This is a genomic window from Nonomuraea sp. NPDC051191 (assembly GCF_044455665.1).
Lineage (GTDB): Bacteria > Actinomycetota > Actinomycetes > Streptosporangiales > Streptosporangiaceae > Nonomuraea.
On the sequence record NZ_JBITEZ010000026.1, the window covers coordinates 1,306 to 57,560 of the forward strand.

General features: G+C 70.8%; 54 protein-coding genes and 1 pseudogene (1 of these 55 running past the window's edge). 36 read left to right on the top strand and 19 right to left on the bottom strand.

Going from position 1 to position 56,255, the window contains the following annotated elements:
• On the bottom strand, positions 1 to 691 hold a 691-nt coding region (locus ACIA8R_RS47600; protein WP_397044533.1), incomplete at its 3' end, for a hypothetical protein.
• A gap of 3 nt (positions 692 to 694) precedes the next feature.
• On the opposite strand from ACIA8R_RS47600, the gene ACIA8R_RS47605 reads away from it, so the two are divergent.
• Positions 695 to 1,684: a hypothetical protein gene (locus ACIA8R_RS47605; protein WP_397044535.1), complete on the top strand. Its 990-nt coding sequence runs from the start codon at positions 695 to 697 to the stop codon at positions 1,682 to 1,684.
• A 73-nt stretch (positions 1,685 to 1,757) separates the two neighbouring features.
• On the opposite strand, the gene ACIA8R_RS47610 is transcribed toward ACIA8R_RS47605, so the two are convergent.
• The gene (locus ACIA8R_RS47610) at positions 1,758 to 2,684 is read right to left on the bottom strand and encodes an MBL fold metallo-hydrolase (protein ID WP_352326199.1); all 927 of its coding nucleotides are present in this window, start codon (positions 2,682 to 2,684) and stop codon (positions 1,758 to 1,760) included.
• A 110-nt stretch (positions 2,685 to 2,794) separates the two neighbouring features.
• Between ACIA8R_RS47610 and ACIA8R_RS47615 the strand changes: the two genes are divergently transcribed.
• Positions 2,795 to 3,196: a single-stranded DNA-binding protein gene (locus ACIA8R_RS47615; RefSeq protein WP_397044537.1), complete on the top strand. Its 402-nt coding sequence runs from the start codon at positions 2,795 to 2,797 to the stop codon at positions 3,194 to 3,196.
• Positions 3,197 to 3,278: 82 nt separating this feature from the next.
• Here ACIA8R_RS47615 and ACIA8R_RS47620 read toward each other — a convergent pair whose 3' ends face one another.
• Entirely contained in the window at positions 3,279 to 4,883 is a 1,605-nt protein-coding gene (locus ACIA8R_RS47620; protein ID WP_397044539.1) for a DUF1015 family protein, read from the bottom strand.
• A gap of 123 nt (positions 4,884 to 5,006) precedes the next feature.
• Here ACIA8R_RS47620 and ACIA8R_RS47625 point away from each other — a divergent pair, with 123 nt between their 5' ends.
• A complete protein-coding gene (locus tag ACIA8R_RS47625) occupies positions 5,007 to 5,432 on the top strand; it encodes a tetratricopeptide repeat protein (RefSeq protein WP_357705715.1) in 426 nt (141 codons plus the stop codon).
• Between the two features lie 329 nt (positions 5,433 to 5,761).
• Here the strand turns inward: ACIA8R_RS47625 and ACIA8R_RS47630 are convergent, their stop codons facing one another.
• Positions 5,762 to 6,199, bottom strand: a complete 438-nt coding sequence (locus ACIA8R_RS47630) for a TipAS antibiotic-recognition domain-containing protein (protein ID WP_397044541.1) — start codon at positions 6,197 to 6,199, stop codon at positions 5,762 to 5,764.
• 104 nt (positions 6,200 to 6,303) lie between these two features.
• Between ACIA8R_RS47630 and ACIA8R_RS47635 the strand changes: the two genes are divergently transcribed.
• Positions 6,304 to 7,275, top strand: a complete 972-nt coding sequence (locus tag ACIA8R_RS47635; RefSeq protein ID WP_397044543.1) for an HAD-IIA family hydrolase — start codon at positions 6,304 to 6,306, stop codon at positions 7,273 to 7,275.
• A gap of 271 nt (positions 7,276 to 7,546) precedes the next feature.
• Here ACIA8R_RS47635 and ACIA8R_RS47640 read toward each other — a convergent pair whose 3' ends face one another.
• Positions 7,547 to 7,894 (bottom strand): SCP2 sterol-binding domain-containing protein, encoded by a 348-nt coding sequence (locus ACIA8R_RS47640; protein WP_397044545.1) that lies wholly within the window; start codon positions 7,892 to 7,894, stop codon positions 7,547 to 7,549.
• Positions 7,895 to 8,021: 127 nt separating this feature from the next.
• Between ACIA8R_RS47640 and ACIA8R_RS47645 the strand changes: the two genes are divergently transcribed.
• The 13 genes from ACIA8R_RS47645 to ACIA8R_RS47705 all read left to right on the top strand — a co-directional run bounded on the left by ACIA8R_RS47645 (position 8,022) and on the right by ACIA8R_RS47705 (position 20,866).
• Positions 8,022 to 8,195 (top strand): hypothetical protein, encoded by a 174-nt coding sequence (locus tag ACIA8R_RS47645; protein WP_357705719.1) that lies wholly within the window; start codon positions 8,022 to 8,024, stop codon positions 8,193 to 8,195.
• Complete coding sequence (locus ACIA8R_RS47650; protein WP_357705720.1) at positions 8,192 to 9,004, top strand: TlyA family RNA methyltransferase; 813 nt, start codon at positions 8,192 to 8,194, stop codon at positions 9,002 to 9,004. The genes ACIA8R_RS47645 and ACIA8R_RS47650 overlap by 4 nt, the downstream gene beginning before the upstream one ends.
• The gene (locus tag ACIA8R_RS47655) at positions 9,001 to 9,903 is read left to right on the top strand and encodes an NAD kinase (protein WP_357705721.1); all 903 of its coding nucleotides are present in this window, start codon (positions 9,001 to 9,003) and stop codon (positions 9,901 to 9,903) included. The genes ACIA8R_RS47650 and ACIA8R_RS47655 overlap by 4 nt, the downstream gene beginning before the upstream one ends.
• Positions 9,904 to 9,997: 94 nt before the next feature.
• Positions 9,998 to 11,707, top strand: coding sequence for a DNA repair protein RecN (recN, locus tag ACIA8R_RS47660; protein ID WP_364098514.1), 1,710 nt, complete (start codon positions 9,998 to 10,000; stop codon positions 11,705 to 11,707).
• A 73-nt stretch (positions 11,708 to 11,780) separates the two neighbouring features.
• Positions 11,781 to 12,977, top strand: a complete 1,197-nt coding sequence (steA, locus tag ACIA8R_RS47665) for a putative cytokinetic ring protein SteA (protein ID WP_357705810.1) — start codon at positions 11,781 to 11,783, stop codon at positions 12,975 to 12,977.
• Complete coding sequence (locus tag ACIA8R_RS47670) at positions 12,974 to 13,948, top strand: copper transporter (protein ID WP_397044548.1); 975 nt, start codon at positions 12,974 to 12,976, stop codon at positions 13,946 to 13,948. Before steA ends, ACIA8R_RS47670 begins: the two co-directional genes overlap by 4 nt.
• A gap of 1 nt (position 13,949) precedes the next feature.
• A complete protein-coding gene (locus ACIA8R_RS47675) occupies positions 13,950 to 14,801 on the top strand; it encodes a hypothetical protein (protein WP_397044550.1) in 852 nt (283 codons plus the stop codon).
• A gap of 72 nt (positions 14,802 to 14,873) precedes the next feature.
• Positions 14,874 to 16,466, top strand: coding sequence for a murein biosynthesis integral membrane protein MurJ (murJ, locus tag ACIA8R_RS47680; RefSeq protein WP_397044552.1), 1,593 nt, complete (start codon positions 14,874 to 14,876; stop codon positions 16,464 to 16,466).
• A gap of 168 nt (positions 16,467 to 16,634) precedes the next feature.
• A complete protein-coding gene (locus ACIA8R_RS47685; RefSeq protein WP_397044554.1) occupies positions 16,635 to 17,831 on the top strand; it encodes a glycosyltransferase in 1,197 nt (398 codons plus the stop codon).
• 176 nt (positions 17,832 to 18,007) lie between these two features.
• Entirely contained in the window at positions 18,008 to 18,991 is a 984-nt protein-coding gene (locus ACIA8R_RS47690) for a TerC family protein (protein WP_357705726.1), read from the top strand.
• Between the two features lie 108 nt (positions 18,992 to 19,099).
• Positions 19,100 to 19,741, top strand: a complete 642-nt coding sequence (locus tag ACIA8R_RS47695) for a phosphatidylserine decarboxylase (protein ID WP_357705812.1) — start codon at positions 19,100 to 19,102, stop codon at positions 19,739 to 19,741.
• Positions 19,728 to 20,555 (top strand): CDP-diacylglycerol--serine O-phosphatidyltransferase, encoded by an 828-nt coding sequence (gene pssA, locus ACIA8R_RS47700; protein ID WP_352364447.1) that lies wholly within the window; start codon positions 19,728 to 19,730, stop codon positions 20,553 to 20,555. The genes ACIA8R_RS47695 and pssA overlap by 14 nt, the downstream gene beginning before the upstream one ends.
• A 35-nt stretch (positions 20,556 to 20,590) precedes the next feature.
• Entirely contained in the window at positions 20,591 to 20,866 is a 276-nt protein-coding gene (locus ACIA8R_RS47705) for a hypothetical protein (RefSeq protein WP_357705727.1), read from the top strand.
• A gap of 1 nt (position 20,867) precedes the next feature.
• On the opposite strand, the gene ACIA8R_RS47710 is transcribed toward ACIA8R_RS47705, so the two are convergent.
• A complete protein-coding gene (locus ACIA8R_RS47710; protein WP_364098498.1) occupies positions 20,868 to 21,524 on the bottom strand; it encodes an MBL fold metallo-hydrolase in 657 nt (218 codons plus the stop codon).
• Positions 21,521 to 22,312: a maleylpyruvate isomerase family mycothiol-dependent enzyme gene (locus tag ACIA8R_RS47715; RefSeq protein WP_397044557.1), complete on the bottom strand. Its 792-nt coding sequence runs from the start codon at positions 22,310 to 22,312 to the stop codon at positions 21,521 to 21,523. The genes ACIA8R_RS47710 and ACIA8R_RS47715 overlap by 4 nt, the downstream gene beginning before the upstream one ends.
• Positions 22,313 to 22,529: 217 nt before the next feature.
• Here ACIA8R_RS47715 and uvrA point away from each other — a divergent pair, with 217 nt between their 5' ends.
• Positions 22,530 to 25,370 (top strand): excinuclease ABC subunit UvrA, encoded by a 2,841-nt coding sequence (gene uvrA / locus ACIA8R_RS47720; RefSeq protein ID WP_357705730.1) that lies wholly within the window; start codon positions 22,530 to 22,532, stop codon positions 25,368 to 25,370.
• Between the two features lie 157 nt (positions 25,371 to 25,527).
• Here uvrA and ACIA8R_RS47725 read toward each other — a convergent pair whose 3' ends face one another.
• The gene (locus ACIA8R_RS47725) at positions 25,528 to 26,244 is read right to left on the bottom strand and encodes a DUF2306 domain-containing protein (protein ID WP_397044559.1); all 717 of its coding nucleotides are present in this window, start codon (positions 26,242 to 26,244) and stop codon (positions 25,528 to 25,530) included.
• A 220-nt stretch (positions 26,245 to 26,464) separates the two neighbouring features.
• On the opposite strand from ACIA8R_RS47725, the gene ACIA8R_RS47730 reads away from it, so the two are divergent.
• The 7 genes from ACIA8R_RS47730 (at position 26,465) to whiA (ending at position 33,065) form a co-directional block, all read left to right on the top strand.
• The gene (locus ACIA8R_RS47730) at positions 26,465 to 26,881 is read left to right on the top strand and encodes a Rieske (2Fe-2S) protein (RefSeq protein ID WP_364098487.1); all 417 of its coding nucleotides are present in this window, start codon (positions 26,465 to 26,467) and stop codon (positions 26,879 to 26,881) included.
• Between the two features lie 117 nt (positions 26,882 to 26,998).
• Positions 26,999 to 27,454, top strand: a complete 456-nt coding sequence (locus ACIA8R_RS47735) for a Rieske (2Fe-2S) protein (RefSeq protein ID WP_397044561.1) — start codon at positions 26,999 to 27,001, stop codon at positions 27,452 to 27,454.
• A 76-nt stretch (positions 27,455 to 27,530) separates the two neighbouring features.
• Positions 27,531 to 27,983 (top strand): Rieske (2Fe-2S) protein, encoded by a 453-nt coding sequence (locus ACIA8R_RS47740; RefSeq protein WP_397044563.1) that lies wholly within the window; start codon positions 27,531 to 27,533, stop codon positions 27,981 to 27,983.
• Between the two features lie 221 nt (positions 27,984 to 28,204).
• The gene (uvrC, locus tag ACIA8R_RS47745) at positions 28,205 to 30,133 is read left to right on the top strand and encodes an excinuclease ABC subunit UvrC (RefSeq protein WP_397044565.1); all 1,929 of its coding nucleotides are present in this window, start codon (positions 28,205 to 28,207) and stop codon (positions 30,131 to 30,133) included.
• 44 nt (positions 30,134 to 30,177) lie between these two features.
• Positions 30,178 to 31,044, top strand: coding sequence for an RNase adapter RapZ (rapZ, locus tag ACIA8R_RS47750; protein ID WP_357705735.1), 867 nt, complete (start codon positions 30,178 to 30,180; stop codon positions 31,042 to 31,044).
• An 11-nt stretch (positions 31,045 to 31,055) separates the two neighbouring features.
• The gene (gene yvcK / locus ACIA8R_RS47755) at positions 31,056 to 32,012 is read left to right on the top strand and encodes a uridine diphosphate-N-acetylglucosamine-binding protein YvcK (RefSeq protein WP_357705815.1); all 957 of its coding nucleotides are present in this window, start codon (positions 31,056 to 31,058) and stop codon (positions 32,010 to 32,012) included.
• A 72-nt stretch (positions 32,013 to 32,084) separates the two neighbouring features.
• Positions 32,085 to 33,065, top strand: coding sequence for a DNA-binding protein WhiA (gene whiA, locus ACIA8R_RS47760; protein ID WP_138714326.1), 981 nt, complete (start codon positions 32,085 to 32,087; stop codon positions 33,063 to 33,065).
• 208 nt (positions 33,066 to 33,273) lie between these two features.
• Here whiA and ACIA8R_RS47765 read toward each other — a convergent pair whose 3' ends face one another.
• On the bottom strand, positions 33,274 to 33,930 hold the full coding sequence (locus tag ACIA8R_RS47765; protein ID WP_397044568.1) for a hypothetical protein: 657 nt from the start codon (positions 33,928 to 33,930) through the stop codon (positions 33,274 to 33,276).
• 182 nt (positions 33,931 to 34,112) lie between these two features.
• On the opposite strand from ACIA8R_RS47765, the gene gap reads away from it, so the two are divergent.
• The 5 genes from gap to ACIA8R_RS47790 all read left to right on the top strand — a co-directional run bounded on the left by gap (position 34,113) and on the right by ACIA8R_RS47790 (position 37,881).
• The gene (gene gap / locus ACIA8R_RS47770; RefSeq protein WP_357705737.1) at positions 34,113 to 35,117 is read left to right on the top strand and encodes a type I glyceraldehyde-3-phosphate dehydrogenase; all 1,005 of its coding nucleotides are present in this window, start codon (positions 34,113 to 34,115) and stop codon (positions 35,115 to 35,117) included.
• A gap of 37 nt (positions 35,118 to 35,154) precedes the next feature.
• The gene (locus ACIA8R_RS47775) at positions 35,155 to 36,342 is read left to right on the top strand and encodes a phosphoglycerate kinase (protein WP_397044652.1); all 1,188 of its coding nucleotides are present in this window, start codon (positions 35,155 to 35,157) and stop codon (positions 36,340 to 36,342) included.
• Position 36,343: 1 nt separating this feature from the next.
• Positions 36,344 to 37,129, top strand: a complete 786-nt coding sequence (gene tpiA / locus ACIA8R_RS47780) for a triose-phosphate isomerase (protein WP_357705739.1) — start codon at positions 36,344 to 36,346, stop codon at positions 37,127 to 37,129.
• Positions 37,130 to 37,228: 99 nt separating this feature from the next.
• Complete coding sequence (gene secG / locus ACIA8R_RS47785; protein WP_090942947.1) at positions 37,229 to 37,459, top strand: preprotein translocase subunit SecG; 231 nt, start codon at positions 37,229 to 37,231, stop codon at positions 37,457 to 37,459.
• A 77-nt stretch (positions 37,460 to 37,536) separates the two neighbouring features.
• Complete coding sequence (locus tag ACIA8R_RS47790) at positions 37,537 to 37,881, top strand: RNA polymerase-binding protein RbpA (RefSeq protein WP_082310244.1); 345 nt, start codon at positions 37,537 to 37,539, stop codon at positions 37,879 to 37,881.
• A gap of 49 nt (positions 37,882 to 37,930) precedes the next feature.
• Here the strand turns inward: ACIA8R_RS47790 and ACIA8R_RS47795 are convergent, their stop codons facing one another.
• Positions 37,931 to 39,535: an amidohydrolase gene (locus ACIA8R_RS47795; RefSeq protein ID WP_397044571.1), complete on the bottom strand. Its 1,605-nt coding sequence runs from the start codon at positions 39,533 to 39,535 to the stop codon at positions 37,931 to 37,933.
• A 27-nt stretch (positions 39,536 to 39,562) separates the two neighbouring features.
• Positions 39,563 to 40,939: an NAD(P)/FAD-dependent oxidoreductase gene (locus ACIA8R_RS47800; RefSeq protein ID WP_397044573.1), complete on the bottom strand. Its 1,377-nt coding sequence runs from the start codon at positions 40,937 to 40,939 to the stop codon at positions 39,563 to 39,565.
• A gap of 108 nt (positions 40,940 to 41,047) precedes the next feature.
• Here ACIA8R_RS47800 and ACIA8R_RS47805 point away from each other — a divergent pair, with 108 nt between their 5' ends.
• Positions 41,048 to 42,070 carry a GNAT family N-acetyltransferase gene (locus ACIA8R_RS47805; RefSeq protein ID WP_364098464.1) on the top strand — a complete coding sequence of 341 codons (1,023 nt, stop codon included), beginning with the start codon at positions 41,048 to 41,050 and terminating at the stop codon, positions 42,068 to 42,070.
• A 174-nt stretch (positions 42,071 to 42,244) separates the two neighbouring features.
• Here ACIA8R_RS47805 and ACIA8R_RS47810 read toward each other — a convergent pair.
• A pseudogene (locus ACIA8R_RS47810) lies at positions 42,245 to 42,661 on the bottom strand (Clp protease N-terminal domain-containing protein); the annotation flags it as partial.
• A 73-nt stretch (positions 42,662 to 42,734) separates the two neighbouring features.
• Here ACIA8R_RS47810 and ACIA8R_RS47815 point away from each other — a divergent pair.
• Together ACIA8R_RS47815 and ACIA8R_RS47820 are read left to right on the top strand one after the other, a co-directional pair.
• On the top strand, positions 42,735 to 43,526 hold the full coding sequence (locus tag ACIA8R_RS47815) for a hypothetical protein (protein WP_397044575.1): 792 nt from the start codon (positions 42,735 to 42,737) through the stop codon (positions 43,524 to 43,526).
• Between the two features lie 87 nt (positions 43,527 to 43,613).
• Entirely contained in the window at positions 43,614 to 43,889 is a 276-nt protein-coding gene (locus tag ACIA8R_RS47820; RefSeq protein WP_397044577.1) for a hypothetical protein, read from the top strand.
• A 332-nt stretch (positions 43,890 to 44,221) separates the two neighbouring features.
• Here ACIA8R_RS47820 and ACIA8R_RS47825 read toward each other — a convergent pair whose 3' ends face one another.
• Entirely contained in the window at positions 44,222 to 45,025 is an 804-nt protein-coding gene (locus tag ACIA8R_RS47825; protein ID WP_397044579.1) for a class I SAM-dependent methyltransferase, read from the bottom strand.
• Positions 45,026 to 45,125: 100 nt separating this feature from the next.
• On the opposite strand from ACIA8R_RS47825, the gene add reads away from it, so the two are divergent.
• Positions 45,126 to 46,145 (top strand): adenosine deaminase, encoded by a 1,020-nt coding sequence (gene add, locus ACIA8R_RS47830; RefSeq protein ID WP_364098449.1) that lies wholly within the window; start codon positions 45,126 to 45,128, stop codon positions 46,143 to 46,145.
• Positions 46,146 to 46,225: 80 nt separating this feature from the next.
• Here add and pgl read toward each other — a convergent pair whose 3' ends face one another.
• Genes pgl through tkt form a run of 6 tightly spaced genes read right to left on the bottom strand, consistent with a single transcriptional unit; the run spans position 46,226 to position 54,365 of the window.
• Positions 46,226 to 46,999, bottom strand: coding sequence for a 6-phosphogluconolactonase (pgl, locus tag ACIA8R_RS47835; RefSeq protein ID WP_357705747.1), 774 nt, complete (start codon positions 46,997 to 46,999; stop codon positions 46,226 to 46,228).
• Positions 47,000 to 47,027: 28 nt separating this feature from the next.
• A complete protein-coding gene (locus ACIA8R_RS47840) occupies positions 47,028 to 47,942 on the bottom strand; it encodes a glucose-6-phosphate dehydrogenase assembly protein OpcA (RefSeq protein ID WP_357705748.1) in 915 nt (304 codons plus the stop codon).
• Positions 47,942 to 49,543 carry a glucose-6-phosphate dehydrogenase gene (gene zwf, locus ACIA8R_RS47845; protein WP_357705749.1) on the bottom strand — a complete coding sequence of 534 codons (1,602 nt, stop codon included), beginning with the start codon at positions 49,541 to 49,543 and terminating at the stop codon, positions 47,942 to 47,944. Before zwf ends, ACIA8R_RS47840 begins: the two co-directional genes overlap by 1 nt.
• A gap of 1 nt (position 49,544) precedes the next feature.
• Positions 49,545 to 51,161, bottom strand: a complete 1,617-nt coding sequence (locus ACIA8R_RS47850; RefSeq protein ID WP_397044582.1) for a glucose-6-phosphate isomerase — start codon at positions 51,159 to 51,161, stop codon at positions 49,545 to 49,547.
• Positions 51,158 to 52,249: a transaldolase gene (gene tal, locus ACIA8R_RS47855; protein WP_364098441.1), complete on the bottom strand. Its 1,092-nt coding sequence runs from the start codon at positions 52,247 to 52,249 to the stop codon at positions 51,158 to 51,160. Before tal ends, ACIA8R_RS47850 begins: the two co-directional genes overlap by 4 nt.
• A 7-nt stretch (positions 52,250 to 52,256) precedes the next feature.
• Positions 52,257 to 54,365, bottom strand: coding sequence for a transketolase (tkt, locus tag ACIA8R_RS47860; protein WP_364098438.1), 2,109 nt, complete (start codon positions 54,363 to 54,365; stop codon positions 52,257 to 52,259).
• 257 nt (positions 54,366 to 54,622) lie between these two features.
• On the opposite strand from tkt, the gene ACIA8R_RS47865 reads away from it, so the two are divergent.
• Both ACIA8R_RS47865 and ACIA8R_RS47870 read left to right on the top strand, forming a co-directional pair.
• Positions 54,623 to 55,567: a heme o synthase gene (locus ACIA8R_RS47865; protein WP_357705753.1), complete on the top strand. Its 945-nt coding sequence runs from the start codon at positions 54,623 to 54,625 to the stop codon at positions 55,565 to 55,567.
• Between the two features lie 115 nt (positions 55,568 to 55,682).
• A protein-coding gene (locus tag ACIA8R_RS47870) for a PrsW family intramembrane metalloprotease (protein ID WP_364098435.1) crosses the window boundary here: on the top strand, positions 55,683 to 56,255 show its 5' portion. The gene runs 624 nt beyond the window's last position; 573 of the gene's 1,197 nt are visible here — the first part of the coding sequence; its start codon is at positions 55,683 to 55,685; the stop codon falls past the right edge of the window.

Here is a 56,255-nt window from a genome sequence, read left to right on the forward strand (position 1 = left end):
CCGTCGTGAGGGCGATGACCGTGGTCCTCGCAGGGAGGGCTTCGACCGGGGGCCGCGTCGTGAGGGTGACGAGCGTCGTCCCTTCCAGGACCGTGGGCCTCGTCGCGAGGGCGGCGGTTACGGTGACCGTGGTCCGCGCCGCGAAGGCTTTGACCGTGGTCCGCGCCGTGAGGGCTTCGAGCAGGGCCCGCGCCGCGAGGGCTTTGACCGTGGCCCGCGTCGTGAGGGCGATGACCGTGGTCCTCGCAGGGAGGGCTTCGACCGGGGGCCGCGTCGTGAGGGTGACGAGCGTCGTCCCTTCCAGGACCGTGGTCCTCGGCGTGAGGGTGGCGGTTACGGTGACCGTGGTCCGCGCCGCGAAGGTTTCGACCGTGGCCCGCGTCGTGAGGGCTTCGAGCAGGGGCCGCGTCGCGAGGGCTTTGACCGTGGCCCGCGTCGCGACGACTCCTACGGGCCTCGTCGCGAGGGCGGCTACCGCGAGTCGCGCCCGTTCTCGCGGGACGACCGCGGGGAGCGTCCGGGCGGTGGCACTCGTGCCAGGTACGGCAGGGAGGAGCGCGACTCCGACGCCCCGCAGCGCGAGAGGCTGCCCGAGGTGGCGCCCGACATCACCGCGGAGGAGCTGGACAAGGAAGTACGCGAGGAGCTGCGTTCCCTGCCCGGCGACCTCTCCGACCTGGTCGGCAGGCACCTAGTGGCCGCTGAGCGCGCCCTGGAGGAGGACGATCCCGACAAGGCGCATGAACACACCAAGGTGGCGCGCCGGTTCGCGGCTCGCATCGGTGTCGTACGTGAGGCTGCGGGCATCGTCGCCTACCGGGCCGGACACTTCTCCGAGGCGCTCAGCGACCTGCGTGCGGCCAGGAGGATGACGGGGTCGGATGCGTACCTGCCGGTCATGGCCGACTGCGAGCGCGGTCTGGGCCGTCCGGAGCGGGCCATCGATCTCGTACGTTCGCCGGAGGCGGAGCGCCTCGACCGGGCCGGACGCATCGAGCTGACCATCGTCGAGTCCGGCGCCAGGCGTGACCTGGGCCAGCAGGACGCGGCCGTGATCACCCTCCAGCGTCTGCCCGAGCTGCGCGACCCGCAGCCCAAGCCGTGGTCGGCGCGCCTCGCGTTCGCCTACGCCGACGCCCTGGCCGACGCCGGGCACCAGGAGGCGGCCACCGACTGGTTCGCGCGGGCGATGGCCTTCGACGAGGACGGCGAGACGGACGCGGCCGAGCGGTACGCCGAGCTGACCGGAGCCGTCATCGAGGACGTCGAGGAGGACTTCGAGGAAGACCTCGACTCCGAGGACGACTCCGAGGACGACTTCGACGACGCCGGTGTCGCCGACGAGGGCAAGCTGGCCGAGGAGGAGGAAGAGGACACCGAGGCCCTGGCCGAGGCGGACGACCTCCTGGAGCCGGAGGCCACCGAGACCCCTGAGGCGCCTGAGCCGGAGGTCGCTGTGAGTCCCGAGGCGGCAGAGCCCGAGGTCGGCAAGCCGACGGACACCGCTGAGGAGGCCAAGCCGGCTGAGGAGAAGCCGGCTGAGGAGAAGCCGGCTGAGGAGAAGCCGGCCGAGGCCGAGACGCCGGGGATCACGCCCGCGTTCATCGAGCCGGACTTCGGTGACGTGCTGGAGGTCGAGACGGGCGAATCCGCTCAGGACCGGCCGAAGAAGAACGACGAGTAAGTGTTGCTGCTCCGCCGTGCCCTGATCGTCTGGGGTACGGCGGAGCTTTTGTCTCAGGCGAGGTGTGGGCTCGTCATCGTTCGACGCGGTTGAGCCAGTGGAGGATGCCCGCGACGTTCGACGGGGCGCCGCTCAGCAGTTCGAACTGCTCGGCTGTCACGTCGTCCGACTGCAGGGCGGTGTAGCGCTCCTTGGTGCGGTCGCGGACCATGGCGACCGCGTGATCGAGATCCAGGCCCTCCGAATGCGCCTGGCGGGTGAGATCCACCCAGACGCGGAGCTCTTCGGCGGATCGCTCAAGCGTCTCCTGGACGGCGCCGACCGGGCCGTAGTGGCTGAACAACAACCGTTGCGGACCGAGCGCCTGGAACAGGGCGATCGAGTCGAGGGCCGTCTGAAGGTCGAAGTCCGGTGGCGGCGTGGCGGGGCGCAGGTCGCCGGTCTGGGGCAGGTACACGCCCGCGGCGTCCCCGACGTACAGGTCGCCGGTGGCGGAGTCGATCAGGCCGACGTGGTGTTTGGCGTGGCCGGGGGAGTAGTGGCTGCTCAGCGTGCGGCCGTTGCCCAGGTCGATGGCGCCGGTGTCGCCCAGGGCGACGATACGTTCGGCTTCGGTGGGGGACAGTTCGCCGAAGAGGGTGTCGAGCTGGTCGCCCCAGACCATCCGGGCACTGGCCATCAGACGCGACGGATCGGCCAGATGGCGCGCGCCCTTCTCATGCACCACCACCTGGGCGGACGGGAAGAACTTCGCGATGTCCCCCACGCCGCCCGCGTGATCCAGGTGGATGTGGGTCACGACCACCGTGGCCAGGTCGTCCGGGCCGACGCCGAGCGAGGCGAGCGCGTCGCGCACCACGGGGGACGAGGTCGAGGTGCCCGTCTCCACCAGGCACGGCCGGTCCCCCAGGATCAGATAGCCGGCGGTGATGCCCGAGTATCCGGCCATCTTGGTGTCGATCTCATAGACGTCGCCGCCTAGTGCGGTGATGTTGTCCACAGGAACTCCCGCGCGTACATCCGTTATCCCCAGAACGACGTTCGTATCGATCCGGGCTTCCCTTCATCGTAGAGAGTGATCTCCGCCGGAACACAAACGGGAGGACGTCAATGGATCGGAACGAGGTCGTGCTCGCGGGGCGGTTGTCCGCGGCGGTCGAGGAATACGCGATGCCGAGCGGCGACATGGCCACGAAGTGGCGGGTCATCGTACGCCGCCGGCGCAGGCACAGGCGCGGCCCGGCGCTCACGGACAGCATCCCTTGTGTCACGTTCGATCCCGAGGTGGCGGAGACCGTGCGGGGCCTCAAACCGAGGGACTTCGTCGAGGTGACGGGCGCCTTCCGCTGCCGGGTCTTCGGTCCGTCCGCCGCCAAGGTCTGGCGGTACGAGGTGGAGGTGAGCGCCGCCAGGCCGGTCGAGGAGCCGGTTCCTGAGCCGTCCGAGGAGATGGCTCCGAGCCGGGGGCCTCGGAAGGTGGCTCAGCTGGCCGGGGCGGGTGGCCAGATCTGATGCCCGGTCCGGGGCCGGGTTCCGTCGCGGGCGTGGAGGGTCGACGGCACGGGGTGAGGCGAGCAGGTGAGGGCGTGCGGGGTCAGTCGATGGCGAACGTGCGTAGCACCAGGCCGGTGCGTGGTTTCGGGCCGAAGGAGGTGGACTTGCGGGGGACTCGTTCGCCGCCCGCGGCCACCGCCAGCACGTCGTGAACCATGAGCGGTTTGAGGATGACGGCTGTGCCGCCCGTCTGGATCGCGAGCCGCAGCGCCGCCTCGGTGTCGTGGTGGACGATGCGAACGGCCTGGTCGTCGTCCTCCATGCCCCACACCTTGGGCAGGATGAACTCGGTGAGGATGGAGGTGTTGAGCGAGTTCCAGCGCTCCGAGTGCTGGTCGTGCATCGCCAGGTTGAGCTGCACCGGGTCGGGGTCGGTGAGCAGGTGGGTGCCGCTTTCTCCGGCGAGCAGGAAGGCGGGCTCGGGAGCGTTCTCCAATGCCTCCAGGCCCTGCCGCAGGTCGTCGTGGTCGTGCACCTGCCAGGCGCCCCTCGCCCTGGCGGCGGCCTCGGTCAAGGGCAGGCCGGGGATGACCCGGTGGATGGCCTTGAGATCGGGTGGGTAGGCGGTGGAGTCGACGATCAGGGCCAGCCCGAAGTCCCAGGGGCCCAGCGCCCGCCAGGGCTCGGCCGGGGCGGAGGCCGGGGCGTCCGAGGGATGGGCGAGGTGGTCGGTCAACTCGTGACGGATCGAGGTGACCGGGCTGGGAGTGGGGCTTGCCGGGTGGTCCGTCGCGGTGGGAATGCTTGGGGGAGCGCTGAGGGAGATGTCCCGCGAGCTCTGGGGAAGCGCGTCCTGGGGGGTGTGCGGAAGGGTTCCTTGTGGCACGGCGTTGGGCGTGGCCTGGTGAGTTCCGTCCCGCAGGGCTTGGCGGGCGGCGTGTTCCTGGCGCTGCAGGACGCGGTACGTCGCGTACCGGTGGTGGCCGTCGGCGATCAGGGCCTGACGGTTGCGCAGGTCGGCGTTGATCGCGGCGATCTCGTCCTGGTCGGTGATCGCCCACAGCCGGTGGGTGAGGCCGTCCTCGGTTCCGGCCGTGACGAGGGGCGGTCGCTTGGTGGCCACCTCGTCCACCAGACGGGTGGCCCTGCCGTGGTCGCCGTTGTAGAGCAGGAAGATGGGTTCGAGGTTGGCCTCGGTGGTGCTCATGAGGGCCAGGCGGTCGGCGATCGGTCCGGGCATGACGTCTTCATGGGGGAGGATGACGCGCTCGGCCGGGTCGATGAGGCCGACGTCGCCGATCAGGCCGCGCTGGAGGATGTGCGGGCCGCTCTGCTCGTACACGTACAGGGCGGGGGTGTCGTCGGCCACCAGGACGCCGGCGTCCAGCCAGGCCCTCAGGGTGTCCCTGGCCTCGGCGTAACGGGCTTCGAGCGGCACCTCGGTCCGGTGGTGAAGCCTGGACGGGGGGCCGGCCGGGCCGCGAGGAGGGCTGCCTTCGGCGGAGGGTGTCGCTTCGGGGTTGCAGGGAAGGATGAGGCGGACGACGTTGTTCGGGTGAGAGGCAAGGAGAGCTTCGACGTCCGCGTCGCTGATCAGGTCGTACGGTGGGGAGGTCACCTTGGCGGGATCTTCGACATCGAAACGTACGCCTCGGAAGGGCCGTAGCACCAGTCCGTCCGGCACCGGCAGTTCAGGAGTCCCCATACCGGGCATGCTCCCATAAAAGCTTGCGCCTACCAGGAGTTGCCCCAATCGTTTGCTGTCGCGCCCCTATCGCGGCGGAGCGGGAGCGAGGTTCGTCGTCCGGCGATGAAGGAGTCCTCACGCATGGTTCAGGGCGGAAATGGTCACGATGAGTCCTTGGGCGGCGTTCCTGGGGGCGGTGTCTACGACTGGTATCAGCGTGGTGTGAAGTTGCTGAAGGAGGGGAGTCCCGCGGCTGCCGCGGCATTGCTGGAGCGGGCGGCTGCGGCTGAGCCACAGTCGCGGAGCATCCTTGAGGCATTGGCTCGGGCGCAGTTCAACTCCCGCCAGTATGCGGAGGCCGCGGCCAGCTTCCGGCAGATCGTGGATGCGAATCCGGCTGAGGATTATGCGTATTTCGGGCTGGGGTTGTCGTTGTGGCGTACGGGGGACCTGGAAGGGGCTCAGGAGCCGCTCGCCATCGCGGTGGCCATGCGGCCGGACGAGCGGCATTACGTATCGGCTTTGAAGAGTGTGCGCGCGACGTTGAGGGCTCGCCGGGAGATGTAGGGGTGTAGGGCGCGGACAGGGGCCCGCCGTCGTGCAGTGTCATTGCTCGGGTGGATCTTTTCGGGCCCGATCGGTGCCACCTCAGATGTGCGCTGTCAGGCGGGGAACGTTGCTGGGCGGGCGGTGCCTGCCGCACCTCGGGCCTGACGAGGGCTCTGTGCGGTCGAATGTGCCGCCCCCACGTCTGCGTGGACTCCGGCCGCCGACGGCGACTGATGTTCCTGGCTACTGCGACGATGCTGTCCGGCGCCTCAGGAAGGACTGTCCGGGCCGTCATGCGTCGCCTGTGACGTGACTCTCCACATGGCCGACTGCTCAAAGGGGCCAGCTCAGCCCTGGCGGGTGGTGTTGGCGAGGATTGCGGTGCGGAGGTAGGTGGCGAGGCCGGGGGAGGTGCGGTCGAAGGTGGCCGTGAAGCGGGGGTTGGAGGCGTACAGGTCGGCGAGGCCGCGGTGGTGGTCGTACGTGCAGTCGTAGAACCAGCGGGAGATGTGGGCGCGGTGTTCTTCGGCCAGGTCCATCGCAAGGTCGCTGTCGGCGGGGATGTCGGCGTTCATCGCATCGGCGAGGCGGGCCGAGAGGGCGGATGCCTCGGCTTTGTACCGCTGCCATTCCTCCTTCGTGTAGGACGAGGTGCGGCGCGCGGATTCGGCCCAGGCACGCGTGTCGCCCCAGCGTTCCTCGGCCTCCGCCGAGTGTTCGTCGTGGGCGAAGTCACCGAAGAGTTCGGTGCGTTCGTCGGTCGTCAGGTTGAGCGTGCGGGGCATGGTCGTCCTTCCAGAACGGGTTTCCCGTCAGGGCTTCCTGTGGCGGGGTACGAAGGCGACGCTAAAGTCTCACGCGGCGTGAGAGTCAAACGGGAAGAGGCGCTGTGCTGATTGACGGCTATGACACCTTGCTGCTCGACCTCGACGGTGTGGTCTACCTGGGACCGCACGCCGTGCCCGGGGCAAGTGAGGCGCTGGAGGCGGCTCAGGGCAAGGGTGTGCGGCTCGCCTACGTGACCAACAACGCCTCCCGCACGCCGGCCGCCATCGCCGCCCACCTGCGGGAACTCGGCGTCCCGGCCACGGCGGCCGATGTCGTGACCTCGGCGCAGGCGGCCGCGCGAGTGGTCGCCGAGCGGGTGGCTCCGGGCGCCGCGGTGCTGGTCGTGGGCGGGTCGGGGCTGCGGGTGGCCGTACGTGACCACGGGCTCAGGCCGGTGTCCGTCGCGGCCGAGTCGCCTGCCGCGGTGGTTCAGGGGATCGCTCCGGGTCTGTCCTATGCCTTGCTGTCGGAGGGGGCGCTGGCCGTACGGCAGGGGGCGTTGTTCGTGGCCTCCAACGGTGACAGCACCATGCCGACCGGGCGGGGTGAACTGCCCGGGAACGGAGCCATGGTCCGGGTCATCGCCGCTGCCACCGGGGTCGAGCCGGTCTATGCCGGTAAGCCGGATCCGCCGTTGCACCGGGAGTCGATGATCCGTACGGGCGCCCGGCGGCCGCTGGTCGTGGGGGACCGGCTGGACACCGACATCGAAGGAGCCTCCAACGCGGGCGTGGAGAGCCTGCTGGTGCTCACCGGGGTGGCCGCCCCGCTCGACGTGCTGACCGCTGAGCCCCGGCACCGGCCCACCTACCTGGCCGAGGACCTCGGTGCGCTGGTCCAGCCCTATCCCGAGGTGCGGGAGGGGGCCTGCGGAGGATGGCAGGCTGAGTGGCGGGACGGGGTGCTGCGCCTCGAAGGAGACGGCAGCCGGATCGACGGGCTGCGCGCGGCCTGCGACGCGGCCTGGGCGGCGGCCGGGGAAGGCCGGGTCGGCGAGGACGCGGTCAAGGAGGTCCTGAAGCGCGTCGGGTGAGGGCCTCCCCAGACCTGGCCTTCCTTGTCGATCGGCGACCTTGCATCAAGTGACCGAATCGGTGGCGTACTCTCCCATGGCCCGCAGCACGCCGGACGCGAACACGTACGGCGTGCTGATCATGGAGGAGCGAGTGGGGAGCGATCGTCAGGGCGGGTCGCCGGGGGCGACGTGGCCGCCGGAGGGCGGCTCGCCGATCGGGGGCCGAGGGGTAGGGATGCTGTTCGCCTGTCGCCTAACAGTTAACGAATGCGTTGAACAACGGAACCGGTCAGATCAGCTTGCGCAGGCGTAGCAGGTCGCCGAAACTCGCGTCGATCTTCACCCGCCCCCCTAGCAGGGCGCGGGCCAGGTCCAGTTCGCCGTCGACCAGCGCGATCAGGTCGTCACTCGCAATGGTGATCTTCACATCGGCCGGTTTGCCCCCGGCCGGCGTTTCCTCGGTGAACGGGTCGAGCCCCCCGTGGTGCAGCCGCCCGTAGAAGATCACACCGAGGTCGGACACCCGGGCGCTGACCGTCCGCTCGACCACGTGTTTGGCACGATCCTCCGCGCCGATCTCGTCGAACTGGGCGACGAGCCTGGCCAGTGCCGCCCGGCACTCCTCGACGCTTGCCATGTTGAGCATCCTTTCTTTCCCTTTGCGGTCGGTAGCGTTCCACATCACTAGCACCCCCGTATGAGCTTCAACGCGTGACACGCCTGCCAAGGTCCCGGGCGCTCGCCCGAGGCGTTACGGTCGAGTCATGGGTGAGCTGCCGGAGGAAACCGGAGACGAGCGGGTCGATGCCATCGTGGCCGGTCTCGGTCGTGTGGGCGAGCTGCCGGTCAACGAGCACGTGGCGGTGTTCGAGGAGGCGTTCGCCGGGCTGGAGTCCACTCTCGCGGGTGCGGGCGACGAAGCGCTGGGCGAGCGGTGAGCCGGAGGATTCGCCTCGACAGCGAGCTGGTGCGCCGAGGTCTGGCCAGGTCGCGTGAGCAGGCCGCCCAGCTCATCGAGGCCGGGCGGGTCAGCGTGGGCGGGCAGCAGGCGAGCAAGCCCGCGACCCAGGTCGACACGGCCTCGGCCATCGTCGTCGCCGAGTCGGCCGACGGGCCCGACTACGTTTCGCGCGGAGCGCACAAACTTCTCGGGGCGCTGGAGGCGTTCAAGAGCCTGTCGGTGGAGGGGCGCAGGTGCCTCGACGCGGGGGCCTCCACGGGAGGCTTCACCGACGTGCTGTTGCGTCACGGCGCGGCTCACGTGCTCGCCGTCGATGTCGGCTACGGCCAGCTCGCCTGGTCGCTGCGCACCGACGAACGGGTGACCGTGATGGAACGGGTCAACGTTCGCGATCTGACCCCCGACATGGTCGGCGAGGCGCCCACGCTGGTCGTGGGCGACCTGTCGTTCATCTCGCTGCGGCTCGTGCTGCCCGCGCTGGCGCAGGTCGCCGCGCCGCGGGCCGACTTCGTCATGCTGGTCAAGCCGCAGTTCGAGGTGGGCAAGGAGCTCGTGGGGGCGGGCGGCGTGGTGCGCGACCCCGAGCTGCGGGCCCGGTCGGTGCGTGACGCCGCGGCCAAGGCGCGGGAGCTGGGGCTGAGCGTGCGGGGCGTGACCGCGAGCCCGCTGCCCGGTCCGTCCGGAAATGTCGAATATCTGCTCTGGCTAGGCAAAGGAGAGGGTGAGCCCCCCGTCGCCGAGCTCGATGCCGAGATCCAGCGTGCCGTCGCAGAAGGGCCGCAATGAACCGCACCGTGCTCGTCGCCGTCCACACCGGGCGGGGGGCCGCCGTCGAGAGCGCCCGCCTGGTCATCGACCGGCTGGTCCAGGCGGGCATCAACGTACGCGTCCTGGACACCGAGGCCGTCGACATCGGCTGCGGCGGGGTTGAGGTCGTCCCCAGTGACGATCCGGGCTCGGCCAAGGACGCCGAGGTCATGATCGTGCTCGGCGGCGACGGCTCGCTGCTGCGCTCGGCCGAGCTGGCCAAGCCCGCCGGCACGCCCCTGCTCGGCGTCAACCTCGGGCACGTCGGGTTCCTGGCCGAGGCGGAGGTGGCCGACCTGGCCTCGGCGGTCGACAGCGTGGTGGCCGGGCGCTACGACGTCGAGGAGCGCATGACGATCGACGTCCTGGCCAGGCAGAACGGCCGGGTGATCGCCGACACGTGGGCGCTCAACGAGGTCACCGTGGAGAAGCAGGAACGCATGCTGGAGGTGGTCGCCGAGATCGACGGGCGGCCGCTGTCCCGCTGGGGCTGCGACGGCGTGATCTGTGCCACTCCTACCGGTTCGACGGCGTACGCGTTCTCGGCCGGCGGGCCGGTGGTCTGGCCGGAGGTGGAGGCGCTGCTCCTGGTGCCCATCAGCGCCCACGCGCTGTTCGCCCGGCCGCTGGTGGTCTCGCCCCGATCGACGATGGCCGTGGAGATCCTGCCGGACACTCCCGGCGGCGTTCTGTGGTGCGACGGACGGCGGCGTTTCGAGCTGCCCTCGGGCTCGCGTGTGGAGGTTCGCAGGGGGGCCGAGCCGGTCCGCCTGGCCCGCCTGCACGGCGTGGAGAACACCGGCGCCCCCTTCACCGACAGGCTGGTCGCCAAGTTCGAACTACCGGTTCAGGGATGGCGCGGGAGAGTGCGACCCTGAATGAATGGAGGGGAGAACGCGTAGGATCCCATGGGCAACAGGTGTCCGGACACAACCAACCGGCCATCAGGCACGGCAGTGACGGGAGTGGGCAGTGCGACCAAGGGTCGAGGAGGTCCGCATCCAGGGGCTCGGCGTCATCGACGAGGCCGTACTTGAGCTCTCGCCGGGCTTCAACGTGGTCACCGGCGAGACCGGCGCGGGCAAGACGATGGTCGTCACGGGGCTCGGGCTGCTGTTCGGCGGCCGGGCCGACCCCTCGCGCATCCGTCCGGGGGCCGACAAGGCGACCGTGGAGGGCACGCTCGTCGTCGAGCCCGGCGGCCGGGTCGCCCAGCAGGTCGAAGACCTCGGTGGCGAGGTCGAGGACGGCGAGCTGATCATCTCGCGCGCCGTCTCGGCCGAGGGCCGCTCCAGGGCCTGGCTCGGCGGGCGCACGGTGCCCGTCGGCACGCTGACCTACCTGGCCGACGACCTGGTGGCCGTGCACGGGCAGATGGACCAGCAGCGGCTGTTGCAGGCCGCCAGGCAGCGCGCCGCGCTCGACCGTTACGCCGGGAACGAGCTGGTCAAGCCGTTGCGGGCGTACTCGCAGGCGTACAAGCGGCACAAGCAGGTGGGGGCGCTGCTCGACGAGCTGACCACCAAGGCCAGGGAGCGCGCCCAGGAGGCCGACCTGCTGCGGTTCGGCCTGGAGGAGATCGAGAAGGTCGACCCCAAGCCGGGCGAGGACGTCCACCTGCGCGAGGAGGAGGAGCGCCTCTCGCACGCCGACGCGCTGCGCAGCGCCGCGACCACGTCCCACACCGCGTTGCTCGGCGATCCGATGGAGGCCGCCGGCGGCGCCCGCGACGTGATCTCGCTGCTCGGGGAGGCCCGCGCGGCCGTCGAGGCCGTGCGCGACTTCGACCCCCAGCTCGCCGGCGTGGCCGACCGGCTCGCCGAGGCCGGATACCTGATCTCCGACGTCGCCACCGACCTGGCCGCCTACGCCGAGTCCATCGAGGCCGACCCGGCCCGCCTGGCCTCCGTCCAGGAGCGCAGGTCCGTGCTGGGCAGCCTGATCAGGAAGTACGCCGAGGACAGCGCCGGGGTGCTGGCCTGGGCCCAGCAGGCGGCCGCCCGCCTGGGCGAACTCGAAGGCGACGACGAGCGCATCGAGGAGCTCACCCGCGAGCACGAGGAGCTCACCACCAGGCTCACCACCCTGGCCGCCGAGCTCACCAAGGTGCGCGAGGCCGCCGCGGAGCGCTTCGGCCAGGCCGTGACCGACGAGCTGACCGCGCTGGCCATGCCGCACGCCCGGGTCGTGGTGCAGCTCACCCAGAGCGCCGAGTTCGGCCCGGAGGGCGTCGACGAGGTGGAGCTGCGGATGGCCGCGCATCCGGCCGCGCCGCCGCTGCCGCTCAACAAGGGCGCCTCCGGCGGCGAGCTGAGCCGCGTCATGCTCGCCATCGAGGTCGTGTTCGCCGGTGCCGACCCGGTGCCGACGTTCGTGTTCGACGAGGTCGACGCGGGGGTCGGTGGCAAGGCCGCGGTCGAGATCGGGCGTCGGCTGGCCCGGCTCGCCCGCACCGCGCAGGTGATAGTCGTCACTCACCTCCCGCAGGTGGCGGCCTTCGCCGACCAGCATCTGGTCGTCGAGAAGGCGAGCGACGGCAGTGTCGTGCGCAGCGGCGTCGTCACGCTCAACCACGAGGGGCGCGTACGCGAGCTGTCCCGCATGCTGGCCGGTCTGGAGGACTCCGAGCTGGGCCGGGCGCACGCGGAGGAGCTGCTGGGACTCGCAGCGGCCGACAGGTGATTCTGTGTGACATAGTGGACACGCCGCGTAGTGCTTGGCCTCCGCGCTGTTTCCCTCTGGCAGGATGGTCATGATGAAGGTTCCGGGGAGCAAGATGCCGGGCCTCCGTGGCAGGAAGGTCGGTGACCTTCCCGGTGTGACGGCAGTGGCGAGAATCGACCGGCGAACCAAGAGGCTCACCAAACGCCTCCAGCCCGGGGAAATAGCGATTATCGACCATGTCGACGTTGACCGGGTCAGCGCGGAGGCGCTCGTCGCATGCGGCGCGGCGGCTGTGGTCAACGTCGCCGCGGGCATCAGCGGCCGCTATCCCAACCTGGGCCCGCAGATCCTGCTCGACGCGAGTGTGCCGTTCGTCGACAACGCCAACCCCGAGCTGTTCGAGCGCGTCAAGGACGGCGACGTCGTCCGTGTCCACGAGGGTGTCATCTACCTCGACGACGACGTCGTGGGCAAGGGCGACGAGCAGACGACCGAGGCCGTCGAGGCCGCCATGGCCGAGGCACGCGCCGGGCTCGCCGTGCAGATCGAGGCTTTCGCCGTCAACACGATGGAGTACGTTCGCGGTGAGGGCAAGCTTCTCATCGACGGAGTCGGCGTGCCTGAGATCCGCACCCCGATGGAGGGCAGACATGTCCTCATCGTGGTGCGCGGTTATCACTACAAGGAAGACATCGCCACCCTTCGCCCTTACATCAGGGAATACCGGCCCGTCCTCGTCGGCGTCGACGGCGGCGCCGACGCGCTGCTGGAGGCCGGCTACCTCCCCGACGTGATCGTCGGCGACTTCGACTCCGTCTCCACCAAGGCGCTGACCTGCGGCGCAGAGCTCGTCGTGCACGCCTACCGCGACGGCCGCGCGCCCGGCCTGGAGCGGGTGCACCAGCTCGGCCGCGAGGCGGTCATCTTCCCGGCCACCGGCACCAGCGAGGACATCGCGATGCTCCTGGCCGACGACAAGGGCGCCGAGCTGATCGTCGCGGTCGGCACCCACGGCACCCTGGAGGAGTTCCTCGACAAGGGGCGCTCCGGCATGGCCAGCACCTTCCTGACCCGGCTGATCATCGGCAGCAAGCTCATCGACGCCAAGGGCGTGAGCAGGCTCTACCGTAGCCGCATCACCACCCCGCAGCTCCTGCTGCTCGTGATCACCGCGCTGATCACCATGGGGGTCGCCCTCTTCCTGTCACCGCTCGGCCAGACCTGGCTGAACGGCCTGCAAGACGTCTGGAACGCATTCATCTTCTGGCTGGTCGGACTCTTCTCGTGATCGATTTTCGCTACCACGTCGTCTCCATCGTCGCGATCTTCCTGGCGCTGGCCGTCGGGATCGTCCTGGGCACCACGCTGCTGCAGGAGCCCGCGGTCAAGTCCGCGCAGGAGATCAGCGCGCAGCTCACCAAGACGAAGGACGAGTTGCGCGTGCAGATCGACCAGCTCCAGGGCCGCGAGGCGGGCAACGGCGCCTTCGTCGCCAGCGTCACGCCGAAGCTGGTGGCCGGCGAGCTGACCGGCCAGCACGTGCTGCTGGTCGAGACGCCGGGTTCGAGCACCGCGTTCCGCGAGGCCGAGCAGCAGGTGCTGGAGGAGGCGGGCGCGGAGGTGAGCGGACGCGTCACGCTGACCGAGAAGTTCTTCGACCCCGATCGCAGCGGCGTGCTCGACGGCCTGGTCAACCAGCTCAAGCCGGTCGACATGGTCTTCCCGTCCACGGCGACCGTCTGGGACAAGGCGGGCGCGCTGCTCGCCTCCACGCTGCTCACCACCGACCAGGCCCAGGCGGGCACGCCCAACGCCGCGACCGCCGCCGTCCTCAGCGGGTTCGAGGCCGGCGGGCTGGTCAGCGTCGACGGCGACCCTGCCAAGCGGGCCATGCTCGCGGTGATGTTCGCGCCGGAGAAGGCGTACGAGGGGGAGCAGGCCGAGACCCAGCTCGGCGCGCTCGTCTCGGTCGCCGACCGGCTCGACGCGGCGGGCAAGGGCGCGGTGCTGGCCGGCAGCGCCGCCAACGCGGCTGTCACCGGGGGCGCCGTCAGCGCCCTTCGCGACGACGGCGACGTCTCCAAGCGCGTGTCCACCGTCGATACCGTCGATATGCCCGCGGGCCGGGTCGTGGTCGTCTACGCTCTCCGGGAGCAACTGAACGGGCGCGCCGGCCAGTACGGCATCGGCAAGGGGGCCTCGGCCACCCAGCCCGCGTTGCCGACCACCACGCCTTCACCGACCCAGTCAGGGAGCTGACATGGCCCGTGGCCTGCTCTACGCGCTGGCCGGCGCCGCGATCGGCGCCGCCGCCGCCCGTGCCGCCTACTCCGCCTTCACCCGGAACCGTCCGGCCGACCTGGGGGGGCGCTGGACGCGCAAGAACCACCGCGGCGAGCCCATCACCCTGCTGGAGGGGCCCGCGTTCGTCGCCGGTTCCGGCGTGGCGGCCGCGCTCACGCCTGGCCTGACGCCGCGTACCCGGCTGGCCGCGGTGCTGGCGGGCGTCGGCACCGGCGCCCTAGGGGCCTACGACGACCTCTACGGCACCACGTCCTCCAAGGGCTTCAAGGGCCACCTGACGGCCCTGACCCGTGGCGAGGTCACCAGCGGCGCAGTCAAGATCCTCGGCATCGGGGCCACCGGGCTCGGCGCCGCCGCCCTCGTCTCCGACGGGCCCGTGGACACGCTGGTCAACGGTGCCGCCATCGCGGGCGCGGCCAACCTGGCCAATCTGTTCGACCTTCGTCCCGGGCGGGCGATCAAAGTCGGGCTGCTGGCCGGCGGGCCGCTGCTGGCGGTCTCGCTGCTGCGGTCGTCGCCCGCCGCCGCGGCCCTGGCCGCCGTGCCGCTGGGGGCCGCCGCCGCGCTGCTGCCCGACGACCTCGGCGAGCGCGCGATGCTCGGCGACGCGGGCGCCAACTCGCTCGGCGCCCTGCTCGGGCTGGCCGCGGTCACCAAGCTTGGCAGGCCGGGCAGGCTCGTCCTCCTGGGCACGGTCGCCGCGCTCACCGCGGCCTCGGAGAAGGTCAGCTTCACCAAGGTCATCGCCGCGAACCCGGTGCTCAACCGGATCGACATGCTCGGGCGGCGTCCCGTCGACCCCGTGTGACCCTCCGCGCGCGATTGTCGGTGGCACCTGCCAGGATGTCCGCGTGACCGGATACTGGGCGGGGGAGGCCGGGTGCGGAGCGTGACGGCGCGGGGTGTGGCGGGTGGCGCCCTGCTCATCGGGGCGATCACCGTGCTGGCGCGGATCGCCGGCTTCGTCAAGCAATACGCCTTCGCCCAGACCGTCGGCACCAACTGCCTGTCCACCGCCTACATGACGGCCAACCAGATCCCCAACATCGTCTTCGAGGTCGTCGTCGGGGGCGCGCTGGCGGGCATGGTGGTGCCGGTGCTGGCCGGGTCCGCCGCCTCGCGCGAGCGCACCGGGCACATCAGTTCGGCGCTGCTGACGTGGGTCGTCGTGGTCCTGGTGCCGCTGGGGGCGCTCACCGCGCTGTTCGCCCGGCCGGTCATCGGCCTATTCCTCGGCGAGGCCGTCCGCGGGTGTGACACGGCCCATCTCGTCGCCCTCGCCACGCGGATGCTGGTCGTCTTCGCCCCCCAGATCCCTCTGTACGGCGTGGCCGTGGTCCTCTACGGCGTGCTGCAGTCGCACAGTCGCTTCGCCGGGCCCGCGGTCGCGCCGCTGGTGTCCAGCATCGTGGTCATCGTGGCGTACCTGCTGTTCGTACCGCTCAGTGGGGGGACGGCCGACCCGGCTCAGCTGCCTGGGCCCGCCGAGCTGGCCCTGTCGGTGGGCACCAGCCTGGGTGTGCTCTCGCTCGTGCTGACCGTGCTCGGGCCCGTGTCGCGGCTGGGGCTGCGGTGGCGGCCCACCTTACGCTTCCCCGACGGCGTGGCCGGGCAGGTGCGCAGGCTCGCCCTGGCCGGGATCGCGGCGCTGCTCGCCCAGCAGGCCGCCATGATCGTCGTGGTGCTGCTGTCGAACAAGGCGATCGGCAACGGAGCCCTCACCGTCTACAACTACGCGTGGGCGATCTACCTGGTGCCGTACGCGGTGCTGGCCGTGCCCATCGCCACCAGCGCGTTCCCCCGGTTGTCGGCGCAGGCGGGTGACGCGGTCGCGTTCTCGGCGCTGGCGGCGCGTACGACGCGGGCCGTGGTGCTGGTCACGGGGCTGGCCGCCGGCGTGCTGGCCGCCGCGTCGGGGCCCGGCGCGGTGGTGTTCCTGGGAGGCAGGAGCGAGGTGCCGCCGCCTCAGCTCGCCCTGGCGATCGCGCTGTTCGCGCCGGGCATCGTCGGCTACGGGCTCATCGCCCACCTGAGCCGGGTGCTCTACGCGGCCGGGCTCGGGCGGGCGGCGGCCACGGGGACTGTGGCCGGGTGGCTGGTCGTCATCGTCGCGCAGACCGTGCTGGTGCTGGTGCTGCCCGCCGAGTGGAAGATCGGCGGCATGGCGCTGGGGATGAGCCTCGGCATGACCGCCGGTGGGGTGCTGCTGCTCGCGTCCGTGGTTCGGGCGCGGGGGAGCGGGGCCGCAGCGGGGCTTCCCAGGGCCGCAGGGGCGGCGGTTGGTGGTGGCGTGCTGGGGTACCTGGCGGGCGCGTGGGTGGTGGGGCGGCTCGGCGTCTCCGGCATCTGGCCGAACGTGGGTGCTGTGGTGCTGGCGGCGGTGGTGGCCGTGGTGGTGGGGGTTGTTGTCGTGGTTGCGGTGGACCGGTCGGACGCCAGGGCGGTGGCCGGGCTGTTCAGGCGGGGCGGCTGATCCTCTACGGCAGGTCCGCTGCTCTGTGGGGGCGGTTCATGGTCTCCTGCGGTTCCTGATCTTCCGCGATGGGGGCCTTGAGGTGAGTGGTCGTATGGAGTGACCCGGCCTTTACGGTTTCGGCTTTGAGGTGTGGTCGCGGGTTCCGGTGAGGATCTTGGAGGGGTCTTGCGGGTGGCTTTTGTGATGGGCACCACGTCCGGTGGTACCGGGCGGCATGTACGGATGCTCGTCGAAGGGCTGGTGCGGCGCGGGCATCAGGCGGCGGTGGTGGGGCCGGGGAGTGTCGAGGAGGCGTTCTCCTTCCGGGAGGCGGGAGCCACGTTCGCCGAGGTGCCCGTGTCCGATCGGCCGCATCCGCTGAACGATCTGCGCGCGGTGCTCGCGATTCGGCGGCTGACGCGGGATGCCGACGTCGTCCACGCTCATGGCCTCCGTGCGGGGGCGCTGGCGAGCCTGGCGCTGCGGGCGATCAGGCCGCGGACGTCGAAGCGCGCGGGGGCCGAGTACCAAGAGACAGGGCGTCAGGGGATCGGATCGCAGGAGGCCAGGGGCTCAACGCCGGCAGGGGGCTCGTCGGGAGGGAAGGGGCCGGGGGTGGTGGTCACGTTGCACAACGCGCTGACCGCCGGCGGTTTCGTGGGATTCGTCTACGGGGTGCTGGAGCGGATCGTGGCGCGGCGGGCCGATCGGGTGCTGGTCGTCTCGCCGGACCTGGCGGAGCGGATGACCGCCCTGGGAGCCCGGAAGGTGGGGGAGGCGGTGGTGCCCGCGCCCCCGCTCCGCCCGGCCCGGCGTACGCCGGAGGAGGTTCGGGACGAACTGGGGGCGGGCGACCGTCCCCTGGTGCTCACGATCGCCCGGCTCGCCCAGCAGAAAGGACTCGACACCCTGCTCGACGTGGCGGCGGGGCCGTGGGAGGGCCCGATGCCCCTGTTCGCCGTGGCGGGTGAGGGGCCGCTGCGGGAGGAGCTCCAGGACCGGATCAGGGGGCGGAGCCTGCCCGTGCTGCTGCTGGGAGACCGGGACGACATCCCCGACCTGCTCGCGGCCGCCTCCGTCGTGGTCAACTGCAGCCGCTGGGAAGGGCTGCCGCTCAGCCTCAGCGAGGCCCTGATGGCGGGCAAGCCGGTGATCGCGTCAGGCGTGGGCGGGATCCCGTGGCTGGTGGGCGACGCCGGGATGCTCGTGCCGTACGGGGACGCCGAAGGGCTGCGGAGCGCGTTGCGGAAGGTCCTGGACGAGCCGGGGGTCGCGCGGACGCTGTCGGAGGCGGCGACGCTGCGGGGACGGGAGTTGCCGGATGGTGACGATGCCGTGGAAAGCGTACTCGGGGTGTACGGGGCGGCAAGATCGTATGGATGATGGGAGCAAAGTGTCGGCGTATACTGCGTGGGTTAGGGAGGGGAGTATCCCTTCGCGACAGCCTCGTCATCACGGTGCAGCCCCGCTCCACGGGGCCCCCGGGGCTGCCGGTCCGCGTTGTTCGCGGGCGGGAGAGACCTCCGGCAATGAGTCATGCATGCCGGAGGGTTTGAACCGTGACCGTACCTGTGTGGGCCTGGATCGCCGTCATCGGCGGTCTGCTCGTCGTCCTCGCCTTTGACCTGTGGATCGTCGACCGCGGTGAGGCCCGCGAGTTCTCCATGCGGCAGGCCGGATATTGGGTCACCTTCTATGTCGCCCTGGCCGCGTTGTTCGGTGTGGGGTTGTGGGCCACGTTCGGGGCCGACAAGGCGGGGGAGTTCTTCGCCGGTTACATCACTGAATACAGCTTGAGCGTCGACAACCTGTTCATCTTCTTCATCATCATGAGCCGGTTCGCGGTGCCGCGGCCCTACCAGCACAAGGTGCTCCTGGTCGGCATCGTGCTCGCGCTGGTCATGCGGGGCATCTTCATCGCGCTCGGGGCTGCCGCGCTCGAACGGTTCAGCTGGCTCTTCTACGTCTTCGGCGCCTTCCTCGTCTACACCGCCGTCAATCTGATCCGGCAGCACCTCAAGGGCGAGGAAGAGGAGTTCAACGAGAACATCCTGCTCAGGTGGGTGCGCCGGGCGTTCCCGACCACCGAGGGGTACGTCGGTTCCAAGGTCACCGTCAAGATCGACGGACGCCGCATGGTGACCCCCATGCTCATCGTGATGATCGCCATCGGAACCACCGACCTGCTGTTCGCCCTCGACTCGATTCCGGCCATCTTCGGGCTCACCAAGGACCCCTACGTCGTCTTCACGGCCAACGCGTTTGCCCTGATGGGGCTGCGTCAGCTTTACTTCCTGCTGGGCGGGTTGCTGCAGCGACTCGTCTACATCAGCTATGGTTTGGCGTTCATCCTCGGGTTCATCGGGGTTAAGCTGATAATGGAGGCGTTGCATGCCAGCGGCGTCTCCTGGGCACCCGAAATTCCCATCTGGGTGTCGCTCACGGTCATCGGCTCCACCATGGCGATCACCACGGTTGCGAGCCTGATCAAGGCCCGCATGATGAGCGGCGAAGGCGAGCAGACGCACCCGGAGCAGGTCTAGCGGAACGGCTATCGAGGCGCTTTGCTTGTGTAGTTGCGCCGTGTAATAGTTGCGAGTTCCGTAACAGCATGGCAAAGCGCCTAGTCCAGTCACCATCAAAGGTTGTACGTGTCAGACGATTCTGCTAAGTCGAGCCGCGTCCGGCTCGCGCGCGGGGTCTCCCCGTGGCTCCTCCCGACGGCGGCCGCGGCGGCCGCCACCGCGCTGCTGACGCGCCGAGACCGGCGCTGGGCCCTGGCTGCGGCCCCGCTGGGTGCGCTCACCGGTGGCATGCTCTGGTTCTTCCGCGACCCCGAGCGCACTCCAGGCGAGGGGCGCATCCTGTCGCCCGCCGACGGCGTGGTGCAGAGCATCGACCCCTGGCCGGACGGCCGCACCCGCGTCGCGATCTTCATGAGCCCCCTGAACGTGCACGTCAATCGTGCCCCTCTTGCGGGAAATGTCACGTCCGTGCAGCATGTGGCAGGTGGGTTCCTGCCGGCGTTCAACAAGGACAGTGACCAGAACGAACGCGTGGTGTGGCATTTCGAGACCGCGCTGGGCGACATCGAGATGGTGCAGATCGCGGGCGCCGTGGCGCGCCGGATCGTGCCGTACCTGAGCGCTGGGGCCAAGGTGGCGCAGACCGAGCGAATCGGTCTCATCCGGTTCGGCTCGCGGGTCGACATCTACCTTCCCGAAGGCATCTCGCCCGCGGTCTCCGTGGGTGAGAAGACGGTTGCGGGGGTGACCAGAATTGACCACGGCTGACGCCGGCAGCTGGCAGGCGGGCGAGGAAGAGCCCCGCGGTCCTGTGGGCAAGGCGTTCCGCCTGTCCGCCGCGGACTCGCTCTCGCTGGGCAACGCGGTCTGCGGGTTCCTCGCGGTCTGCGTCCTGGCCTATTCGGCGATCCAGCAGCTCACGGTCGCCGACGGCAAGTTCACGCCGACGCCGAGCTACTTCGCCACCGCCATCGTCCTGCTGCTCATCGGCGCGACCTGCGACCTGTTCGACGGGCTCGTCGCGCGCCGCTTCCGCGCCTCGGCGATGGGCGCCGAGCTGGACAACCTGGCCGACGTGATCAGCTTCGGGTTCGCGCCCGCGTTCATGGTCGTGATCTGGGGTGTCGGCGCGCCGCCTTCGGTGCCGTTCATCGCGGTGGTCACCGCCGCGGCGGCCGTGCTGGTCGCCGGTGTCGTACGCCTGGCGCGCTTCGCGTGCGTCAAGACCAAGAGCGGCGACTTCATGGGCCTGCCCATCCCGATGGGCGCGATGACCGTGATCTCGATCGTGCTGCTGTTCCAGCCCAGCATCTGGGCGCTGTTCGCGGTGCTCGGCGTGGCCTGGTTGATGGTCAGCCGCATCGAGTACCCCAAGCCCAAGGGGCAGCTGGCGGCGGTCGTCCTCGGTTGGATCATGGTGAACGTGGCGTTCCTCACGGTCTGGGTGGCCTGGCCGGAAGGCGGCGACCTGCCCATCAAGATCGGCGCGACCATGCAGATCGCGCTCGTCGCGGCCATCCCGCTGCGCATGTTGTTCTACAAGCGGGAGCTGCGCAAGGAAGCCGAGCGAATCGGCAACTAGGGGATTTTTCATCCATCTTCGGCTTTGATGGATCCATGTCGGCTACGCCACGCGAGCACACGCGGACGTACTATCTCGGCAAGCTGGCCACGGAGCTGGAGCAGCGCGGGCTGACCGCCACCTTGCGGGCCTATCCGCCCGCGCTGAGGATCAGCGATCCCGACACCGCGCTGCTGGCCGAGACGATCGACTGCGTGCCGCTGCCCGAGGGCTGGTTCTACCGCTGGTCGTGGGGTGAGCTCGTCGGCCTGGCCGACGATCCGGCCCTGGCGGCCAGCCGCATCGTGCGCGTGCTGGCCGCGGGACGGTGAGCTACCAGCCCCTGGCCTTCCACTCGGCCAGCGAGGGACGTTCGGCGCCGAGCGTCGTGTCCCGGCCGTGGCCCGGGTAGACCCACGTGTCGTCGGGCAGGCGGTCGAAGAGCCGCTCGGACACGTCGGTGAAGAGGCGCTCGAACCGCTCCGGGTCCTTGCCGGTGTTGCCCACCCCGCCGGGGAACAGGGAGTCGCCGGTGAACAGGTGATGGCCGTCGGGGCCGCCGTCGTAGAGCAGGGCGATCGAACCCGGGGTGTGGCCGCGCAGGTGGATGACCTCCAGGCTGACCGGGCCGAGGGAGATCGTGTCGCCGTGCTCGACCGTGCGGCCGGCCGGGACGGGCAGCGCGGGCGCGTCGAGCGGATGGGCGATCACCTCGGCGCCGGTGACCCGGGACACCTGTTCGAGGGCCTGCCAGTGGTCGCCGTGCTGGTGGGTGGTGACGACCGCGCCGAGCGGCTGGTCGCCGACGAGCGCCAGCAGCCGGTCGGCGTCGGCCGCGGCGTCGATCAGCAGCTCCTCGCCGGTCTCGGTGGAACGCAGCAGGTAGGCGTTGTTGTCGTGGGGGCCGACCGCCAGCTTGGAGATGGTCAGGGCGGGCAGCTCGCGCACGTCGGCGGGGCCGCCGACCTGGACGTCGCCGGTGTAGGTCATGGATAGTCCTTCGGGGGCGTCGCGGGCAGATCAGCGGGGGCCGGCATCGTCAGCCACGGCGGCGGCTCGGGAAGGAGCGCGCCACCGTCACCGGGCGTCGACGGCTGTCCCGCGGGCACCAGGGTAACGCCCTCGCCGTCCGACCTCCCTGTCAACCAGGCCAGCATGTCGACCGGCGCGCCCTGGACGGCGGGGCCCTGACCGAGGTTCTGCCACCTTTGCCCCGGCTTGCCGGTCAGGACGACCTCGCTCACCGTGCTGCTGCCGTACGGCCAGGAGTGGCGGAGGTCGTGCAGTTCGCGATGGACGAACGTCCGCGGCCAGTCGTGCGGGCCGTACCCCGCGTCGAGGTCAACGTGGTGCATGCCCACCTCGCGAAGGCGGCGTACCAGGATGTACCAGGCAGGATGTGACGGCGGTCGCATGCCATGGACGGGCGTCCGCCACGCCTCGGCGGGCAGGTCGCGGATCGCGGCGGCCAGGCGGGCGGCGCTGTCCGCCAGGTCGGCCAGGTGCCGGGCGGCCGGCCGGGCGGCGGCGGCCTCGATCTCGGCGGCCCTGGCCTCCACGGACGGGTACTGCGGGGTCTCGACACCCGTCCGCGCCCAGGTCAGGAGGTTGAGGTGGGAGCCCGCGTTGCCGGTCAGGTGGGCGAGCACGTGCCCTCTGGTCCAGCCGGGCAGCAGGGACGGGGCCGTCACGTCGGCGTCGGACAGGGACGCGGCCGTGGCCAGCAGCCGGTCGGTCGCGGAGGCCAGTTCGGCCTGCACCGCGGGTAGAACGGTCATGTCCAGATATTTCCCCATCTAGCGGGCAGGTGTCGCGGTCGGGCATAAAGCAGCAGGTCAAGTGGTTGACTTGCAAAGGGCTGCTGCCGACGCGGGAGATGGCCGTAACCTGTGAAGGACGGATTTTCGGGGGCCGGGGATCGGCTCGCCGAAAATGTCGGTGCCCCCGTCTACCATCCCCCGTGGACCTATCCGCCTTTCGACCTCCGGGATCGCCGTGGCAGACCGCCTGATCGTGCGTGGTGCACGAGAACACAACCTCAAGGACGTCTCGCTGGACCTGCCGCGAGACTCGCTGATCGTCTTCACCGGCCTCTCCGGCTCCGGCAAGTCGAGCCTGGCCTTCGACACGATCTTCGCTGAGGGGCAGCGCCGCTACGTCGAATCCTTGTCGGCCTACGCCCGCCAGTTCCTCGGCCAGATGGACAAGCCCGACGTCGACTTCATCGAGGGCCTGTCTCCCGCGGTGTCCATCGACCAGAAGGCCACCAGCAAGAACCCCCGCTCGACCGTCGGCACCATCACCGAGGTCTACGACTACCTGCGTCTGCTGTGGGCGCGCATCGGCAAGCCGCACTGCCCGACCTGCGGCCGTCCGATCGCCCGGCAGCAGCCGCAGCAGATCGTCGACCGCGTCATGGACCTGGAGGAGGGCACCCGCTTCCAGGTGCTCGCCCCCGTCATCCGCGGCCGCAAGGGCGAGTACGCCGAGCTGTTCCGCGAGCTGCAGACCAAGGGCTTCGCGCGGGCCAGGGTCGACGGCACGGTCGTGCGGCTGGAGGAGCCGCCGACGCTGAAGAAGTACGAGAAGCACGACATCGAGGTCATCGTCGACCGCCTGTCGGTCAAGGAGTCCTCGCGCCGCCGGCTCACCGACTCCGTCGAGACCGCGCTGCAGCTGTCCGGCGGCACGATCACGCTGGAGTTCGTCGACCTGCCGGAGGACGACCCGGGCCGCGAGCGCTTCTACTCCGAGCACCTCTACTGCCCCTACGACGACCTGTCGTTCGAGGAGCTGGAGCCGCGCTCGTTCTCCTTCAACTCGCCCTTCGGCGCCTGCCCCGAGTGCACCGGCCTCGGCACCAAGATGGAGGTCGACCCCGACCTGGTGGTGCCCGACCCCGAGCGCACGCTCGGCGACGGCGCGCTGCACCCCTGGTCGGGCGGCCACACCAGCGAATACTTCGTCAGGCTGATCGAGGCGCTCGGCCACACCGTCGGGTTCACCCTCGACACGCCGTGGGAGCGGCTGCCCAAGAAGGCCCAGAAGTCGCTGCTGTACGGCCACGACGAGCAGGTGCACGTCCGGTACAGCAACCGCTACGGCCGCCAGCGCTCCTACTACACCACCTTCGACGGCGTCATCCCCTGGGTGCAGCGCCGGCACGCCGAGGCCGAGAGCGACGCCACGCGCGAGCGCTTCGAGGGCTACATGCGCGAGATCCCGTGCCCGGCCTGCAAGGGCGCCAGGCTCAAGCCGGTCACCCTCGCCGTCACGGTCGACGACAGGTCGATCGCCGACGTCGCGGCCATGTCGATCGGCGAGTGCGCCAAGTTCCTGGCGGAGCTGAAGCTGTCCGACCGCGACATGCACATCGCCGAGCGGGTGGTCAAGGAGATCAACGCCCGCATGGGCTTCCTGCTCGACGTCGGCCTCGACTACCTCACCATGGACCGCGCCGCGGCCACCCTCGCCGGTGGCGAGGCGCAGCGCATCCGGCTGGCCACGCAGATCGGCTCCGGGCTGGTCGGGGTCCTCTACGTGCTGGACGAGCCGTCCATCGGCCTGCACCAGCGCGACAACATGCGCCTGCTCGACACGCTGATCAGGCTGCGCGACATGGGCAACACGCTGATCGTCGTCGAGCACGACGAGGACACCATCGCCGCCGCCGACTGGGTGGTCGACATCGGGCCGGGCGCCGGCGAGCACGGTGGCCAGGTCGTGGTCTCCGGCACCGTCCAGGAGCTCCTCGCCAGCGAGGAGTCCATGACCGGCCAGTACCTGTCGGGCCGCAGGAGCATCGCGATCCCGGCCAAGCGCCGCAAGCGCGACAAGAAGCGGCAGATCACGGTCAAGGGCGCCCGCGAGCACAACCTCAAGGGCGTCGACATCGAGTTCCCGCTGGGCATGTTCACGGCGGTGACCGGGGTGTCCGGGTCGGGCAAGTCGACGCTGGTCAACGACATCCTCTACAACGCGCTGGCCAAGGAGCTCAACGGCGCCCGCACGGTGCCGGGGCGGCACTCGCGCATCAACGGCATGGACCAGGTGGACAAGGTCGTGCACGTCGACCAGTCGCCGATCGGCCGTACGCCGCGCTCCAACCCGGCCACGTACACCGGGGTCTTCGACCACGTGCGCAAGCTGTTCGCCCAGACCGCCGAGGCCAAGGTGCGCGGCTACCAGCCGGGGCGCTTCAGCTTCAACGTCAAGGGCGGACGCTGCGAGGCGTGCGCGGGCGACGGCACGATCAAGATCGAGATGAACTTCCTGCCGGACGTCTACGTCCCCTGTGAGGTCTGCCACGGCGCCCGGTACAACCGGGAGACGCTGGAGGTCCACTACAAGGGCAAGACGATCGCCGAGGTGCTGGACATGCCGATCGAGGAGGCGCTGGGCTTCTTCGACGCGATTCCGGCCATCAAGCGGCACCTGCAGACGCTCAACGACGTCGGCCTGGGCTACGTACGGCTCGGGCAGCCGGCGACCACGCTGTCCGGTGGTGAGGCGCAGCGCGTCAAGCTCGCCTCCGAGCTGCAGCGCCGCCAGACCGGGCGGACGATCTACGTGCTCGACGAGCCCACCACCGGCCTGCACTTCGAGGACATCCGCAGGCTGCTCGGCGTGCTCGGGCGGCTGGTCGACGGCGGGAACACGGTGATCGTCATCGAGCACAACCTCGACGTCATCAAGACCGCCGACTGGATCATCGACATGGGCCCCGAAGGCGGGTCCCGTGGCGGCACGCTGGTGGCCACGGGCACGCCGGAGGAGGTGGCGCTGGTCAACGAGAGCCACACCGGGCGCTTCCTGCGGAAGATCCTCTCACTCTGAGGCAGGCGGCGGCCCAGGTGTGGCGACGTTGCGCCTTGAGTCGGACGGTGGCGGCTCGGGCGTGACGGCGGTTGCCGTCGGTCAGGTGATGGTTCGGGGGCGACGGCGCCTGCTGTCGGTCAGGCGGTGGTTCGGGGGTGACGGCGCCTGTTGTCGGTCAGGCGGTGGCGGGGGTGCGGCGGCGGCGCTTGGCGGCGTCGCCGCGCTCCAGCCACCACTCGGCGAACAGCAGCGGCAGCACCCAGCCCAGCCAGGCGCTCACCGCGCCCACCGTGCCGGCCAGCAGCTCCTGGTCGCCGTGGAAAGTGGTGTCGAGCTGCGGTGACAGCGAGATGACGAACACCGCGCCCCACAGGCGGTTGGTGATGATCGACATCGTCAGGGCGAAGCTGCGGATCATCCACCTGCGGTGATCGACGAACCTGCGCTGCCTGGCCATCCGCCAGCCGGCCAGGGTGCAGCCCAGCCACACCAGGGCCAGCACCACCCCGCTGGCCCTGGTCACCGGGCCGAAGGGCGTGGCGAGGCTGACCACCAGACCCAGCACGCCGCCGGGCAGGCAGCCGCCGAAGACGTACACGCGGCCGATCATGCGGTGGGCGCGCGGGTGGCGGGCCCGGAACCACGGCCAGACCTGCAGACAGCACGAGATCATCGCGATCGAGCCGAAGATCACGTGCAGGGAGAGCACCACGAAGTGCAGCGGGAAGAAGTCGGGGGCGGGCACCCGCGACCGGCTCGGGTCCAGCGACAGGTAGGGCGGCAGCGAGAAGGCGACGAACGCGATCGCCACCACCGCGAGCGGAACCACCCACGGACGGCGCCACCAGCGCGGCCCGGACGTCGTGGGTGCGGGAGTGTCGGTGAGAGTCATGCGCACAGGCTCGTGCGCGGCGCTGACCGCGGGCGCACCGCCCACTGACGGCACCTTGGCCCTGCCTTGCCGCGACGGTGTGCCGCAGAGGTCACCCGATGGTCGGACCGAGGGGTGGGGCCAATAAAGTTGAAGCACGGGTAACGGCTTGACCTGCTGGGGGTCGGCGGAGACGCGAAGGGTCGGCTAATTCATGACGGTTACGGATCGGGGCGAAGCCATGCCCGAAAATCGCGGCGGAATCGGCCGGCGCGAGATGCTCGGCGTGGCGGGGGTGGCCGCGTGCGGGCTGGCGCTGGCGGGGTGCGGCGCGGGCGACGCCAAGGCGCAGCCGGTGTCGGCGATCAAGGGCAAGGTGCTCGCCAAGACGGCGGACGTGCCCGTCGGCGGCGGCACGCTCGTCGAGGAGTGGCGAATCGTGATCACGCAGCCCGCGAAGGGCGTCTACAAGGCGTTCAGCGCGGTGTGCACGCACAAGGGATGCACGGTCGGCACGCCGAAGGACAACGTCATCACGTGCGCGTGCCACGGCAGCGAGTTCGCCGCCGACAGCGGAAAGGCCACCAAAGGGCCCGCGACCGCGCCGCTGACCGTCTACCAGGTCAAGGTGGAGGGCGACGGCATCGTCGTCGTCTGAGGACGGATCGTTCTGGGTAATTGTGCGTGGTTTTCGGGATTGGGCTCGTGCAGGCTGAACCGGTGCCGGGGCGCTGGCCGTACCTGCAAGTGAGACCGAGACCTGGGAGGACGCACCATGACAGAAACGACGCGCCGGAAGGTCATGCTCGGTGCCGGAGGCGCCGGGCTCGCGGCGGTTCTGACGGCGTGCGCGAGCTACGGTTCGCCGACGGCGGCGGCGAACGAGGCGCCGGCCACGGAGGAGCCGTCGTCCGCCGAGCCCAAGAAGAAGGCGAAGAAGAAGCCCAAGGCGCTGGCCGACACCGGCGACATCCAGGTCGGCGGTGGCACGGTCTTCAAGGACCAGAAGGTCGTGGTGACGCAGCCGACCGAAGGGGAGTTCAAGGCGTTCACGGCGGTCTGCACCCATGCGGGCTGCACGGTCGCCAGCGTCTCGAACGGGACCATCAACTGCCCCTGCCACGGCAGCAAGTTCAAGATCGAGGACGGTTCCGTGGCCGACGGCCCCGCCGGCGCGCCGCTCGCCGAGAAGAAGATCTCCGTGGACGGCGACAAGATCAGACTCGCCTAATCCGCGTCTCATGAATTTCTCACCTGTCTCCGATTGGGTGGGACACATGGGAAATGACCTTCGCAGCCGACGGGCAGTGATAGCGGGAGTGGGCGCGGGCGGGCTGGCGCTGGCGATCAGCGCCTGTGGCGGGAACGCCGAGACGCCGGCGGCCACCGCCCCCGACGCGGGCGGCCAGTCGAGCGCCGCACAGCCGGGCGCCACGCAGCCGGGCACCACACAGTCAGGCGCCCCGCAGGCCGGCGGCGCGCTGGCCAAGACCGCCGACATCCCCGTCGGCGGCGGCACGGTCTTCAAGGACCAGAAGATCGTGGTGACGCAGCCGACGGCGGGCGAGTTCAAGGCGTTCAGCGCGATCTGCACGCACAAGGGCTGCCCCGTGGGGGGCGTCGCGGACGGCGCGATCGTGTGCCCGTGCCACGGCAGCAAGTTCAACATCGCCGACGGCTCGGTCACCGACGGACCGGCCGACAAGCCGCTGGCCGCGCAGCAGATCAAGGTCGAGGGCGACCAGATCACCCTGGCCTGATCAGAGGAGCCTGGTCAGAGGAGCCTGGTCAGAGGAGTCTGGTCAGAGGAGTCTGGTCAGAGGAGTCTGGTCAGAGGAGTCTGGTCAGAGGAGTCTGGTCAGAGGAGCCTGATCAAAGGAGCCTGATCAAAGGAGCCTGGTCAGAGGAGAAGGTGAGCCCTGTCGAGCCGTCCGAAGGCTCGGCGGGTCACCTTGTCGGTGGCGCCTACTAGTCTTTGACCGTGGCGAGAGCAGCGGGCAGCCCCTTGAGTTTCCGGCCCAGACCAGGTTCGATCCCCGAGTCGCCGGGGGTCTACCGGTTCAGGGACGCGCACGGCCGGGTGATCTACGTCGGCAAGGCCAAGAGCCTGCGGCAGCGGCTCAACTCCTACTTCACCGACTTCTCCGCGCTGCATCCGCGCACCCAGTCGATGCTCACCACGGCCGCCGACGTCGACTGGACCGTCGTCGGCACCGAGGTCGAGGCGCTGCAGCTCGAATACTCCTGGATCAAGGAGTTCGACCCGCGCTTCAACGTCAAGTACCGCGACGACAAGTCCTACCCCTACCTCGCCGTGACGCTGGGGGAGGACTTCCCACGCGTCCAGGTCATGCGGGGGGCCAAGCGCAAGGGCACGCGATATTTCGGCCCCTACTCGCACGCCTGGGCCATCCGCGAGACCGTCGACCTGCTGTTGCGCGTCTTCCCGGTGCGCACGTGCAGCGCGGGGGTGTTCAAGCGGGCCGGGCAGATCGGGCGTCCCTGCCTGCTGGGCTACATCGACAAGTGCTCGGCGCCGTGCGTGGGGCGGGTGACCCCGCAGGAGCACCGCGAGCTGGCCGAAGACTTCTGCGACTTCATGGCGGGCAACACCACCCGCTTCATCAGGCGCCTTGAGAAGGACATGCGTGAGGCCGCCGGTGAGCAGGAGTACGAGCGGGCGGCCCGGCTGCGTGACGACATCCAGGCGTTGCAGCGCGCGCTGGAGAAGCAGGCCGTGGTGCTCGGCGAGGCCACCGACGCCGACGTCATCGCGCTGGCCGAGGATCCGCTGGAGGCCGCCGTTCAGGTGTTCTACGTGCGCGGGGGCCGCATTCGCGGGCAGCGGGGCTGGGTGGTCGACAAGGTCGAGGAGTCCTCGCCCGGCGAGCTGGTCGAGCAGTTCCTGCTGCAGATGTACGGCGAGGCCGGCCCCGAGTCGATGCCGCGCGAGGTGCTCGTGCCCGCGCTGCCGCCCGACGCCGAGGCGGTCGCCGAGCTGCTGACCGAGCAGCGCCGGGCCCGGGTCGAGGTGCGCGTCCCGCAGCGCGGCGACAAGAAGGCGCTCATGGAGACCGTCGAGCGCAACGCCAAGGAGTCGCTGGCCCAGCACAAGATCCGCCGGGCGGGCGACCTGACCACGCGCAGCAAGGCGCTGCAGGAGATCGCCGACGCGCTCGACCTCGACCAGGCGCCGCTGCGCGTCGAGTGCTACGACGTCTCCCATCTCCAGGGCGAGAACGTCGTGGCGTCCATGGTGGTCTTCGAGGACGGCCTGGCGCGCAAGAGCGAGTACCGGCGCTTCGCGGTCAGGACCAAGGAGGGCGACGTCGCCTCGATCTACGAGGTGATCATGCGGCGGTTCCGGCGCTACCTGGAGGAGCGTTCGGCCACGGGCGAGCTGGCCGCGGAGGACGACGACGGCCACGGTCCCATCGACCCCGAGACGGGCAGACCGCGCAAGTTCGCCTATCCGCCCAACCTGGTCGTCGTCGACGGCGCCGGCCCCCAGGCGGCCGCCGCGCAGCGGGCGCTCGACGAGCTCGGCATCGACGACGTCGCGGTGTGCGGCCTGGCCAAGCGGCTGGAGGAGGTGTGGCTGCCCGGCGACGACCAGCCAGTGATCATGCCTCGTTCAAGTGAGGGTCTCTACCTGCTGCAACGCGTGCGCGACGAAGCACACAGGTTCGCCATCACCTACCATCGTTCCAAGAGGTCCAAGTCAGTGAAGGAGAGCGCGCTCGACGGCGTGCCCGGCCTCGGGCCGGCGCGCAGGCAGGCGTTGCTCAAGCACTTCGGCTCCGTCAAGAAGCTACGCGAGGCCAGCGCGGCCGAGATCTGCGAGGTTCCCGGCATCGGGCCGGCCCTCGCGGAGGTCATCGTGTCGACGCTGAAGGGAGATACATCGTGAACACCCGCGAGGGAGCGCAGGGTGTCGGCGAACGGAGTGAGGCCATGAGCACCGAGCCGGCGTTCGTCATCGTCACCGGCATGTCCGGGGCGGGGCGCAGCACGGCCGCCAAGGCGCTGGAAGACCTGGGCTGGTTCGTCATCGACAACCTGCCGCCGGGGCTGCTGTTCGCGATGGCGGAGGAGGCGGGCAAGGTCAAGCTGGCCGCCGACAAGGTGGCCGCGGTCGTCGACGTGCGCAGCCTGGCCTTCACCACCGACCTCAACGCGGCCATCGAGGAACTGGAGGGCCGCGGCGTACGCGTGCGGGTCGTCTTCCTCGAGGCCAGCGACGAGGAGCTGGTGCGCAGGTTCGAGAACGTCCGCAGGCCCCATCCGCTGCAGGGGGAGGGCCGTCTGGTCGACGGCATCACCCGCGAGCGCGGCATCCTGCGCGAGGTGCGGGCCAACGCCGACCTGGTGATCGACACCTCGTCCCACAACGTGCACGACCTGCGCAACAAGATCGTCGCCTACTTCGGCGGGGAGGACCGTCCGGGGCTGCGGCTCAACGTCGTCTCCTTCGGGTTCAAGTACGGGCTGCCGGTCGACGCCGACCTCGTCGTCGACTGCCGGTTCCTGCCCAACCCGCACTGGGTGCCCGAGCTGCGGCCGATGAACGGCCTTGACGCGCCGGTCAGCGACTACGTGCTCGGCCAGCCGGGTGCCAAGGAGTTCCTCGACGCCTACGAGGAGGTCCTGCAGGTCGTGGCCACCGGCTACGCCCGCGAGGGCAAGAGCTACGCGACCCTGGCCGTGGGCTGCACGGGCGGCAAGCACCGCAGCGTGGCCATGGCCGAGCAGGTCGCCGCGCGTCTGCGTGACCGCGGCATGGAGGTCCAGGTCAGCCACCGGGATGTGGGCCGGGAGTGACCCATGAACGTATGGAGACGTCCCTGCCCCATCCGCTGAACGGCCCCCGCGTGGTGGCCCTGGGCGGCGGCCACGGGCTGTACGCCTCGCTGTCGGCCTTACGGGTCGTGACCGACCGCCTGACCGCGGTGGTGACCGTGGCCGACGACGGCGGCTCCAGCGGACGGCTGCGCCGCGAGCTCGGCGTGCTGCCGCCCGGCGACCTGCGCATGGCGCTGGCCGCGCTGTGCGGCGACGACGAGTGGGGCATCACCTGGAGCGAGGTCGTCCAGCACCGGTTCCGCAGCGAGGGCGAGCTTCACGGGCACGCGGTCGGCAACCTGCTGATCGTGGCGCTGTGGGAGCTGCTCGGCGACCCGGTGGCCGGCCTCGACTGGGTCGGGCGGCTGCTCGGCGCGCACGGCAGGGTGCTGCCGATGGCCTCGGTGCCCCTCGACATCGTGGCCGAGGTCGAGCTCGACGGCGTTACCTCGACCGTGCGCGGCCAGGTCGCCTGCGCGCTCACGCCGGGCCGGGTGCAGGCCATCTCCCTGGTGCCCGAAGACCCGCCCGCGCGTCCGGAGGCGGTCGCCGCGGTGCACGAGGCCGACTGGCTGGTGTTCGGGCCGGGTTCGTGGTTCACCAGCGTGCTGCCGCACCTGAAGGTCCCCGAGCTGGCCCGCGCGCTGCACGAGAGCAGGGCCAAACGGCTCGTCACGCTCAACCTGGCCCCCCAGCCGGGCGAGACCGACGACTTCTCCCCCCAGCAGCACCTGGAAGTGCTCCGCCAGCACGCCCCCGACCTGGCCTTCGACATCGTGCTCGCCGACACCGGCGTGGTCGACGACCTCGACGCCCTCGACAAGGCCGCGGCGGCGCTCGGCGCCCGCCTCGTCCTGGCCGACGTGGCCGCGGCCGACGGCTCGCCCCGGCATGACCCACGACGTCTTGCCTCCGTCCTGGACGAGATTTTCCTCCAGAAGCGTTGATCCTGGTCGGCGTGGCGCGAAGGTGCGAGAGACTGGCGAGAGCCGGTCTGAATGGGGGAAGGACTAACGCTTATGGCGATGACAGGTGTGGTGAAGGACGAACTGAGCCGCCTGCCGGTGCTGAAACCGTGCTGCCGCAAGGCGGAGGTTTCGACGCTGCTGCGGTTCGCCAGCGGCCTGCACCTGGTGGGCGGCCGCATCGTGATCGAGGCCGAGCTCGACACCAACGCCACCGCGCGGCGGCTGATCAAGGACATCGGAGAGGTGTTCGGTCACAAGGCCGAGGTGCTGGTGCTCGCGCCGGCCGGGCTGCGCAAGGGCTCGCGCTACGTGGTGCGCGTCTACCGCGACGGTGAGGCGCTGGCCCGGCAGACGGGCCTGATCGACAACCACGGCCGTCCGGTGCGCGGCCTGCCCCGGCAGGTCGTGGCGGGCGCGGCCTGCGACGCCGAGGCGGCCTGGCGGGGCGCCTTCCTGGCGCACGGCTCGCTGACCGAGCCGGGGCGTTCGATGTCCCTGGAGGTCACCTGCCCGGGGCCGGAGGCGGCGCTGGCGCTGGTGGGCTCGGCCCGGCGGCTGAAGATCCACGCCAAGGCCCGGGAGGTGCGCGGCGTCGACCGCGTCGTGGTCCGCGACGGCGACGCGATCAGCGCGCTGCTCACCCGGCTGGGCGCGCACGACAGCGTGCTGGCCTGGGAGGAGCGCCGGATGCGCCGCGAGGTGCGCGCGACCGCCAACAGGCTGGCCAACTTCGACGACGCCAACCTGCGGCGCTCGGCGCGGGCGGCCGTCGCGGCGGGCGCGCGGGTGCAGCGGGCGCTGGAGATCCTCGGCGAGGAGGCGCCCGACCATCTGGTGGTGGCCGGGAGGCTGCGGGTGGAGCACAAGCAGGCGTCGCTGGAGGAGCTCGGGCAGATCGCCGACCCGCCGCTGACGAAGGACGCCATCGCCGGGCGCATCAGGCGGTTGCTGGCGATGGCCGACAAGCGCGCCTCCGACCTGGGCATCCCCAACACCGAGGCCAATCTCACCGTCGACATGCTGGCGCCGTAGCGGGTTCGTCGCCGTGCGGGCGCGTGCGGCGTCGTCCGGGAGACCCCCATCCCGTACGGCTCCGCACGGTGGCCTACTCGGTGGCCCGCACGCGCCGACGTCCGTGGCCGCCCGTCATGGCCGGTCGTGAGGGCTCACGGGCCGCTCGCCGTGACGGAGCGCCCTGTGGGCCGCCTCCGTGGAGGTGCGCCGGCCCGGCGAGGGCCGTTCAGTCCTTGGCGGGCTTGCGCGGCGTGAACAGGTCCGCGGGCGCGGCCTGCTGGGCGGGCGACTGGGCCGGCTCGAACGGCGCCCGGTACTCCTGTCCGGGCTCGTCGGCCGCCTCGGCCGCCTGCTGGGCCAGGGCGGCCCGGTCGGCGCGGCGTACGCGGAAGACGCGCAGCGTGACCAGCAGGAGCGCGGCCACGGCGGCCACCGCGATGTACAGCCACATCTGCCACGTCTGCCCGAGCGGCTCGCGGTAGACCGCCAGGGCGTGGGGCAGTCCCTCGCCGGCGTTGGCCGCCGTGACGTCGCCGAGCTGGGGGGAGGAGGACGTGCCGGACGCGGGCGTGCGCCGCGCGGCGCCGATCATGATGGACGCGCCCGAGATCTGCCCTCCGGCGACCGCCGCCGCCGCGTACAGGGCGGCCACCACCGGCAGCGCCCGGTTGCGCGGGCGGGCCGCGCCCACGGCCAGGGCGACCAGCAGCGCGATCAGGAGTGACAGCGTCACCGACAAGGCGTGGCCGTTGCCCAGCGTGGCCACGGCCCTGGGCAGCCGGTCCTGGAAGAGCACCGCGAACCCCAGTGCCGCCGCGCAGACGAGCGCGGCGACCAGCCCCGCGATCAGTCCAGGAAGCAGGCCGGACCGCTCATGTGACATCTCAGCCCCCAGAGAATGCACGAATTTACTCCGACGAGTCGGGCACTTTACTCGAAGCTCGCAAATTACGCCGCCTGAACGGGGATACGCAGGGCGGTACCTGCAGTGGTCTAAACCAATTTGGGTCCGATAGTGTTCGTGGTTGAGATTCAACCGCCATCTGTTCGAGGAGATCGGTTTCCGTGAGCATCCGCGTAGGCGTCAACGGCTTCGGCCGCATCGGTCGCAACTTCTGGCGCGCGGTCGCCGCCAGCGGCAAGGACATCGAGATCGTCGCGGTCAACGACCTGACTGACAACGCGACGCTCGCCCACCTGCTGAAGTACGACAGCATCCTGGGCCGCCTGCCGTACGAGGTGAAGGCCTCCAGCGACGAGATCACCGTCGACGGCAAGGCGATCAAGGCGTTCGCGGAGCGCGACCCGGCCAAGCTGCCGTGGGGCGACCTCGGCGTCGACGTCGTGGTGGAGTCGACCGGCCTGTTCACCGACGCCTCCAAGGCGAGGGTGCACGCCGACAACGGCGCCAAGAAGGTCATCATCTCCGCGCCGGCCAAGAACGAAGACGTCACCATCGTGATGGGCGTCAACGAGGGCTCCTACGACCCGGCCAGCCACACGATCATCTCCAACGCGTCCTGCACCACCAACTGCCTGGCCCCGATGGCCAAGGTCATCCACGACACCTTCACCATCGAGAAGGGTCTGATGACCACCATCCACGCCTACACGCAGGACCAGAACCTGCAGGACGGCCCGCACAAGGACCTGCGCCGCGCCCGCGCCGCCGCCCTCAACGTGGTGCCCACCTCCACCGGCGCCGCCAAGGCCATCGGCCTGGTGCTGCCCGAGCTCAAGGGCAAGCTCGACGGCTTCGCCATGCGCGTGCCGATCCCCACCGGCTCGGCCACCGACCTCACCGTCGACGTCAGCCGCGAGGTCACCGTCGAGGAGGTCAACGCCGCGATCAAGGCCGCCGCCGAGGGCCCGCTCAAGGGCATCCTCAGCTACACCGAGGACGAGATCGTCTCCTCCGACATCGTCACCGACCCCCACTCCTGCATCTTCGACGCCGGCCTCACCAAGGTCATCGGCAACCAGGTCAAGGTCGTCGGCTGGTACGACAACGAGTGGGGCTACTCCAACCGCCTCGCCGACCTGATCGAGCTGGTCGGCCGCGGCCTGTGAGCATGGTCGAGGCCACTGCGGGGACAGGAGCATGAGCATGCGCACGCTCGACGATCTCGACGTCAAGGGGCGGCGCGTGCTCGTGCGCGCCGACCTCAACGTCCCGCTCGACGGGGAGACGATCACCGACGACGGCCGCATCCGGGCGTCGCTGCCGACGATCCGGGAGCTGGCCGGGCGCGGCGCCAAGGTCGTCGTCTGCGCCCACCTGGGCAGGCCCAAGGGGCAGGTCAATCCCAAGTACTCGCTCAAGCCGGTGGCCGCCCGCCTGGGCGAGCTGCTCGGCCAGGACGTCGCCTTCGCCGCCGACGTGGTCGGCGACAGCGCGCGGCAGACGGTCGACGCCCTCCAGGAGGGCCAGGTCGCCCTGCTGGAGAACCTGCGCTACGAGCCCGGCGAGGAGTCCAAGGACGACGCCGCCCGCGGCGCGTTCGCCGAGAAGCTGGCCGGGCTCGCCGAGCTCTACGTCGGCGACGGGTTCGGCGCGGTGCACCGCAAGCACGCCAGCGTCTACGACGTGCCCAAGCTGCTGCCGCACGCGGCCGGCGGGCTGGTCGTGGCCGAGGTCGAGGTGCTGCGCAGGCTGACCGAGGACACCGAGCGTCCCTATGTGGTCGTCCTGGGCGGGGCGAAGGTCTCCGACAAGCTGGGCGTCATCGCCAACCTGCTGACCAAGGTCGACCGGCTGCTGATCGGCGGCGGCATGGCCTACACCTTCCTCAAGGCCCAGGGCTACGAGGTGGGCCGGTCGCTGCTCCAGGAGGACCAGCTCGACCAGGTGCGCGGCTTCCTCGACGAGGCCGGCAGGCGGGGCGTCGACCTCGTGCTGCCGGTCGACGTGCTGGCGGCCGTCACGTTCGCGGCCGACGCCGAGCACGAGGTGGTCGAGGCCACGGCGATCCCGGCCGACCGCGAGGGGCTCGACATCGGGCCGAAGACGCGCGAGCTGTTCGCGAGCAAGCTGGCCGACGCCAAGACCGTGTTCTGGAACGGGCCGATGGGCGTGTTCGAGTTCGACGCGTTCTCCGGCGGCACCAGGGCGGTGGCCGAGGCCCTGATCGGCTCCGACGCCTTCACGGTGGTCGGCGGCGGCGACTCCGCGGCGGCCGTGCGCAGGCTGGGCCTGCCCGAGGACGGCTTCTCGCACATCTCCACCGGCGGCGGGGCCAGCCTGGAATACCTTGAGGGCAAGACCCTTCCCGGACTCGCGGCTCTGGAGGACTGAGGTGGCCCAGCAGCGCAAGCCGCTCATCGCCGGCAACTGGAAGATGAACCTCAATCACCTTGAGGCCATCGCCCTGGTCCAGAAGCTGGCCTTCGCGCTCAGCGACAAGGACTTCGACAAGGCCGAGGTGGCCGTCCTGCCGCCCTTCACCGACCTGCGCAGCGTCCAGACGCTGGTCGACGGCGACAAGCTGCGCATCGTCTACGGCGCCCAGGACCTGTCCCAGTACGACGGCGGCGCCTACACCGGCGAGGTGTCGGGCGTCATGCTGGCCAAGCTCGGCTGCACGTACGTGGTCATCGGCCACTCCGAGCGGCGCCAGTACCACGGCGAGGACGACGATCTCGTCAACGCCAAGGTGCAGGCGGCCTACCGGCACTCGCTCACGCCCATCCTGTGCGTGGGCGAGGGGCTGGCCGTACGCCAAGAGGGCGGCCACATCGCGCACAGTCTCGGCCAACTCGACGGCGCCCTGCGCAAAATCAGCGCCGAGCAGGCAAAATCGATAGTGGTGGCCTACGAGCCCGTGTGGGCGATCGGCACGGGCGAGGTGGCCACCCCGGAGGACGCCCAGGAGGTCTGCGGAGCGTTGCGGGTGAGACTCGCAGAGCTCTACGACCCCGAAGTGGCCTCCGCGGTCCGTATCCTTTACGGTGGCTCGGTCAAGTCCGGCAATATCGTGGGGATCATGGCTCAACCCGATGTCGACGGCGCGCTCGTGGGCGGTGCCAGCATCGACGCAGGGGAGTTCGCCAAGATCTGCCGATTCTCCGAATTGCCTGGCTAACTGAGTCGTTCTGAGGGTGCGACTTGACAGCAGGCCGTACCCTCAAGAGGCAAGTTTGAATCGTCACGCGTAACAGAGCACTGAAGGAACAGGCATACCGTGGAAATCGGAATCTCCATCGCCCTCATCCTGGCGAGCGGTCTCATGATCCTGCTCGTCCTGCTCCACAAGGGCAAGGGTGGCGGCCTGTCTGACATGTTCGGCGGCGGTTTCTCGTCGAACTTCGGTGGTTCCTCGGTGGTGGAGCGCAACCTCGACCGGCTGACCGTCATCACGGGCACCGTCTGGTTCGTCTGCATCATCGCTCTCGGCCTGCTCATGCGGCCCTGAGACAACAACTGGTTAACGCGTGACAGTGATTCTCCCCCCGTGTCACGACGCGGGGCGATCTAGCGAGGAGTTCATCCGTGGGTAGTGGCAACGCGATCCGTGGCAGCCGAGTCGGCGCCGGCCCTATGGGGGAGGCCGAACGCGGCGAGGCAGCTCCGAGAGTGCGGGTCTCGTTCTGGTGCGCCAACATGCACGAGACGCGCCCCAGTTTCGCCAGCGACGCGGCGGTCCCCGAGATGTGGGATTGCCCACGTTGCGGCCTCCCAGCCGGACAGGACGAGGAGGCCCCGCCTGCCCCGCCCAAGAACGAGCCGTACAAGACGCACCTGGCCTACGTGAAGGAGCGCCGGAGCGACAAGGACGGCAAGGCGATCCTCGAGGAGGCACTGGAGCGCCTGCGCAACAACAAGTCCCCCTGGTAGGCGAGCCGGCGGAAGGGCCCTGGTGCTGGTCACCGGGGCCCTTCGCGCGTCATCGCCCGTGCACCGCCACGCCGTCGACGAACGTCATGCGCACCCGCGTCGTCCAGATGTCGGCCGGGGGCAGGTCGAAGGGGTCGCGGTCGAGCACCACCAGGTCGGCCGGTCGGCCGGGCGCGATCACACCCGCCGGCGAGCGGTTGATCCAGGCCGACCCCTCGGTGTACGCGCTCATCACCGTGGCCAGGTCGAGGCGCTGGCCCGGCAGGAACGGCGTCTGCGCCGTCGGGTAGCCCGCGTGCACCGATCCGCCTGGTTCGGTACGGTTCACCGCCACGTGCATGCCCTGGATCGGATCGGGCTCGGAGACCGGCCAGTCGCTGCCCGCGCAGAACCGGGTGCCGTGCGCCTGCAGATCCCTGAACGGGTACTGCCACGACGAGCGCGGCTCGCCCAGGAACGGCAGCGTCAGCTCGTCCATCTGGGCGTGGTGGGTGGCCCACAGGGGTTGCAGGTTGGCCGTCACGCCCAGCGCGGCGAAGCGTGGCACGTCCGAGGGCTCGATGATCTGCAGGTGGGCGATGTGGTGGCGGTTGGCCGGGTCGGTGCCCTCGAAGCTGTCCAGGGCCTCGCGCACGGCGCGTTCGCCGATGGCGTGGAAGTGCACCTGGAAGCCGAGCCGGTCCAGCTCGGCGACGTACTGCTTGAGCTTGCCCGGGTCGACGTACGACAGGCCCGTGCCGCCGCACCGGCAGTACGGCTCCAGCGTCGCGGCGGTGAAGTTCTCCGTGATGCCGTCCTGCATGATCTTGATCGAGGTGGCGGCGAACCGGTCCAGCCCCTCGGCGGCGGCCCGCCGGCGCACCAGGTCCTCGATCTGGTCCTCGCCGCGCGTCCTGTCCCACCACAGCGCGCCCACCACGCGGGCGCGCAGCCGTCCCGCGCGGGCGGCGTCGAGGTAGGTGGGAAGCTGGTCGTCCGAGCCGGCGTACGAGCCGACGATGGCGTCCTGCCAGCCGGTGATGCCCAGCGAGAACAGGTGCTGCTCGGCCTCGGTGAGCGCCCGCGCCTGGTCCTCGGCGGTGGGGCGCGGGGTGAGCAGGCCGACGAGGTCCATCGCGCCCTCGTGCAGCACGCCGGACGGGGTGCCGTCGGCGTCGCGCTCGATGCGGCCGTCGGCGGGGTCGGGGGTGTCCCGGGTGATGCCGGCCAGGTCGAGGGCGCGGGAGTTGACCCAGGCGGCATGGTGGTCACGCTGGATCAGGTAGGCCGGCCGGTCGAGGAAGTCGAGCTGGGAGCGGTGGGGGAGACCGTTGGGGAAGGCTGACATGTCCCAGCCTCCGCCGTCGATCCACTCTTTTTCGGGATTTTTCGTGGTGTAGTCGGAAATCTTGGAGATGTAGGCGTCTAGGCCGAAGATCTCTGACAAGTCGCACTTTGCTCGTTCGAGTCCGGCCTGTACTGGGTGGATGTGCGCGTCGGTGAAGCCCGGCGTCAGCAGGCCGCCGTCCAGGTCGACCGTGTCGTGGCCGGGGGCGTCGCGGGACAGCTCGCCCTCCGGGCCGACGGCGGCGATCACCCCGTCCCGCACCAGTACGGCGTCGCGCCGCACGGCGCCGCCGATGAAGGCGGCTCCACCGCGGAAGAGGATGTTCATGGAGGTTCTCCCTTTCTCAGGACGGCGTCAGTGGCCGGTGATCAGATCGGCGAAGCGGGCCAGGGCCGAGGTCCTGGCCATGGAACGCTCACGGTGGTCGGCCACCCGGTACAGGCGGTACATCGCGTGCACGCCCATCCAGCGCAGCGGTTCGGGCTCCCAGGAGCGCACCTTGCGCCCCACCCAGGGCAGCGACGTCAGCCGCGTCTCCTCCCCGAGTATCAGATCACGCAGCGTGCGCCCGGCCAGGTTCGTCGTGGTCACGCCGTGTCCGGTGTACCCGCCGGCCCAGCCCAGGCCGGTCGCGGGGTCCACGTGCACGGTCGAGCACCAGTCGCGCGGCACCCCCAGCACACCCGACCAGGCGTGCGCGACCGAGGAGGAGCGGGCCTGGGGGAAGAAGTCGACCAGGAGCCGCCACAGGGCCTCGACCGTCCACTCGTGGGTGCGGCCGCGGGCGTCGATGCGGGAGCCGTACAGGTAGGGACGGCCCCTGCCGCCGAAGGCGATGCGGTCGTCGGCGGTGCGCTGGGCGTACATGTAGTAGTGCGCGAGGTCGCCGAGCAGCTCGGCGCCCCGCCAGCCGACCTCGTCCCAGAAGGAGGCGGGGAGGGGCTCGGTGACGATCATGGAGCTGTTCATGGGCAGCCACTGGCGGCGCAGGCCGTTCAGGCGGGCGGTGAAGCCCTCGGTGGCGCGGATGACGTACGTCGCCCTGACCGTCCCGTACGGGGTCACCGCCCTCCCCGGGGCGATCTCGGTGACCGGGGTGCGCTCGTAGACGGGGACGCCGAGGTCGCGTACGGCCCTGGCCAGCCCCTGGGCCAGCTTGGCGGGCTGGATGCGGGCACAGTGGGGGCTCCAGGAGGCCGCCAGGGCCCCCGACACCCGTACGTGCTCCGACGGGTCGGCCAGGCGCAGGTCGGCCTCCTCGATGCCCCAGGCGCGGGCCGAGGCCACCGAGTCGCGCAGCCGGTCGGCCTGGGCGGGGGTGCGGGCCACGTTGACCACGCCGCCCTTGACGATGTCGCAGTCGATCGACTCGTTCCGGCAGACCGCGATGACCTCGTCGATGGAGGCGTACATCTCGCGCTGGAGGCGGCGGGCGTCCGAGCCGTACCGTTCGTGGGAGCCGGCCAGGTCGCCGGTCAGCCAGCCGCCGTTGCGCCCCGAGGCGCCGAACCCGGCGAACTCCTGCTCCAGCAGCACCACCCGGAGCGAGGGGCGGGCCTTCTTGAGGTAGTACGCGGTCCACAGCCCGGTGTAGCCCGCCCCGACGATCGCCACGTCGGCGTCCAGGTCGCCGTCGAGCCGCGGACCGGGCTCCGGCACCCCGGACGAGCGGTACCAGAAGGAGACGTCACCGTTGACGAATCCGGACGACAAGGGAACTCGCGCATTCATGGCCCCATATCCTGCTATATCGGGATCAGGTGGCGCATCTCACGACGAAATTCGTCATGAAACCCGTCGTTAGCGGGCATGTAACACATGCCGGGCATGCTCTCCCATATGGGATTCTTGCGCATCCGGACCACGGTGGACGAGCGACCCGGACGGCTGGCCTCGCTGGCCTCGGCCCTGGCCGCCAGGGGCGGCAACATCCTCGGCCTGAGCGTCCAGTCCGACGCCGACGGCACAGTCGACGAGTTCGTCGCCGACATCCCGGCCGGTCCCGAGGCCGTGCGCGAGGCGCTGGAGGCCGCCGGCGGCCGGCGCGTCCAGGTGGTGCCGGCCACCGCCCACGAGCTGACCGACGAGCCGACCAGGGCGCTGCTGCTGGCCTCCCGGCTGCGTTCCACGCCCTGGCGGCTCCCCGAGCTGCTGGCCGAGCTGCTGCGCGCGGACGACGCCCGCTGGGTCTACGGTGAACCGGTGAACGATCTGCCCGACCCGACCCTGCTCGTCGTGCCCGTGGCCCAGCGGCGCGCGGTACGGCTGCGCCGCGCCGGGCTGCCGTTCACGCTGACCGAGGCCGCGCGGGCGGCCTCCTTCGCCCGCCTCGCCCAGCCCGCGCCCGGCCGGACCCCCGCCGAACGCGCGGTGAAACTGGCCGACGGCGCCGAGGTCACCGTGCGCCCGCTCACCTCGATCTACCGCGAGGCCGTGCGCGACCTGCACGACAGGTGCTCGCCCGAGGCCCGCAGGTTCCGCTACTTCACCTCGATGCCCGCGCTGCCGCCGCGCACGTTCGACCGGCTCTGCGACCGCGACAGGGGCTTCTCGCTGGTCGCCGGGCACGACGGCCAGGTCGTGGCCATGGCGAACCTCATGTTCACCCCCGACCCCGGCATCGCCGAGATGGCCTTCCTGGTGGAGGACCGCTGGCAGGGGCGCGGCCTGGGTACGGTGCTGGCCGGGATGCTGGTGCGGCAGGCTCGTGACCTGGGGTACGCCGAGGTCAGAGCCACCCTGCTGGCCGACAACGCGCGTATGCGCGGCCTGCTGACCACCCTGGGCGCCGCGCTCGGCCAGACCGAGGATCCGGGGGTCGTGGAGGCGCGGCTGCCGGTCGGCGTGCGGGCCTCAGCCTAGGCCCTCCTCGCGGGGCTCGTCCTTCTCGGCGGGTCCGGCGGCTGGTCCGATGCCGAGGTGGCGTTCGATGCGTTCCAGGCTCTCCTCGATGCGGGTGAGCCGTTCGCCGAGCACCGAGCCGCCGCCGAAGTACACCTCCGTCGGGCGTTCCCTGGTGCCGCGGCCCACGCGGTCGAGCAGGCGCTGGCGTACGTCGGCCAGGTCGGCGCCGGCCTCCACCAGCGCCTGGACTGCCAGCCCCTCGCCCTCCCTGATCAGCCCGAGCAGGATGTGCTCGGTGCCGATGTAGTTGTGGCGCAGTTGCAGGGCCTCGCGCAGGGACAGCTCCAGCACCTTCTTGGCGCGCGGGGTGAAGGGGATGTGCCCGCTCGGCGAGCTGGCGCCGCGGCCCACCTCGCGCTCCACGAAGGTCCGTACGCCCTCCAGCTCCACACCGCAGCCGTCGAGCACCAGCGCGGCCAGCCCCTCGCCCTCGCGGATGAGGCCCAGCAGGATGTGCTCGGTGCCGATGTAGTTGTGGCTCATCTGCCGCGCCTCCTCCTGGGCGAGGACGACGACCCTGCGCGCGCGGTCGGTGAAGCGCTCGAACACCGGGGGCCTCCGTTCGACTGGGGCTGCCTCCACTATGCGCTACAAACCGCGGCGTGTGGGGTATTTGTCCTGTGTGGATCTTGACGAGGTGGCCGGCCGCCTCTACACAGTCCCGCCGGCGGAGTTCACCGCCGCCCGCGCGGCCGAGGCGAGTGCGGCCAAGGCGGCGGGCGACGTACGGCTCTCCCGCGACATCGCGAAGCTGCGCAAGCCCACCGTCTCGGCCTGGGTGGTCAACCGGCTGGCCCGGGAGCACCCCGGTGAGCTGGCCGACCTGCTCGGCGTGGGGGAGCGGCTGCGCGCGGCCTGGCAGGCGCAGGACGCCGACGCGCTGGCCGAGCTGACCCAGCGGCGCGGCGAGGTCACCGCCAAGGTGGCGAGGCTGGCCAGGCAGGCGGGCGGCCTGTCGGCGGCGGCCGCCACGGAGGTGGACCAGACGCTGGACGCCGCCGTCGTGGACGCCGGCGCCGCCGACCAGGTACGGGCCGGCCGCCTGGCCAGGCCGCTCAGCTACAGCGGCTTCGCCCCCGCCCCCGCCCCCGTCACCGCGCCCCGATCCGAGCCGTCGCGGAGGCGCGGACCGTCTGGGAAGGACGCGGCGGCCGAGGAGAAGGCCCGCGCGGAGGCCGAGGCCAGGGAAGCGCGGGAAGCCAGTAAGGCGCGAGAGCGGGAGGAGGCCGAGGCGGCCCACCGGGAGTGGGCCGAGACGCTGGAGTCGGTCACCCGCGAGTACGACGAACGCGCCGAGAAGGTCGCCCGACTGGAACGCAAGCTCGCCAAGGCCCGCAAGAGGCTGGAGGAGGTCCGGCAACGGCTCCAGGTCACCCGCCGCGAGGAACGCCACGCGCGGCAGCGGCTGGGCTGAGGTGGACGAATTCCGTACGCCGGAAGGAGGGGCGATGACCCCTGGACGCCCGCCGACATCCCGGACCTCACCGGCAGAACGGCCGTCGTGACCGGCGCCAACAGCGGCCTCGGCCTGCCCACCGCCCGCGAGCCGGCCCGCCGTCGGCGGCACGATGGACAAGCTGGACCTGCTGGTCGACAACGCCGGCATCGCGATGCCCCCCGCCGCCTGACCGAGGAGGGCTGGGAGCTGCAGTTCGCCACCAACCGCCTCGGCCACTTCGCGCTCACCGGGCTGCTCCTGCCACTGCTCCTGGCCGCCCCGGGTGTCCGTGTGGTGACGGTCTCCAGCGGCGCGCCGACCTGGCCGGTGCGAGCCTGACCAGCGTGGCCGCCCACCCGGGCACCACCGCGACCCACATCTTCAAGCTGGGGCCCCTACAGCCCCTCCTGGGCGTGTTCCTGCAGTCGGGTGCCGTCCCCTCCCTGTAAGCCGCCACATCACCGGCGGGAGTTCGTCGGCCCGCGGCTGAAGCTGCTCACGCCCTCGGCGAGGGCCAGGTCGGAGGACCTCGCCCGGCGGCTGTGCGAGGTGTCTACGCAGCTCACGGGCGTACGGTTCGAGGAGCTCACCCACCGCTGACGGACGTGCTAGGTGTGCAACCGGGAGCCGGCCCGGACGCTGCGCGCCCACATGCCGCCAGTCCTGGCCTGTCAGCGCAGGCCGTGGGCCAGGTGGGCGCAGACGGGGAAGCCCGTGGCGGCGTACGGGGCGGCCAGGCGGTCGTAGCAGGCCCTGACGCGGGCGGCGGTCTCCGGCGGCTGCCGGGCGATCGTCTCGAAGCGCGGGCCGCCCGCCTCGACGACGCCGGTCCACCAGGCGGCGACGTCCACCCGATGCCGCCAGCGCAGGGTCCGCACGCCCACCCCCGTGAAGCCCGCCGCCTCCAGCAGCCCGGCGAACCGCTCGGGCCGGTCCACGGCGGCGAAGGGGCGGGCCGGGGGTTCGTACGGGACCCCTGCCGCCGCCAGGGCCTCGGCGAAGACGTTCGTGGCCGTCATCTCGTCGGACTTCCACCAGGTCAGCGCGACGGCGCCGCCGGGACGCAGCACGCGGTGCAGCTCCGCGAGCGTCGCCGGGGTGTCGGCGACGTGGTTGATGACGAAGTTGCCCGCCACGGCGTCGAAGGAGGCGTCCTCGAACGGCAGGACGGGCAGGGTGGCCCGGCGGACCGTGGCGCCGGGGTGGCGGCGGGCGACCAGCTCCAGCATGGCGGGGTCGGCGTCCACGGCGGTGACCGCGGCGCCGGTCGCGAGCGCGGCGGCCGTGACCACGCCGGTGCCGCACCCGACGTCGAGCACCCGCTCTCGACGCCGCCCCGGACGCCGCCCCGGACGCTGTCCCGGGTGCTGTCCCGGGTGCTGTCCCGGACCGCGGGTCAGGGCGGCGAGCAGCGGTTCGACGGTGTGCGAGCTGAGCCGCGCGAAGCCGCGGTCGTAGGCCTCAGGGTCCCTCACGGGCCACGAGCCTACCCCGGAGCCGAAATCTAACATCTTCACGTGAAATTTCACCCCTTTCCCTGTTTTAGGGCGAAATCTCAGGCTTATGGTCGTCGCCATGACCATCGACGCCTTCATCGACGCGCTTCCCAAGGTGGAACTGCACGTACATCTGGTCGGCTCGGCCTCGGTAGCCACCGTGCTGGAGCTGTCCCGTCGCCACCCCGGAAGCGAGGTCCCGACCACCGAGGAGGAGCTGCGCCGCTTCTACACCTTCCTCGACTTCCCTCACTTCGCCCGCGTGTACCAGGCCGTCAACAGCCTCGTCCGCGAGCCCGAGGACGTCGCCACCCTCGTCCTCGGCCTGGCCAAGGACCTCGCCTCCCAGGGCGGCCGGTACGCCGAGCTGCAGGTCACCCCGTACGCCCACCACGTGGTCGGGATGCCCATGCGCGAGGTGACCGAGGCCCTCGACCTGGCCGCCCGGCGTTCCCTGACCGAGCACGGCGTGGAGATGGCCTACATCTTCGACATCCCCGGCGAGTACGGCGAGGAGTCCGCCCGGGTCACCGTCGAGCACGCCCTGAGCGAACCTCCCGCCGCATTGGTAGGTTTCGGCATCGGAGGCATCGAACAGGAGCGTCCCAAGTACCGCGACGCCTACCGCGACGCCTTCTCCGCCGCACGCGCCGCCGGCCTGCACAGCGTTCCGCACGGCGGCGAGATGAGCGGCCCCGAGACGATGTGGGAGGTCATCGAGGGTTACGGCGCCGAGCGCATCGGCCACGGCATCAACTGCCTGTCCGACCCCCGCCTGGTCGCCCACCTGCGCGAGACCCAGCTCCCCCTGGACGTCTGCCCCACCTCCAACGTCTGCACCGGCCAGGTGCCCGACCTCGCCGCCCACCCGCTGCCCCGGATGCTGGAGGAGGGCCTGTACGTCACCCTCAACAGCGACGACCCGCCCATGTTCGGCACCACCCTGGCCGGGGAGTACCGGGCCGCCGCCCACGTGCTCGGCCTGGGCGCCCCCGAACTTGCACAACTCGCCCGCAACGCCGTCAACGCCTCCTACCTGGCCGCCGACCGCAAGCAGACTCTCCTCAAGGAGATCGACACCCTCACCACGACCGCCTGACCGCCGCCGGAGCCGCCGGTCGCGCAGCGGAGGTACGGCGGGACGTTCGCCTGTACCCCCGCTCCCGACCCCCTCTGACCTCAGGGGGAGGCCAGGCGGCCCAGCTCTGGGGGGATCTTGCCGGCGGCCGCGCGGTCCAGGAGGAACAGGGTGCCGGCTCGGCCGCGGGCGGCGGCGGCCGGCACCTGGACGGGGCCCGAGTCCGACAGCGCCAGGCGTACCGCGCCCGACTTCTCCTCGCCGGCCGCCACCACCCACACCTCGCGCGCCGCCTGGATGGCGGGCAGGGTCAGGGAGATGCGGGTGGGGGGCGGCTTGGGGGAGCCGTGCACGGAGACGACCGGGCGGGTGTCGTACAGGGCGGGCATGCCGGGGAACAGCGAGGCCACGTGCGCGTCGGGGCCCATGCCGAGGAGCATGACGTCGAAGGCCGGCACCGGGCCGTGGTCCTCGGGGCGGGCCGCGGCGCGCAGCTCGGCGGCGTACGCGTCGGCCGACTCCTCGGCCGTCAGGCCCGAGTCGGGGCCGCGCATGACGTGGACCCGGTCGGGGTCCAGGTCCACGTGGTCGAGCAGCGCCTGGCGGGCGCCGGTCTCGTTGCGTTCCTTGTCACCGGTGGGCACGAAACGTTCGTCGCCCCACCAGACGTCCAGGCGCCGCCAGTCGACGGCGTCGCGGGCGGGCGTGGCGGCGATGGCGGCCAGCGTGGCGATGCCGACCGTGCCGCCGGTCAGCACGATCGAGGCCGACCCCCTGGCCGACTGCACGTCGACCAGGCGCGTGATGATGCGCGCCGCCACGGCCTTGGCCAGGACGTCGGCGTCGCGGTGCACGACAACGTTGGGAACGCTCACGACACTTCTTTCTGGAGTGAAGGGGGGGTCAACCCTTGTACGAACGGGCGAAACGCTTGACGGCGGCCTCGTAGACCTCGTCGCTGTCCAGCCGCCGCAGTTCCTCGGCCATCAGCTCGGAGGTGTGCCGCCTGGCCAGGGCCACGTTCCGGTCGGGCTGACCGGGACGCGACAACGTGGCCAGCCGCGCGTCGGAGCGCACGACCGTCAGCTCGCCTTCGCTCACCTGCAGCCGCACGGCGGTCAGGCCGGGACCGGCCGACTCGGCCACCTTGACCGGCGCGCCCAGCCGCTCCGACAGCCACGCCGCCAGCAGCGACGCGCTCGGGTGGCCGGGGCTGCCCTCCACCACGCCCTTGCGCACCTTGCCCACCGGCTGGTCGAACGCGGCGGCCAGCAGGCTGCGCCACGGCGTCAGCCGGGCCCACGACAGGTCGGTGTCGCCGGGGGCGTAACCCTTGGCCCGGGTCACCAGCGACTTGACGCCGCCGTTCTCGAAGCCCTTGGCGTCGGTGATGCGCCGCTGGGCCAGGGCGCCGATCGAGTCCTTGGACGGGACGTCGGGCGCCGCGCCCGGCCACCAGGCCACCACGGGCGTGTCGGGCAGCAGCAGCGGGCTGACCACGGAGTCGGCGTGCTGGGTCAGCTCGCCGTACAGGCGCAGCACCACGACCTCGCCGGGGGTGTTCTCGCCGATGCGCAGCTCGGCGTCGAGCCGGTTGGGCTCGGCCTCCTCGCGCTTGATCACCACGATGATGCGCGAGGGGTGCTCGCGGGCCGCCTCGGTGGCGGCGCGCAGCGCGTCGTACTGGTGGCGCTCCTCGGAGACCACCACGAGGGTCAGCACCATGCCGATGGCGGGCGCGCCCATCTGGTGGCGCAGCAGCATGAGCTGCGCCGAGATCTTGCCGGCCGTCGTGTCCGACAGCATGAAAGTCGTCACTAGAGTCTCCTCCACACGCGGCCGTCGCGCGCCATCATCGCGTCGGCCGACTCCGGGCCCCACGAGCCCGACTCGTACCCCTCGGGCTGTCCCTGCGTGGCCCAGAAGTCCTCGATCGGGTCGAGGATCGTCCAGGACAGCTCGACCTCGCGCTGGTGCGGGAAGAGCGGCGGGTCGCCGATCATGACGTCGAGCAGCAGCCGCTCGTACGCCTCGGGCGAGGACTCCAGGAACGACTCGCCGTAGGCGAAGTCCATCGACACGTCGCGCACCTCCATGGCGGTGCCCGGGACCTTCGACCCGAACCGCACGGTGATGCCCTCGTCCGGCTGCACGCGGACGACCAGGGCGTTCTGGCCCAGGATCTCGGTGTCGGTCTTGCTGAAGGGAAGGTGCGGCGCCCGCTGGAACACCACGGCCACCTCGGTGACCCGGCGGCCCAGCCGCTTGCCGGTACGCAGGTAGAACGGCACCCCGGCCCACCGCCGGTTGGCGATCTCCAGCTTGATCGCCGCGTACGTCTCGGTGATCGACTCGGCGGGGATGCCCTCCTCCTGGAGGTAGCCGACGACCTTCTCGCCGCCCTGCCACCCGGCCGCGTACTGGCCGCGGGCCGTGTTGAGCCCCAGGTTGGACGGCAGCCGCACGGCCTTGAGCACCTTCTCCTTCTCCCGGCGCAGCGCCGAGGCGTCGAAGGAGGTCGGGTCCTCCATGGCGACCAGCGCGAGGAGCTGGAGCAGGTGGTTCTGGATCACGTCGCGGGCCGCGCCGATGCCGTCGTAGTAGCCCGCGCGCCCGCCGATGCCGATGTCCTCGGCCATGGTGATCTGCACGTGGTCGACGAAGCTGCGGTTCCAGATGGGCTCGTACAGGTTGTTGGCGAAGCGCAGCGCCAGGATGTTCTGGACCGTCTCCTTGCCCAGGTAGTGGTCGATCCGGAAGATCGAGCTCTCCGGGAACGCCGAGTTGGTGATCTCGTTCAGCTCGTGGGCCGACTTCAGGTCGTGGCCGAACGGCTTCTCGATGACCACCCGCCGCCACGACCCCTCGGGCGCGTCGGACAGCCCGGTGCGCTTGAGCTGCTCGACCACCACGGGGAAGAACTTGGGCGGCACCGACAGGTAGAAAGCGTAGTTGCCGCCCGTGCCACGGGTCTGGTCGATCTCCGCCAACGCCATCGCCAGCGCGTCGAAGGCTCCGTCGTCGGAGAACTCGCCCGGCACGAAATGGATGCCTTCGAGGATCTGCTTCCAGACCTCCTCGCGGAACGGCGTACGCGCGTGCGCCTTGACGGCGTCGTGCGTCAACTGGGCGAAGTCCTGGTCCTTCCAATCGCGCCTGGCGAAACCGACCAGCGAGAAACCGGGCGGCAGCAGGCCGCGGTTGCCCAGGTCGTAAATGGCCGGCAACAGTTTGCGCTTGGCCAGGTCGCCCGTCACGCCGAACAGCACCAGCACGCACGGCCCCGCCACCCGCGGCAGCCGCTTGTCCCGTGGGTCGCGCAATGGGTTGGCCTCCGCGACCTCCAATGTCGTGGCGGTGTTCGCCACGGCCGCCGCCACCGCGACGACCTCTTCCTCAGGAGATGCCTGATCAGTCATCTCAAACCTCCTGTGCGGCTGCGAGCAAATGCGCGACACCCGTCGCGCGGTCCGTCAAATGCAGGCGTACGGCGGGCCGTCCGCGGGTCTCCAGCGAGGCCAGGTCGCCCAGCGCCTGCGCGAGCTGGAGCCGTCCCAGCGTGTACGGCTGTCCCGGGACCGCGACGTCGTCGGTCACCGCCCCGGTGATCTGCAGGAACACGCCGTTCTGCGGCCCGCCCTTGTGGTACTGGCCGGTGGAGTGCAGGAAACGCGGTCCCCATCCGAACGTCACCGGCCGGTTGGTGCGGATGGCGAGCAGGGCGCGCAGCGTGGCGGCGTCGGCCATCATCCACGCGTCGGTCATCTGCTCGAAGTCGGCCCCCTCGGGCACGGGCGCGTCGAAGGCGGCCAGCCGGTCGAGATAGGCCATCACGGTCAGGTAGCCGTCGTGCGGGATGGCCTTCAGCAGCTCGGCCAGCACGCCGGGCAGGTCGTGCGACCGGACCGCGCCGTAGACCTCGACGGGCCCGTCGACCAGCGTGGGCGCGCCGAGCGGCAGGTCGGGCAGGGCCAGCAGGGCCGCGGTGTTCTCCTTGGACTCGGCCACGTTCGGCTGGTCGAACGGGTCGATCTCCAGCAGCAGCCCGGCCACGGCGGTCGCGTACTCCCAGACCAGGAACTGGCCGCCGAGCGGCCCGTCGACGCGTACGGCGCCGTCGTCGGACTCGATCGCGACGATCAGCTCGTCGTGGGTGTGGTTGGGGTCGGCGTTGACGATGGGCAGGATGCCCCTGCCCTGCTTGCCGGTGGACTCGGCGACGAGCTGCTCGATCCAGTCGGGCAGCCCGTTGATGCCGGAGAGCTGGTCCTCCAGGACGAGCTTGTCGCGCCCGGCCAGCGCCGCGCCGCCGAGCGCCGCGCCCAGGTCGAGCCCGGGGTTGCCGACGTCCTGCGACAGCAGCGGCAGCACCTCCTCGGCATCGTCCAGCAGCCGTTCGACGTCGGCCCCGGCCAGCGCGCTGGGCACCAGCCCGAACGCCGACAGCGCCGAGTAGCGGCCGCCCACGTCGGGAACGGCCAGGACCAGGTGGTAGCCGCCGTCGATCGCCCGCTGCTCCAGCGGCGAGCCGTGGTCGGTGACGACCACGATCCGGTCGGCGGGCGCGATGCCCGCCTCGGTGAAGATCTGTTCGTAGATGCGCAGGTGGCAGTCGGTCTCGACGGTCGAGCCGCTCTTGCTGGCCACCACCACGACCGTGGACTCCAGCAGGTCGTCCAGGGCCCGCCTGACCTGCGCGGGGTCGGTCGTGTCGAGCACGGTCAGCGGCACGTCGGCGGTCTGGCAGATCACCTCGGGAGCCAGCGACGAGCCGCCCATCCCGACCAGCACCACGTTCGTCAGGCCCTCGGCCCGCGCCCGCTCCACGAGCTTGCCCAGCTCGGGAAGGAGCTCGCGGGAGGTGCGCGGCAGCGTCAGCCAGCCGAGCCGGACCGCCGCCACCGCCTCGGCGTCCTCGCCCCACAGCGTGGGGTCGCCGCCGGCCAGCCGCGCGGGCACGCCGTCGGCGACGAGGCGCCCCGCGACGGAGGAGGCGGCCGCGGCCACCCCCTCCTCGCGGTAGGACACCTCGATCATGGCACCAGATTCTTGGTGACGCTTTCGAGCAGCTCGTTCCAGGACGCCTCGAACTTCTCGACGCCCTCCTCCTCCAGCACGCGCACCACGTCGTCGTAGTCGATACCGGCGTCCTTGAGCGCGGCCATGGTGTTCCAGGCCTGCTCGTAGAAGGGGCGCACGGTGTCGCCGGTGACCTGGGCGTGGTCGGCGGTGGCGTCGAGGGTCTTCTCCGGCATCGTGTTGACGGTGCCGGGGGCGACGAGCTGGTCGACGTACATGGTGTCGGAGTACTCGGGGTTCTTCACCCCGGTCGAGGCCCACAGCGGGCGCTGCGGACGGGCGCCCGCGGCGCGCAGGCGCTGCCAGCGCTCGGAGCTGACGACCTCCTCGTAGGCGGCATAGGCCAGGCGCGCGTTGGCGATGCCCGCCTTGCCCTTCAGCTCCGGCTTGCCGAGCTGGTCGAGCCGCTTGTCGATCTCGGTGTCGACGCGGCTGACGAAGAACGAGGCCACCGACTCGATCGCGGCCAGGTCGAGGCCCTTGGCCTGCGCGGCCTCCAGACCGGCCAGCCAGGCGTCCATGACCGCGCGGTAGCGCTCCAGGGAGAAGATCAGCGTGACGTTGACGCTGATGCCCTCCGAGAGCGCCTGCGTGATCGCGGGCAGGCCCTCAAGGGTGGCCGGGATCTTGATGAACAGGTTGGGCCGGTCGACCATCCACCACAGCGCCCTGGCCTCGGCCACGGTCTTCTCGCTCTCGCGGGCCAGACGTGGGTCGACCTCCAGCGAGACGCGGCCGTCTACGCCGTCGGTGGCGTCGTAGACCGGGCGCAGCACGTCGGCGGCCCAGCGGATGTCGTACGTGGTGATCGCGCGTACGGCCTCCTCCACGGTGACGCCGCGTACGGCCAGGTCGTGGAGCTGGGCGTTGTAGGCGTCGCCCTTGCTGAGCGCGCCGGCGAAGATCGTCGGGTTGGAGGTGACCCCGACGACGTTCTTGTCCCGGATCAGCTGCTCAAGGTTGCCCGTACGCAGCCGTTCGCGGCTGATGTCGTCGAGCCAGACGGAGACGCCCTGGCCGGACAGCTTGTTGAGGTTGTCGCTCATCTTCTTCTCAGTTTCCCGTCGTCTCGCCCTTGTCCTGACCCAGCTTGGCGAGGCTCGCCTTGGCCGCCGCCGCCACCCGCTCGGCCGTGAGCCCGAACTGCTCGTACAGCGTCCTGTACGGCGCCGAGGCGCCGAAGTGCTCCAGGCTGACCACTTCGCCGCACTCGCCGACGAACTGGTGCCAGCCGAGCGCGACGCCGGCCTCGACCGCGACCCGAGCCCTGATGGCGCTCGGCAGGACGGTCTGCCGGTAAGCGGAGTCCTGCCCGTTGAACCACTCGACACACGGCATCGACACCACGCGTGTGGAGATGCCCTGGGCCTCCAGCAGCTCGCGGCCCTGGACGGCCACCTCGACCTCGCTGCCGGTGGCGATCAGGATCACGTGCGGCTGGCCGTCGGAGGCCTCGCGCAGCACGTAGCCGCCGCGGGCCACGCCGTCGGCGTTGGTGCCCTCGTAGACCGGCACGTTCTGCCTGGTCAGAGCCAGGGCGGCGGGACGGTCGGTGTGCTCCAGGATCGTCTTCCACGCGTACGCGGTCTCGTTGGCGTCGGCCGGGCGGACGACGTCGAGGCCGGGGATCGCGCGCAGCGCCCACAGGTGCTCGATCGGCTGGTGGGTGGGGCCGTCCTCGCCGAGGCCGATGGAGTCGTGCGTCCACACGTAGGTGACCGGCAGCTTCATCAGCGCCGCCAGGCGCACCGAGGGCCGCATGTAGTCGGAGAAGACCAGGAACGTGCCGCCGTACGGGCGGGTGCCGCCGTGCAGGGCGATGCCGTTGAGGATCGCGCCCATGGCGTGCTCGCGGATGCCGAAGTGCAGCGTGCGGCCGTAGCGGTTACCGGGGAAGTCCTTGGTCTGGTACTCCTCGGGGATGAAGGACGGCTCGCCCTTCATCGTGGTCAGGTTCGACTCGGCCAGGTCGGCCGAGCCGCCCCACAGCTCGGGCAGCACCGGCGCCAGCGCGCCCAGCACCTCGCCGCTGGCCTTGCGGGTGGCCATCGAGGAGCCGGTCTCGAACTCGGGCAGGGCCGTGGCCCAGCCGGCGGGCAGCTCGCGGTGGGAGATGCGGTCGAACTCCTTGGCCCGCTCGGGGTTGGCCAGGCGCCATTCCGCGTATCCCTTGTCCCACTCGGCGCGGTCGGCGCGGCCGCGGGCGACCACCTCGCGGGCGTGCTGGAGCACCTCGGCCGAGACGTCGAAGCTCTTGGCCGGGTCCATGCCCAGGATCTCCTTGGTCGCGGCGATCTCCGCCTCGCCCAGGGCCGCGCCATGGATCTTGCCGGTGTTCTTCTTGTTCGGCGCCGGCCAGCCGATGATCGTGCGCAGCCGGATGAACGAGGGCCGGTCGGTCTCGGCCTTGGCCGCCTCCAGCGCCTCGTAGAGCGCCTGGACGTCCTCCTCGTACTCGCCGCCGGCGGTCCAGTCGACGCTCTCGGTGTGCCAGCCGTAGGCCTCGTAGCGCTTGACGACGTCCTCGGACTTGGCGATGAGGGTGTCGTCCTCGATGGAGATGTGGTTGTCGTCGTACACGACGACGAGGTTGCCCAGCTTCTGGTGGCCGGCCAGGGCGCTGGCCTCGTGGCTGATGCCCTCCTCGATGTCGCCGTCGCTGACGAAGCACCAGATGTGGTGGTCGAACGGCGAGGCGCCGCGCTCGGCGTCGGGGTCGAACAGGCCACGCTCGCGGCGGGCCGCCATCGCCATGCCGACCGCGTTGCCCAGACCCTGGCCGAGCGGGCCGGTGGTGGTCTCGACGCCGGCGGTGTGGCCGTGCTCGGGGTGACCCGGCGTCAGGCTGTCCCACTGGCGCAGGCGGCGCAGGTCGTCGAGCGTGAGGCCGTAGCCGGACAGGTAGAGCTGGATGTAGAGCGTCAGGCTGGTGTGGCCGCACGACAGCACGAACCGGTCGCGGCCCGCCCAGTTGGGGTCGCTCGGGTCGTGGCGCATCACGCGCTGGAACAGCAGGTATGCGGCGGGGGCCAGGCTCATGGCGGTGCCGGGGTGACCCGAGCCCGCCTTCTCCACTGCGTCCATCGCCAGGGCCCGGACGACGTCGACGGCCTTCTTGTCGAGGTCGGTCCACTCAAGGGCTGGCACGAGTTCGGTGCTCAAGTGCTCGATCTCCGGAATCTAGTTGTCATTTGGCAGTACCTGTTGGCTATCCCGCCCACACGGGACCCTAACCGAGTGGAGCTGGCGATCGATTCCCATTCCACCCTCGCGTGTCCACGAATGGCTCAAGCCCCCCATTGGCCGGACCGTCCGGCCCTGCGACTACAGTTTGTTTGTTCGCAGAGGCGTCACGGCGCCACTCATCGATCCGCTCCAATCAGAGGTTACGCGTTGACTCCGCACAGGCTGGAAGCGCCTTGACGGTGCTGACCAACAGGCAGGCCACGGCCCCCTCGACCGAGTCCGGGGCGCCGCGCACGTTCGGCATGGTCGTGAAGGCCTACGTCGCGCTCACCAAGCCGCGGATCATCGAGCTGCTGCTGATCACGACCCTGCCGGTGATGTTCCTCGCGGCCGGCGGCCTGCCGCCGCTGTGGAGGTCGGTCGCCGTCATGGTGTTCGGCACCCTGTCGGCGGGCAGCGCCAACGCGCTCAACTGCTACGTCGACCGCGACATCGACCAGAAGATGCGGCGTACCCGCCGCCGGCCGCTGGCCAGGCACCAGGTGTCGCCGCGCGGCGCGCTGGTGTTCGGGATCGTTCTGGGGATTTTGTCCACTGTTGGCCTGTGGGTCACCACCAATTGGCTGGCAGCGGTGCTGTCCACCGGCGCGATCCTGTTCTACGTGATCGTCTACTCGATGATCCTGAAGCGGCGCACCGCCCAGAACATCGTGTGGGGCGGCATCGCGGGCTGCATGCCGGTCATGATCGGCTGGGCGGGCATCACCGAGCGGCTCGACTGGGCGCCCCTGGTGCTGTTCGGCGTGGTGTTCTTCTGGACGCCGCCCCACACCTGGACCCTCGCCATGCGCTACAAGGAGGACTACGCGGCGGCGAAGGTGCCGATGCTGCCGGTGGTGGCCACCGAGCGGCGGGTGATCCTGGAGTCCGTGGCCTACACCTGGGCGACCGTGCTGTGCTCGCTGGCGTTGTGGCCGGTGGCCGGCACCACGCTGTTCTACCCGGTCGTCGCGGCGGTGCTCGGCGTGGTCTGCCTGTGGGAGGTCCACCGCCTGCTGGCCCGGCTCAACGCCGGCAGGAGCGGCGTCGACCTGCGCCCGATGCGGTTCTTCCACTGGTCCAACGCCTACCTCGCGCTGCTCTTCCTCGCCGTCGCGATCGACCCGCTGCTGGCCTGATCCCGTGCCCGCCGTCCGCGACGCCGCCGGAGCGCGTGTCCGCAGGGTGAGGAGTGGCTGTCCCGCGCGGGCGGCCCACACGGGCACCGGCCCTTCGATCCGTTAAAGTCACGGTATGGCGACCCGTGATCCACGCTGGGTGTTGAAGGACCGCCCGTCATTCGCGTTGATCACCGGGCTGGTCCTCACCGGCATCTGCGCCCTGGTCTCGTTCTCCTTCGACGTGATCAACGGCGAGCCGGTGCAGTTCTTCATCGCGCTCGTGCTCGCCCTGGCGCCGGTGCCGCTGCTGCTGGCCGCCGTGCTGGCGCTCGACCGCATGGAGCCCGAGCCGCGCAGCAACCTGATCTTCGCCTTCGCCTGGGGCGCGGGCATCGCCGTGCTGGTCGCCGGCGCGATCAACTCGCTCAACCTCCACTACTTCATCGACACCGCCAAGCTCTCGCCGACCAGCGCCCGCAACCTGGCCGCCACCTTCGGCGCGCCGGTGGTCGAGGAGACGATGAAGGGCCTGGTACTGCTCGGCCTGCTCAAGTTCCGCAGGGCCGAGCTCGACGGCCCCACCGACGGCATCATCTACGCCAGCATGGTCGGCCTCGGCTTCGCCATGAGCGAGAACGTCAGCTACTACCTGTCGGCGCTCAACGGCAACGGCGTCAGCAGCCTGGCCGTCACCGTGGTGCTGCGC

Excerpts from the sequence above, each read along its gene's own strand:
- ACIA8R_RS47615 (WP_397044537.1), top strand. The coding sequence starts at position 2,795 with ATGGATCGGAACGAGGTCGTGCTCGCGGGGCGGTTGTCCGCGGCGGTC.
- ACIA8R_RS47620 (WP_397044539.1), bottom strand. The coding sequence starts at position 4,883 with ATGGGGACTCCTGAACTGCCGGTGCCGGACGGACTGGTGCTACGGCCC.
- ACIA8R_RS47625 (WP_357705715.1), top strand. The coding sequence starts at position 5,007 with ATGGTTCAGGGCGGAAATGGTCACGATGAGTCCTTGGGCGGCGTTCCT.
- ACIA8R_RS47630 (WP_397044541.1), bottom strand. The coding sequence starts at position 6,199 with ATGCCCCGCACGCTCAACCTGACGACCGACGAACGCACCGAACTCTTC.
- ACIA8R_RS47640 (WP_397044545.1), bottom strand. The coding sequence starts at position 7,894 with ATGGCAAGCGTCGAGGAGTGCCGGGCGGCACTGGCCAGGCTCGTCGCC.
- ACIA8R_RS47645 (WP_357705719.1), top strand. The coding sequence starts at position 8,022 with ATGGGTGAGCTGCCGGAGGAAACCGGAGACGAGCGGGTCGATGCCATC.
- ACIA8R_RS47655 (WP_357705721.1), top strand. The coding sequence starts at position 9,001 with ATGAACCGCACCGTGCTCGTCGCCGTCCACACCGGGCGGGGGGCCGCC.
- steA (WP_357705810.1), top strand. The coding sequence starts at position 11,781 with ATGAAGGTTCCGGGGAGCAAGATGCCGGGCCTCCGTGGCAGGAAGGTC.
- ACIA8R_RS47675 (WP_397044550.1), top strand. The coding sequence starts at position 13,950 with ATGGCCCGTGGCCTGCTCTACGCGCTGGCCGGCGCCGCGATCGGCGCC.
- ACIA8R_RS47705 (WP_357705727.1), top strand. The coding sequence starts at position 20,591 with ATGTCGGCTACGCCACGCGAGCACACGCGGACGTACTATCTCGGCAAG.
- ACIA8R_RS47710 (WP_364098498.1), bottom strand. The coding sequence starts at position 21,524 with ATGACCTACACCGGCGACGTCCAGGTCGGCGGCCCCGCCGACGTGCGC.
- ACIA8R_RS47715 (WP_397044557.1), bottom strand. The coding sequence starts at position 22,312 with ATGACCGTTCTACCCGCGGTGCAGGCCGAACTGGCCTCCGCGACCGAC.
- ACIA8R_RS47725 (WP_397044559.1), bottom strand. The coding sequence starts at position 26,244 with ATGACTCTCACCGACACTCCCGCACCCACGACGTCCGGGCCGCGCTGG.
- ACIA8R_RS47730 (WP_364098487.1), top strand. The coding sequence starts at position 26,465 with ATGCCCGAAAATCGCGGCGGAATCGGCCGGCGCGAGATGCTCGGCGTG.
- ACIA8R_RS47735 (WP_397044561.1), top strand. The coding sequence starts at position 26,999 with ATGACAGAAACGACGCGCCGGAAGGTCATGCTCGGTGCCGGAGGCGCC.
- rapZ (WP_357705735.1), top strand. The coding sequence starts at position 30,178 with ATGAGCACCGAGCCGGCGTTCGTCATCGTCACCGGCATGTCCGGGGCG.
- yvcK (WP_357705815.1), top strand. The coding sequence starts at position 31,056 with ATGGAGACGTCCCTGCCCCATCCGCTGAACGGCCCCCGCGTGGTGGCC.
- whiA (WP_138714326.1), top strand. The coding sequence starts at position 32,085 with ATGGCGATGACAGGTGTGGTGAAGGACGAACTGAGCCGCCTGCCGGTG.
- ACIA8R_RS47765 (WP_397044568.1), bottom strand. The coding sequence starts at position 33,930 with ATGTCACATGAGCGGTCCGGCCTGCTTCCTGGACTGATCGCGGGGCTG.
- ACIA8R_RS47775 (WP_397044652.1), top strand. The coding sequence starts at position 35,155 with ATGCGCACGCTCGACGATCTCGACGTCAAGGGGCGGCGCGTGCTCGTG.
- ACIA8R_RS47795 (WP_397044571.1), bottom strand. The coding sequence starts at position 39,535 with ATGAACATCCTCTTCCGCGGTGGAGCCGCCTTCATCGGCGGCGCCGTG.
- ACIA8R_RS47800 (WP_397044573.1), bottom strand. The coding sequence starts at position 40,939 with ATGAATGCGCGAGTTCCCTTGTCGTCCGGATTCGTCAACGGTGACGTC.
- ACIA8R_RS47805 (WP_364098464.1), top strand. The coding sequence starts at position 41,048 with ATGGGATTCTTGCGCATCCGGACCACGGTGGACGAGCGACCCGGACGG.
- add (WP_364098449.1), top strand. The coding sequence starts at position 45,126 with ATGACCATCGACGCCTTCATCGACGCGCTTCCCAAGGTGGAACTGCAC.
- zwf (WP_357705749.1), bottom strand. The coding sequence starts at position 49,543 with ATGACTGATCAGGCATCTCCTGAGGAAGAGGTCGTCGCGGTGGCGGCG.
- ACIA8R_RS47850 (WP_397044582.1), bottom strand. The coding sequence starts at position 51,161 with ATGATCGAGGTGTCCTACCGCGAGGAGGGGGTGGCCGCGGCCGCCTCC.
- tal (WP_364098441.1), bottom strand. The coding sequence starts at position 52,249 with ATGAGCGACAACCTCAACAAGCTGTCCGGCCAGGGCGTCTCCGTCTGG.